This is a genomic window from Streptomyces sp. NPDC047042 (assembly GCF_040644035.1).
Classification (GTDB): domain Bacteria; phylum Actinomycetota; class Actinomycetes; order Streptomycetales; family Streptomycetaceae; genus Streptomyces.
Window position 1 is genome coordinate 1 of the sequence record NZ_JBEYVP010000051.1, and the last position, 57,671, is coordinate 57,671.

Annotated in this window: 41 protein-coding genes and 3 pseudogenes; 23 read left to right on the forward strand and 21 right to left on the reverse strand. The window is 70.8% G+C overall.

Annotation, left to right across the window (positions count from 1 at the left end; translation table 11 throughout):
• The 4 genes from ABZ855_RS41345 to ABZ855_RS41360 all read right to left on the reverse strand — a co-directional run.
• On the reverse strand, positions 1–470 hold a 470-nt coding region (locus tag ABZ855_RS41345), incomplete at its 3' end, for a beta/gamma crystallin domain-containing protein (RefSeq protein WP_360816783.1).
• Positions 471–638: 168 nt separating this feature from the next.
• The gene (locus ABZ855_RS41350; protein WP_360816786.1) at positions 639–1,058 is read right to left on the reverse strand and encodes a roadblock/LC7 domain-containing protein; all 420 of its coding nucleotides are present in this window, start codon (positions 1,056–1,058) and stop codon (positions 639–641) included.
• The gene (locus tag ABZ855_RS41355) at positions 1,055–3,082 is read right to left on the reverse strand and encodes a nitrate- and nitrite sensing domain-containing protein (protein WP_360816789.1); all 2,028 of its coding nucleotides are present in this window, start codon (positions 3,080–3,082) and stop codon (positions 1,055–1,057) included. The genes ABZ855_RS41350 and ABZ855_RS41355 overlap by 4 nt, the downstream gene beginning before the upstream one ends.
• A 483-nt stretch (positions 3,083–3,565) precedes the next feature.
• Entirely contained in the window at positions 3,566–5,206 is a 1,641-nt protein-coding gene (locus ABZ855_RS41360) for an oxidoreductase (RefSeq protein WP_360816793.1), read from the reverse strand.
• Positions 5,207–5,413: 207 nt separating this feature from the next.
• Here ABZ855_RS41360 and ABZ855_RS41365 point away from each other — a divergent pair, with 207 nt between their 5' ends.
• Complete coding sequence (locus tag ABZ855_RS41365; protein ID WP_360816796.1) at positions 5,414–8,383, forward strand: M36 family metallopeptidase; 2,970 nt, start codon at positions 5,414–5,416, stop codon at positions 8,381–8,383.
• Positions 8,384–8,456: 73 nt separating this feature from the next.
• Here ABZ855_RS41365 and ABZ855_RS41370 read toward each other — a convergent pair whose 3' ends face one another.
• Together ABZ855_RS41370 and ABZ855_RS41375 are read right to left on the reverse strand one after the other, a co-directional pair.
• Entirely contained in the window at positions 8,457–10,148 is a 1,692-nt protein-coding gene (locus ABZ855_RS41370) for a cellulase family glycosylhydrolase (protein ID WP_360816799.1), read from the reverse strand.
• 117 nt (positions 10,149–10,265) lie between these two features.
• Entirely contained in the window at positions 10,266–11,246 is a 981-nt protein-coding gene (locus ABZ855_RS41375) for a helix-turn-helix domain-containing protein (protein WP_360816802.1), read from the reverse strand.
• A gap of 95 nt (positions 11,247–11,341) precedes the next feature.
• Here ABZ855_RS41375 and ABZ855_RS41380 point away from each other — a divergent pair, with 95 nt between their 5' ends.
• Positions 11,342–12,463 carry a saccharopine dehydrogenase NADP-binding domain-containing protein gene (locus ABZ855_RS41380; protein ID WP_360816804.1) on the forward strand — a complete coding sequence of 374 codons (1,122 nt, stop codon included), beginning with the start codon at positions 11,342–11,344 and terminating at the stop codon, positions 12,461–12,463.
• Positions 12,464–12,742: 279 nt separating this feature from the next.
• Here ABZ855_RS41380 and ABZ855_RS41385 read toward each other — a convergent pair.
• From ABZ855_RS41385 to ABZ855_RS41410, 6 genes and pseudogenes are all read right to left on the reverse strand, one after another.
• Positions 12,743–13,049, reverse strand: a pseudogene (locus ABZ855_RS41385) (hypothetical protein).
• A gap of 48 nt (positions 13,050–13,097) precedes the next feature.
• Complete coding sequence (locus ABZ855_RS41390) at positions 13,098–13,910, reverse strand: aminoglycoside phosphotransferase (protein ID WP_360816807.1); 813 nt, start codon at positions 13,908–13,910, stop codon at positions 13,098–13,100.
• A gap of 74 nt (positions 13,911–13,984) precedes the next feature.
• Positions 13,985–14,131 (reverse strand): hypothetical protein, encoded by a 147-nt coding sequence (locus tag ABZ855_RS41395; RefSeq protein WP_360816810.1) that lies wholly within the window; start codon positions 14,129–14,131, stop codon positions 13,985–13,987.
• Positions 14,128–14,913, reverse strand: coding sequence for a radical SAM protein (locus tag ABZ855_RS41400; RefSeq protein WP_360816813.1), 786 nt, complete (start codon positions 14,911–14,913; stop codon positions 14,128–14,130). The genes ABZ855_RS41395 and ABZ855_RS41400 overlap by 4 nt, the downstream gene beginning before the upstream one ends.
• Positions 14,859–15,179 (reverse strand): hypothetical protein, encoded by a 321-nt coding sequence (locus ABZ855_RS41405; protein ID WP_360816816.1) that lies wholly within the window; start codon positions 15,177–15,179, stop codon positions 14,859–14,861. Before ABZ855_RS41405 ends, ABZ855_RS41400 begins: the two co-directional genes overlap by 55 nt.
• A gap of 100 nt (positions 15,180–15,279) precedes the next feature.
• Positions 15,280–15,660, reverse strand: a complete 381-nt coding sequence (locus ABZ855_RS41410; protein ID WP_360816819.1) for an ATP-binding protein — start codon at positions 15,658–15,660, stop codon at positions 15,280–15,282.
• 294 nt (positions 15,661–15,954) lie between these two features.
• Here ABZ855_RS41410 and ABZ855_RS41415 point away from each other — a divergent pair.
• The 3 genes and pseudogenes from ABZ855_RS41415 to ABZ855_RS41425 all read left to right on the forward strand — a co-directional run.
• Positions 15,955–16,074: pseudogene (locus ABZ855_RS41415) on the forward strand (helix-turn-helix transcriptional regulator); the annotation flags it as partial.
• 141 nt (positions 16,075–16,215) lie between these two features.
• Positions 16,216–17,199: a transcriptional regulator gene (locus ABZ855_RS41420; protein ID WP_360816931.1), complete on the forward strand. Its 984-nt coding sequence runs from the start codon at positions 16,216–16,218 to the stop codon at positions 17,197–17,199.
• A 14-nt stretch (positions 17,200–17,213) separates the two neighbouring features.
• Positions 17,214–17,567 (forward strand): hypothetical protein, encoded by a 354-nt coding sequence (locus tag ABZ855_RS41425; RefSeq protein ID WP_360816822.1) that lies wholly within the window; start codon positions 17,214–17,216, stop codon positions 17,565–17,567.
• Positions 17,568–17,752: 185 nt separating this feature from the next.
• Here ABZ855_RS41425 and ABZ855_RS41430 read toward each other — a convergent pair whose 3' ends face one another.
• Together ABZ855_RS41430 and ABZ855_RS41435 are read right to left on the reverse strand one after the other, a co-directional pair.
• Entirely contained in the window at positions 17,753–19,174 is a 1,422-nt protein-coding gene (locus ABZ855_RS41430; protein WP_360816825.1) for an ATP-binding protein, read from the reverse strand.
• A 126-nt stretch (positions 19,175–19,300) separates the two neighbouring features.
• A complete protein-coding gene (locus ABZ855_RS41435) occupies positions 19,301–21,163 on the reverse strand; it encodes an ABC transporter ATP-binding protein (protein ID WP_360816934.1) in 1,863 nt (620 codons plus the stop codon).
• A 331-nt stretch (positions 21,164–21,494) separates the two neighbouring features.
• On the opposite strand from ABZ855_RS41435, the gene ABZ855_RS41440 reads away from it, so the two are divergent.
• From ABZ855_RS41440 to ABZ855_RS41470, 7 genes are all read left to right on the forward strand, one after another.
• The gene (locus ABZ855_RS41440) at positions 21,495–23,276 is read left to right on the forward strand and encodes a trypsin-like peptidase domain-containing protein (protein WP_360816828.1); all 1,782 of its coding nucleotides are present in this window, start codon (positions 21,495–21,497) and stop codon (positions 23,274–23,276) included.
• Positions 23,257–25,512, forward strand: coding sequence for a tetratricopeptide repeat protein (locus ABZ855_RS41445; RefSeq protein WP_360816831.1), 2,256 nt, complete (start codon positions 23,257–23,259; stop codon positions 25,510–25,512). The genes ABZ855_RS41440 and ABZ855_RS41445 overlap by 20 nt, the downstream gene beginning before the upstream one ends.
• Before the next feature lie 45 nt (positions 25,513–25,557).
• On the forward strand, positions 25,558–27,045 hold the full coding sequence (locus ABZ855_RS41450; RefSeq protein WP_360816834.1) for a VWA domain-containing protein: 1,488 nt from the start codon (positions 25,558–25,560) through the stop codon (positions 27,043–27,045).
• On the forward strand, positions 27,042–28,079 hold the full coding sequence (locus tag ABZ855_RS41455; protein ID WP_360816837.1) for a hypothetical protein: 1,038 nt from the start codon (positions 27,042–27,044) through the stop codon (positions 28,077–28,079). Before ABZ855_RS41450 ends, ABZ855_RS41455 begins: the two co-directional genes overlap by 4 nt.
• Positions 28,076–29,299, forward strand: a complete 1,224-nt coding sequence (locus ABZ855_RS41460; RefSeq protein ID WP_360816840.1) for a hypothetical protein — start codon at positions 28,076–28,078, stop codon at positions 29,297–29,299. The genes ABZ855_RS41455 and ABZ855_RS41460 overlap by 4 nt, the downstream gene beginning before the upstream one ends.
• A 99-nt stretch (positions 29,300–29,398) precedes the next feature.
• A complete protein-coding gene (locus ABZ855_RS41465; RefSeq protein WP_360816843.1) occupies positions 29,399–29,767 on the forward strand; it encodes a CU044_2847 family protein in 369 nt (122 codons plus the stop codon).
• A 60-nt stretch (positions 29,768–29,827) separates the two neighbouring features.
• Positions 29,828–31,456: an MFS transporter gene (locus ABZ855_RS41470; protein WP_360816846.1), complete on the forward strand. Its 1,629-nt coding sequence runs from the start codon at positions 29,828–29,830 to the stop codon at positions 31,454–31,456.
• Here ABZ855_RS41470 and ABZ855_RS41475 read toward each other — a convergent pair.
• Complete coding sequence (locus ABZ855_RS41475) at positions 31,445–32,698, reverse strand: MFS transporter (RefSeq protein ID WP_360816849.1); 1,254 nt, start codon at positions 32,696–32,698, stop codon at positions 31,445–31,447. The two genes, ABZ855_RS41470 and ABZ855_RS41475, sit on opposite strands and share 12 nt — an antisense overlap.
• Before the next feature lie 97 nt (positions 32,699–32,795).
• On the opposite strand from ABZ855_RS41475, the gene ABZ855_RS41480 reads away from it, so the two are divergent.
• The 4 genes and pseudogenes from ABZ855_RS41480 (at position 32,796) to ABZ855_RS41495 (ending at position 37,201) form a co-directional block, all read left to right on the forward strand.
• Positions 32,796–33,863, forward strand: coding sequence for a winged helix-turn-helix domain-containing protein (locus ABZ855_RS41480; RefSeq protein WP_360816852.1), 1,068 nt, complete (start codon positions 32,796–32,798; stop codon positions 33,861–33,863).
• Between the two features lie 9 nt (positions 33,864–33,872).
• Complete coding sequence (locus ABZ855_RS41485) at positions 33,873–34,400, forward strand: glutathione peroxidase (protein ID WP_319209156.1); 528 nt, start codon at positions 33,873–33,875, stop codon at positions 34,398–34,400.
• 50 nt (positions 34,401–34,450) lie between these two features.
• Positions 34,451–35,170: pseudogene (locus tag ABZ855_RS41490) on the forward strand (GyrI-like domain-containing protein); the annotation flags it as partial.
• 285 nt (positions 35,171–35,455) lie between these two features.
• A complete protein-coding gene (locus ABZ855_RS41495; protein WP_360816937.1) occupies positions 35,456–37,201 on the forward strand; it encodes a hypothetical protein in 1,746 nt (581 codons plus the stop codon).
• A 124-nt stretch (positions 37,202–37,325) separates the two neighbouring features.
• Here the strand turns inward: ABZ855_RS41495 and ABZ855_RS41500 are convergent, their stop codons facing one another.
• On the reverse strand, positions 37,326–40,571 hold the full coding sequence (locus ABZ855_RS41500) for a D-alanyl-D-alanine carboxypeptidase (protein ID WP_360816855.1): 3,246 nt from the start codon (positions 40,569–40,571) through the stop codon (positions 37,326–37,328).
• A 224-nt stretch (positions 40,572–40,795) separates the two neighbouring features.
• Here ABZ855_RS41500 and ABZ855_RS41505 point away from each other — a divergent pair, with 224 nt between their 5' ends.
• From ABZ855_RS41505 to ABZ855_RS41515, 3 genes are all read left to right on the forward strand, one after another.
• A complete protein-coding gene (locus tag ABZ855_RS41505; protein ID WP_360816858.1) occupies positions 40,796–41,551 on the forward strand; it encodes a GPP34 family phosphoprotein in 756 nt (251 codons plus the stop codon).
• 1,180 nt (positions 41,552–42,731) lie between these two features.
• Positions 42,732–43,589, forward strand: a complete 858-nt coding sequence (locus ABZ855_RS41510) for a helix-turn-helix transcriptional regulator (RefSeq protein WP_360816860.1) — start codon at positions 42,732–42,734, stop codon at positions 43,587–43,589.
• Positions 43,590–43,819: 230 nt separating this feature from the next.
• Positions 43,820–44,029, forward strand: a complete 210-nt coding sequence (locus ABZ855_RS41515; RefSeq protein ID WP_319209146.1) for a DUF397 domain-containing protein — start codon at positions 43,820–43,822, stop codon at positions 44,027–44,029.
• 114 nt (positions 44,030–44,143) lie between these two features.
• Here ABZ855_RS41515 and ABZ855_RS41520 read toward each other — a convergent pair whose 3' ends face one another.
• Positions 44,144–45,025, reverse strand: a complete 882-nt coding sequence (locus tag ABZ855_RS41520) for a hypothetical protein (protein WP_360816863.1) — start codon at positions 45,023–45,025, stop codon at positions 44,144–44,146.
• A 124-nt stretch (positions 45,026–45,149) separates the two neighbouring features.
• On the opposite strand from ABZ855_RS41520, the gene ABZ855_RS41525 reads away from it, so the two are divergent.
• Complete coding sequence (locus ABZ855_RS41525; protein WP_360816940.1) at positions 45,150–45,935, forward strand: SDR family oxidoreductase; 786 nt, start codon at positions 45,150–45,152, stop codon at positions 45,933–45,935.
• A gap of 183 nt (positions 45,936–46,118) precedes the next feature.
• A complete protein-coding gene (locus ABZ855_RS41530; protein WP_360816866.1) occupies positions 46,119–47,678 on the forward strand; it encodes a sodium:solute symporter family protein in 1,560 nt (519 codons plus the stop codon).
• A 752-nt stretch (positions 47,679–48,430) separates the two neighbouring features.
• On the opposite strand, the gene ABZ855_RS41535 is transcribed toward ABZ855_RS41530, so the two are convergent.
• A complete protein-coding gene (locus tag ABZ855_RS41535) occupies positions 48,431–50,875 on the reverse strand; it encodes a tetratricopeptide repeat protein (protein WP_360816869.1) in 2,445 nt (814 codons plus the stop codon).
• 201 nt (positions 50,876–51,076) lie between these two features.
• On the opposite strand from ABZ855_RS41535, the gene ABZ855_RS41540 reads away from it, so the two are divergent.
• Positions 51,077–51,460: an SH3 domain-containing protein gene (locus tag ABZ855_RS41540; RefSeq protein ID WP_360816872.1), complete on the forward strand. Its 384-nt coding sequence runs from the start codon at positions 51,077–51,079 to the stop codon at positions 51,458–51,460.
• Positions 51,461–51,538: 78 nt separating this feature from the next.
• Here ABZ855_RS41540 and ABZ855_RS41545 read toward each other — a convergent pair whose 3' ends face one another.
• Entirely contained in the window at positions 51,539–52,672 is a 1,134-nt protein-coding gene (locus tag ABZ855_RS41545; RefSeq protein WP_360816875.1) for an ADP-ribosylglycohydrolase family protein, read from the reverse strand.
• Between the two features lie 183 nt (positions 52,673–52,855).
• Positions 52,856–56,209 (reverse strand): tetratricopeptide repeat protein, encoded by a 3,354-nt coding sequence (locus ABZ855_RS41550; RefSeq protein ID WP_360816878.1) that lies wholly within the window; start codon positions 56,207–56,209, stop codon positions 52,856–52,858.
• 134 nt (positions 56,210–56,343) lie between these two features.
• On the opposite strand from ABZ855_RS41550, the gene ABZ855_RS41555 reads away from it, so the two are divergent.
• Positions 56,344–56,955: a DUF2165 domain-containing protein gene (locus ABZ855_RS41555; protein WP_360816881.1), complete on the forward strand. Its 612-nt coding sequence runs from the start codon at positions 56,344–56,346 to the stop codon at positions 56,953–56,955.
• 23 nt (positions 56,956–56,978) lie between these two features.
• Here ABZ855_RS41555 and ABZ855_RS41560 read toward each other — a convergent pair whose 3' ends face one another.
• Positions 56,979–57,548, reverse strand: coding sequence for a hypothetical protein (locus ABZ855_RS41560; RefSeq protein ID WP_360816883.1), 570 nt, complete (start codon positions 57,546–57,548; stop codon positions 56,979–56,981).
• Between the last annotated feature and the right edge of the window lie 123 nt (positions 57,549–57,671).

A 57,671-nucleotide genomic window follows, 5' to 3' on the forward strand; every position in this document is an offset into this window, starting at 1 on the left:
CAAGGCGACGGCCACCACGAAGTAGACCCACTCAACAGACCGGGGTCGGTCCCATTACATGAGCCGACCCCGGGAACATTCCGTGAGCGCCCACAGTAGATGGTGATCTGCTCGATCTTGTGGACCTTGCCGCTGGGGGCACCGGACGCGCGGCCGAAGTCGAAGGCCATGTACTTGGGGAGTCGGCCCGAGTCCCACTGCGGGCCGCCCAGGACCGTGCGGTACTTGATGCTGACCTCGTTGTTGCCGGTGTTCATCCATCCCACGCCGTAAATGGCGACGTCGATGGTGCCGGCGTTGGCGAAGCAGGGATCGACGCCGTCGGTCTCGAAGTAGAGGAACTCACCGTAGGTGCCGCAGTCCACCCGGTTGATGGCGTGGGCCGGGAGAGCGGTCGCGACGGTGGTTGCCAGCGCGGCGACGGCCACACCGGCGAGGTGGAGGGCACGGCGTCGGATGGGGGATCTCATCAAAGGCTCCTCTGTTTCGCGTCAATTCGAGGAGTGAGACGGGCCGGCGGTCGAAGAAGTTGTCACGAAACGGCAATGTCACCGAACAACGCCCGCAAGGACAAAGGCGATTGCTCTCCCGTACACAGCCTCTGCCCTTACGCCTCCCCCCCTTGCAGTGCTGCGCGGCTAACCCGCCCCCAGCGGCGCCGAATTCAGCTCCCGTACCAGTTGTGGAGTGAGGAGTTCGCCCGCTCGGTCGGCCAGTACGGCCATTTCGTAGCCGACCAGGCCTACGTCGCAGCCCTCTGTGGCGAGGACGCCCAGGCAGCTGCCGTCGCGGATGCGGCCGACCATGAGGAAGCCGCCGAGCATTTCGATCATGACGAGTTTCATGCCTCGGAAGCCGTGTGTCGTCGCCGCGTTCTGGGCGAGGCTGGTGATGCCGGAGACAACGGCGGCGAGGTGGTCGGCGCGGTCTCGGCCGAGGTTGTCGGAGGCGGCCATGAGCAGGCCGTCGGACGAGACGGCGACGGCGTCGGTGACGCCGTCGGCGGTGCGTACGAACTCCGAGACGAGCCAGCCGAAACTCTGGACGGCGGTGGTCACGATGGCGCTCCTTGGGTGCTTCGGGGTGTGCTTCGAGGTGTGCTTCGGGCCTCGGCGCGGGCAACACCTGCCCGGAAACCGTTGAGCAGGGCGGAGACAGCGGGAGCGGGTGGGGTGGTGGGTGTGGGTGTGGGTGTGGTGGAGAGGGGCTGCGGAGGGTGCGTCGGGGCCAGCAGGCGGCCGGGTAGGACCAGGAGGGCCGACAGGCCGCCGCCCGGGGTGTCGAAGAGGTGGACCTTCGCGCCCTCGCCGAGGCGCTGCGCGAGCCGGCCGACGACGAGGTGGCCCAGGAAGCGGGTCGGCGCGGCGAGGAACGCGTCCTCGCCGGAACCGGAGAGGCGGGCCTCCGCGCGTTCCTTGTCGGCCGGCGACATGCCGACGCCGTGATCGACGACGGCGAAGCTGTACGTGTCGTCCTCGGTGTCGTACCAGCCGTGCACCTCGACCCGTTCGGTCGGGGGCGAGAACGTCAGCCCGTTCTCCAGGAGTTCGGCGAGGAGGTGGGCGACATCGGCGACGGCGTGGCCGCGTACGCGCACCGGCTCCACCACCGCGATCAGCACCCTGCGGTACTGCTCCACCTCGGCCACGGCGGACTGGACGACCTCCAGACCGTCGGCGGGCGCCGCCGTGGGCCGGGGCGGATTCTGTCCGGCCAGGACCAGCAGGCTCTCGGCGTTGCGCCGCATCCGGGTGGCCAGGTGGTCGAGTTCGAAGAGCTCGGCGAGGGCGTCCGGGTCGAGTTCCTGCCGTTCCAGACGGGTGATGAGGCTGAGCTGACGGCGTACGAGATTCTGGTTGCGGCGGCCGAGGTTGGCGAGCGATTCGGTGGTGTTGCGGCGCAACCCGGCCTGCTCGGCGGCCAGTTGGACGGCCGTCTGTTCCACCTGACGCAGGGAATCGGCGACTTCGGCGATCTCGGCCGCGCCGCCCAGTGGTTGCGTCTGCGCCTCGGGGAACTCCACCTGGTCTCGCGGGGACTGTTGGATACGGGCGACGGTCGCCGGGAGTCGGTTCCGGGCCACGTCGTGGGCGGCCTCGGCGAGTGCGCGGAGGGGGCGGGTGAGGGAGCGCGAGGCGAAGGCGGCGAGGGCGGCGACCAGGGTCGCCATCAGCGCGCCCGCGAAGAGGTAGGCGGCCAGGGCCAGTTCGGCGTCGTGACTGAGCTGGTCGGACCGGTCCCGTACGTCGTCGCCGACCGTCTGCTGGACGGCGTACAGGTCGTCCACGAGTACGGTCATCGCGTCCCACCAGGTGGCGGCGTCGGCGCGGAGTGCGGAGCCGTCGGCGGCGGCTTCCGCCCTGCTCTCGTAGGCGGTGGCGCGGGTGGCGTCCTTCGTGGCGAACGCACGGGTGAGAGCCGTGAGTTGGGGTACCGTGGCGACCTGCCGGAAGCGGGTGAGGGCGGCTACGCGGGTGGCGCGCACCTCGGTGAAGGTCAGGTACTCGCGGTTGTGGAAGGCGCCGTCGGCGAACACGCCGTTGAGCAGGCCACGTTCGAGGGCGACGGACTCCTTCGCCGCCGCCAGTTCCCGCAACGCGGCGAGTCCGTCGCGCAGTTGGCGGTCGTCGCGTGTCGCGGTGTCCGCCACCGGGTCGACGGCGTTCAGGGCGTCGACGGCGGTGGTGTAGAAGGTGAGGGTGGCCGTGCGGTCGGCGGCGCGGGCCGTGGTGCTCTTTTCGCCGGCGTTCCGGTCGGCGGCCGTGCGGATGGCGGTCAGGCGGCGAAGGTCCCGCTGCACGACAGCCTCTACGTCGCGCTCGGAGCGCATCGCCCGCAGTGCCGTGTCGACGCGCTTGCGAGTCGTGGCGAGTTGTGTGCGGTATCCCTCTTCGCCGCCCAACAGGCCGTTCGTCAGGCCGCGTTCGCGTTGCAGCTGATGCACCAGCGCCTGGACGCGCAGACTGAGGCCGACCTCGGCGCGGGTCGTGCGGGCGTCACCCACGGCCTCCGCGCGGCCGTATACGGCCAGCCCGGCCACCGTCAGCAGCAGACAGATCGGGACGGTGATGACCACCGCCACCCGGCCCCTGATGGTGCGCCAGCCGGGCAACGGGCGGCGGGGAGGAGCCGCGGGGCCGCGGTGGCGACGCGACGCCCCGGCACTCGCCTCACCTCCTGCGATCACCTCACCCCCGGCGATCACCTCATCTGACGCACTCCCCGTATCCCCGGCCGTACCCCCAGCACCCCCGGAAACGTCCCCGGAAACGCCCCCGGAAACGCCCCCGGAAGGGTCCCTCCCGACAACGCGCTTGCCGTCTGCGCCGACTGCGCCGGGTCTGCCGAGTCTGACGACCAGTCGCCGTAATGGCGTCCACACCCTCATGTCCCGAAGCTAGTCCCATCGCCGCAGCGGCCGGTTTCGGACCTGTTAGACCCCGTGAGGACTTGGATTGCGGCGAACTCACATCCCTGGTCAGCGGGGTGAGACCGCGCACTCAGGATGTGGGCTCATGGCCCGTGGCATCAGCATCGGCAACCGCCCGAGAGCACCGAGGACGGCTCACTGTCGGCTGATCGCGCGGGAGATGCCGGCGGTGACCGTGGTGGCCAGGATCCAGCCCGCCGCGATCAGGCCGTAGGCCAGCCACTGGGCGGTGTCCCGTGGGGCGTAGGCGCCCTCCTGGCCGAAGGTGAAGATCGGCACCAGCAGATCGAGTGTGTAGAAGACGGCGTTGAACTGTGGCGCCTTGCCCGCGTCGAGCGGGGCCGGCGGATGCAGGCCGAAGTACAGCGCGCCGCAGACGAGCAGTGCCAGCAGCCAGAGTCCGGCGCGGAGCGGGCGGTAGCCGTAGCCGACGGCGGCGTCCTGGATGTGGCCCCAGGCGCGGACCTGCGGGGCGAGGGTGGTGCGGCGGTGGCGCTGCTTGGCGAGCAGTACCGTACGCGCTTCGTCCTCGTGCCCGAGTCTGCGGTAGGCCGCCGCGAGTTGCTCGTACGGCTGCGGAAGGTAGCCGTCACCGGCGCGCCGGATCCAGCGGACCCGCTCCGCCGCCGGGAGGGGAGACGCGAGGGCGTCGTACGTCGTCTCGGCCAGCCTCAGGTCGGCGGGCCAGGTGTCCGGGGCGTCGTACAGCGTGCCCAGGTGGGCGTTGCGCGCGTCCACCGTGCCGTCGATCCGCTGCCGGGTGCGCAGGTCGGTCTCCCTGGCCCGGGTCGCGCGCAGGGAGAGGGCGATGCCGTCGGGGTGGGTCAACGTGGCGTCGCGGAAGCTGAGTTCCGTACCGATACGCGTGCCGTCGAGGGTGATGCCGCCCTCGACGGTCAAGCCGCGGCCGAGGTCGAGGTTACGGCCGACCGTGACATCGACCGCCTCCAGGGCGATGTCGCCCGCGTTGCCCAGCCGGGCACCGCAGAAGCCGATGCCCGCCCCGACCGTGGCGCCGGAGAGGATGATCCGGCCCTCGGCGCTGAATCCGGGGTGGAAGGTGAAGTCCTCGGTGACCCGGACGTGGTACGCGTCCAGGGCGTGGCCCCCGGGGTTGCGCAGCGCGACGCCCTCGAGGTCGAACTCGCCGTCGATGCTCGCCCCGGAGAGCCGGAACCCTCCGTCGACCGCCAGGTTGGTGCACAGCGCGTCGCCGCCCACCGCGAGGTGGACGGCGGAGATCGCCTCGACGCCGGGGGACACGATCACCGTGTCCCGGAGGTCCAGATCACCGTGGATCTCGGTGCGGGTGAGGATGAGAGGCCCCGTCAGGCGACAGCCGGCGAGAACCAGCCGGCCGTCGATCCGCGCCGTGTCGGCGACGAGTCCGGGCAGGTGGCAGCCGGTCAGGACCAGCTCCCGGGTCCCGGCACCCCGTAGATCGGGCGCCGCGTCGAAGCTGCAGTCGGACAGGACGACGGGTACGGAGATCTCGGTGAACCGGAGATCCAGGCGTCCTGTGACCCGCGCGCCTGTCAGGCGTAGCGCGGGGCGGTCGCCCGGCGTGTGTTCGGGGCCGGCGCCGAGCAGCAGCGCGGCCAGGACTTCGGCCCGGACCGCCTCCTCCTCCGCTGCTGCCGCTGCCGCTGCCGCTGCCGTTGCCGTTGCCGTTGCCGTTGCCGCCGGTACCGTGCCGTCGCGAACGTCGACGGGGCGGCCCTGGGAAAAGGCTTCCCACAACCGCCGTTCAGGAGCGTTGAGTTCATCGTGGCGCACGATCGATGATCTTCCCCGCAGGGCTGTGCTCCGGACAAGCCTCCTCGACTTCCCGTGCGAACGGGGCGCAACCCCTGAGGACTGTGAGACTCCTGTGAAATCTGGACTTCCGGACTTCCTGATGTGCGGGCTTTGCTGCGAGGTTGGTGATCTACAACTCGGCTGCCACACGCGGTCGTTGAAACCTCACCCCCCACGAGGCGCAGCATGGCGAAAGCCCCCTTCTCACGCAGAACACGCGCGTCCATACTCACCGCGACGGCCGGCCTCTCGCTGGCCGTCGCTCTGCTGCCGGGCGGCGCGAGCGCGGCCCCCGGCGATCCGGTGGGCCGCCCCGCGGCCGACTCGGACGCGCACATCGGCTCACCGGCGGCCGACGGTCCGCCGGTCATACCCTCGCAGCAGTCGCTCGCACGGAGCGACGCCCGGCTCACGAAGGCCGAACAGCGGCCCGGCGTACGGCAGTTGCGCAAGCAGCTCGGGACGCAGGGTGTCCTCGAGCTGGACCCGGACACCGGTACCGCACGACAAGTTGCCCGGCTCGACGGGTACTTGACGTCAGCCAGTGGCGCCAACCCGGAGGACATCGCCCGGAACTACCTGCGGGCGCATCCCGATGTGTTCGGGCTCTCCGCCGCTCAGGTCCAGGACCTGACCCTGCGCAAGCAGTACACCGATGTCGCCGGCACCCGTCACCTGTCGTTCGTCCAGTCGGTCGAAGGTGTCCCGGTGTTCGGCAACGGCGTCAAGGCCAACGTCGCCCGCGACGGACGGCTGATCAGCGTGCTGGGCTCCCCGGTACGGGGGCTGCCGTCCACGCTGGCGCCGGCCAAGGTCAGCGGAACGCAGGCCCGGCGCAACGCCCTTCGTGACATCGCGGGCGCCGGGGACGTCACCCTCGGCGCCTCGGACACCGCCAAGCAGGTGGTGTACACGGAGCCGGGCGGCGTGGCCCGGCGGGCGTGGCGGACGGTCACCGTGCCCGACGGCCAGGGCATGTGGCTGCACGTCGTCGACGCGGCGACCGGACGAGTGCTGTACCGACAGAACCTGTCGTCCGACCTCTCTTCCGACGCGCGGCCTGCCGCGCCTGCCGCGTCGCTCACCTCCGGCAAGCCCGTAAACGTAAAACAGTCCACCGGCCCCCTCCTGCGTACCGGCAAGGTGCTGGTCTGGGACCAGTACCCGGGTGCCCGGTCCGGTGGCAAGCAGCACACCCGCCATCTGACCGCCCGTGGCTGGCTCCCCCAGGGCGCCCAGACCCTCAACGGATCGGTCGGGCACGTCTTCAGCGACGTCAACGACAACGACAAGGTGGACCCGGGCGAGGAGATCACCCCTGCGGCCGACGGGACGTTCTCCTTCCCCTTCAAGCCGTTCACCGGCGACGGCTGCGGCACACCGCTGCCCTGCTCGTGGGACCAGAAGACGCCGAACTCCTGGCAGACCAACCGCGAGCAGAACGCCGCGCAGGTCTTCTACTTCCTCGGCACCTTCCACGACCATCTGGAAGCCGGCCCGATCGGCTTCACCCGGGCCGCCGGCAACTTCGACAGCCGGGACGGCGACGCCGTGCAGGCGCAGACCGACGACGGCGCGGCCATCAAGGACGGCCTGCCCGACGGCGACCACCTGAACAACGCCAACATGGGTACGCCGCCGGACGGCCAGGCGCCCACGATGCAGATGTACCTGACCGGGTCCATACCGGGCTTCAACGTCCTGCAGGGCAACTTCGGCGACGACGCCGCCACCGTCTACCACGAGTACACCCACGGCCTGTCCCACCGCCTCATCACCGACGCCGACGGCGTCCCCGCCCTCAACAGCCAGCAGTCGGGGGCCATGGGCGAGGCGTGGAGCGACTGGTACGCCCTCGACTTCCTCAACAACGAGGGCCTGCTGAAGGACAACCGGCGCGTCGACGGCGACGTGAACCTCGACGCCCCGGGCTGGAGCGACGAACTGCCCGCGCGCACCCAGTCGATGGACTGCCCGGTCGGCGCCACGTCGGCCAAGTGCCAGGGAACCGACGCCGCGGGTCCGGGCGGGTACACCTACGGCGACTACGGGAAGATCTCCTCCCGCGGCGGTCCCGAGGTGCACGCCGACGGCGAGATCTGGGGCCAGACGCTCTGGGACCTGCGCAACACCCTCGGCAGCCGGCTCACCGAGTCGCTGGTGACCCGCGCGATGGAGCTGTCGCCCGTCAACCCGTCCTTCCTCGACCAGCGGAACGCCATTCTGCAGGCCGACACCGTGGTCAACGGCGGGCGTGCCCACGACCGCATCTGGAAGGTCTTCGCCCACCGGGGCATGGGCTGGTACGCCGCCGCCCTCACGGGTGACGACGTACGGCCCGACGAGGACTTCTCGCTGCCGCCCGGCCCGGACACCCCGCTGGCCACGCTCACCGGCAAGGTCACCGACACGCTGTCCGGCAACCCGGTCGGCGGGGTCACCGTCAGCATCAGCGGCCACGCCTCCGGCTTCCCCGGCGCCGACCTCTCCGCCGTGAGCGCGGCGGACGGCACGTACGCGATCCGGAACGTCCCCGAGGGCACGTACCGGAAGGTGTACGCGAGCGGCGGCGGTTACGAGCCGCAGATCCGTACGGTCACCGTCGCCTCCGCCACCGCCGACTGGGCGTTGCGCCGGAACTGGTCGGCCTCCTCCGGCGGCGCCGAGATCGCGGAGTTCAGCGGCGCCGACTACAGCGACTTCGGCTGCGGACCCGCCGGCCTGATCGACATGGGGGGCTCCGTCTGGGGTTCGGAGGCCAATGGCGGCACCAACGGCACCGGGGTCGACCCGGTCCACAACACCGTACGGCTGCCCGTGGCCGTGGACGTCAGTGAGCTGCGCGTCGACCCGACGTCGGGCTGCGGGGACGACCTGACGGCGTCCCTCGGCGACTACCGGATCGAGACGTCCCCGGACGGCACCACCTGGGCCACCGCCGCCGAGGGCCACTTCTCTCCCGCCGACACCGGCCGGGAGAACGTCGTGGCCCTCAACACGGGCACCGGGCAGAACGTCCGGTACGTCCGTGTGACGATGCTGGGCAACCAGGCCGTCGACAACGGCGTGGACTGCGCGCAGGACAGCGGCTCGTCGGGCTGTCTCTACATGGACATGTCCGAGCTCATCGTCAACGGCACGGCCCGCCAGGGCTGACGGAACCGGTAACCAGCAAGTCGTGGGGCGGCGTTCCGGCAACGGAACGCCGCCCTACGGCAGTTGATGGGGATCAACTGGTCGTGCAGGCCGTGCCGTTGAGGGTGAAGGTGGTCGGCGCCGGGTTCGTCGCCCCCTTCGCCCCGATGAAGCCGACCGTGACCGAGCCCGCCGCCGGGATCGTGGCCGTGTAGGAGGCGGGTACGACGCTCACGTTGGCGCCGGTCTGCGTCGGCGTACCGCCCCACATGTTGCTGATCGTCTGGCCGCCCGCGAAGGCGAAGCCCAGCTTCCAGTTGGTGAGGGCGGCCGTGCCCGTGTTGCGCAGGGTGATGTCGCCCTGGAATCCGCCCTGCCATTCGCCGACGACCCGGTAGGCGACCGAGCAGCTGACGCCCGGGGTGCCGCCGCCCGGGGACGTGGTCACGTTCACCGTGGCCGAGCGGGGCGAGCGGTTGCCGGCCGCGTCCCGTGCGTACACGGCGAAGGTGTACGCGGTGGACCCGGTCAGGCCGGTCACCGTGACCGTGTTGGTGGTGGAGGCGGCGGCCGTCGTCTCCGTGGTGCCGTTGACGCGGACGACGTCGTAGCCGGCGACGCCAACGTTGTCAGTGGACGCGGTCCAGGTCAGGGTGGTCGACGTGGCGGTGGTCCCGGAAGCGGCCGGGGCGCCGGGAGCCGTCGGGGCCTGCGTGTCGGTGCCCGTGCCGCCGCCGTAGATCGTGGCCTCCTTGGAGGTCTGCGCGATGCCGTTGGCCCCGTTGAAGATGCGCTGGCCCCAGGCGCTGAGCTGCTTCGGGTCGAAGCCGATCGACAGGTCGAGGATCGGGTCCGTGTTGCCGCTCCACGACCAGGCCAGATAGCCCAGTTTCAGCTGCTGGGCGGTCGCCATCATGGTGTCCTCGTCGGGGTCGCCCCACTGGTCGGCCGGCCCGCCGAACTCACCGATGAGGATGGGGAGTTTGGCCGTGACGAAGGCGTTGAGATAGTCCGTGATCTCCGCCGCCGTGTCGAAGACGCTGTACATGTGGATCGAGAAGATCAGGTTGCCGGTGGTGTCCGCGTTGTACACGGTCTGGGCGTTGGCGCGCATGACGCCCTGCCAGTCCTGGCCCCAGTTGGGCGCGTCCACCATGATCGTGTGCTGGAAGCCTGCGGCACGCAGCTTCTGCACGGCGGCGATGGTGGGGGCGGTCCAGCCGGCCGGATCGGTGTTGCCCCAGGGCTCGTTGCCGATGTTGATGATGACGTAGTTCTCCTGGCCCTCGAGCACGCTCTTGAGGCCGATCCAGTAGTCGGCCGCCTGGTCGAGCGTCCCGGCGGCGGCCTCCTCGCCGTAGCCGGTGGTGTCGTGCACCTCGAGCACGCAGATCAGCCGGTTGGCCTTGCACTGGGCGATGACGGCGGCCACGTCGTCGGCACTGTTCTTGGTCCAGCGATGCCCGTCGGCGAGGACGACGCGGACCGTGTTGGAGCCCAACGCCTTGACGTCCCTGAGGGATTGGGTCTGCGTCGGGTACCAGGTGTGGGCGTGGTTGACGCCCCGCATCACGAAGTCGTTGCCGTTGCCTTCGAGGAGACGGCCGCCCGAGATGTGCAGGCCGGTGGCGAGGGCGCCGGTCGGTGCGGCCTGCGCCTGGGTGGGGGTCGGGGCGAGCGCCAGCAGGCCGAGGAGGGTGGCCAGGGCGGTCAGCAGGACGGCCAGCGGGCTCTTTCGCGTGGTGCTTTTCTTTGTGCTTCTCGTTGTGCTTCTCGTAGTTCTCACTGCGACTCCAGGGAGTGGGCGCCAAGAAACTTCAGCATCAGCAGAAATATGGGAGCGCTCCCATAAACCCACTAGGGCAGGGACACGTCAAGGATTCGCACAGACATCGGCCGCTCGTCAGCGGGTCAGGGACCGTGCGCTGCGGAACGTACGGCGATAGGTGTCCGGCGGGACACCGACCGTGCGGGAGAAGTGGCGGCGCAGGGTGGTCGCCGTGCCCATGCCGACGGCCTCCGCGATGGCGTCGACGCTGTCGCCGGTGGCCTCCAGCAGCTCCTGGGCGCGCCGGATCCGCTGGTTCAGCAGCCACTGCAGCGGGGTCGTACCCGTGACGGTCCGGAACTGGCGACCGAGGTGGCGCGAGCTCATGTTCGCCCGGCGGGCCAGGTCCTCCACGGTCAGCGCGCGGTCGAGCCGTTCGATCGCCCACGGCAGCAGCTCGGCGAGCGGATGGTCGTCCTGGACGGGCACCGGCGCGGTGACGAACTGCGCCTGACCGCCGGCCCGGTGCGGGGGTACGACGAGGCGGCGGGCGACGGTGTTGGCGATCGCCGGGCCGTGGTCGAGGCGTACGAGGTGCAGGCACAGGTCCATCGAGGCGGCCTTGCCGGCGGAGGTGAGCACGCTGCCGTTGTCGACGTACAGCACGTCCGGGTCGACCTCGACGAGGGGGTGGCGGGCGGCCAGGTCATCGGTGTGCGCCCAGTGCGTGGTGGCGCGCAGACCGTCCAGGATTCCGGCGGCGGCCAGCACGAAGGCGCCGGTGCAGAGGGAGGCGATGCGGGCTCCGGCGTCATGGGCCGCGCGTACGGCGTCGACCAGTTCGGCGGGCGGGGCGATGTCGATGTCGGCCCAGCCGGGGACGATCACCGTTTCGGCGTACGGGAGTTGGTCGAGGCCCGCGTCGGGCTCCAGTCGGAATCTGCCCAGGCGGACGGGGGCGGGGCCGCAGACGGCGAGGTCGTACCAGGGGAAGGCCAGACCGGGGAGACCGGAGAGGTCGGAGCCGAACACCTCGTAGGCGACGGCCAGTTCGAAGTGGAGCATGCCGTCGGTGAGGGCGAGGGCGACGGTCCTGGTACCCGGGTTCACGCTCATGTCCGTAATTGTACGGGGCATGTCGTTCCGGACACTCGTGCGGGGCGGCGGGCGTCGCCAGGATGGTGGTCATGCGAACAAGACGGGGAGAAGTCATGGGATCGGCAACGGAGTTCGGGCAGACGGTTTCCGCGCAGACGGTTTCAGCGCAGACGGTTTCCGCGCAGACGGTTTCCGCGCAGACGGCGCCTGGTCAGACGGTTGTGGTGTACGGCGCGTACGGGCACACCGGGCGCTTCGTGGTGGCGGAGCTGGTGGAGAAGGGGTTCGTCCCGGTCCTCTCCGGGCGGGACCCGGAGCGGCTGCGGGAGTGGGCGGCGGTGTCCCACCCGGGGCTCGAGGTCCGCCCCGCCTCGGTCGACGACCCGGGCTCGCTGGACCAGGCCCTCCTCGGAGCGGCGGCGGTGATCAACTGCGCCGGGCCCTTCGCGGCGACGGGGGCGCCGGTGATCGAGGCGGCGCTGCGGGCCGGGATCCCGTATGTGGACGTGGCGGCGGAGATCGAGGCCAACCTCGACACGTTCACGCACTTCGGGGACCGCGCGCGGGCCGCTAACGCGGTGGTGGTCCCGGCGATGGCGTTCTTCGGCGGCCTCAGCGACCTGCTGGTCACGGCGGCGATGGGCGACTGGACGTCGGCGGACGAGGCGCATGTCGCGTACGGGCTGAGCAGCTGGCACCCCACCGCCGGGACGCGCGTCGCGGGCACGGTCTCCCGGGACCGCAGGAACGGCCGCCGGGTCCGCTACAGCGGGGGCGCACTGGAGTACCACGACGACGCCCTGCCGACCCTGAAGTGGACCTTCCCGGACCCGATGGGCGCCCGGGAGGTGATCGGCGAGTTCTCGATGGCCGACGTGGTCACCGTCCCGAGCCACCTGGCGATTCCCGAGGTGCGGTCCTACATGGCGGCCGACGCGGCCAGGGACCTGGCGGCACCGGAGACCCCGGCACCGGTCGCGGTCGACGAGGACGGGCGCTCCGCGCAGACGTTCGTGGTCGACGTCGTCGTACGGTCCGGTGGGGTGGAACGCCGGGCGGTGGCGAGCGGGCGGGACATCTACGCGGTCAGCGCACCACTGGCGGTGGAGGCGGTACGCCGAGTACTGACGGGGCGGGCGCGGGAGGTGGGGGTGCTGTCGGCGGGGGCGGCGTTCGAGGCGACCGAGTTTCTGGAGGCGCTGTCGGCGCATGTGTCGGTGGAGTTGTTTCGGTAGAGGGGTGGGGGTGAGTGGCCCTGTCCGGGCTGGAGCCGTCCGGACAGGGGCGAGGCTTGCAGGCTCGGCCCGCACCGGCAGCGGTCCTGCGCCGGGCGCCCAGCAGTTCTTCGCACCAGGGGGACCGGTTCGTCGGTGATCGCCGACCTAGCTAAGGGTCCCATCAGGAATAGTATCGACGGCGATAGTATCGCCAGCGCTACTATCCGGATCCGCCGGACGCCGAACCCGTCCAGACTGAGGCGGACCCCGGCTCGGTCCCCCGCGAGGCGGCTCCAGTTACCTGCCCGACGGCGCTGCGACGACAACGACTCGATCAGCCTCGACATCGAACCCGAGCACCGGATGGCCGTACTCGCCCTCCGGGTCTGAAGATCGCCAACACATCGGCCGTGGGCCAGACCCGCAGGTCCGGGCACTCGGCATCCGCCGGTCGGGACAGCACGGCCGCCGCCCGAGGCACCGGAAGCACCACCTCTCCCTCGGAGTACTGGCACCTCCAACCCTTCTCCGCGACAAGGTCGAGGACCGCCTGCCAGTCCCCCACCGAGGCATTCGGGACACGCACGTCCGGCAACGCCCCCATCAAGTCCAAGTCGAAAAAGCACGCCACGTCGTACTGGGATCCGCGAAGTCACGTCGTCCGTACGCGGTGAGCGGCCCACGCCTTGGCGGCCTTGTGGACGTTATGGGTCCACGGGTTGGGTGACTCCTCGGCGATCTCGCTCCAGAGGCTTTCGTTGGCTGCCGCGAACGCGTCCAGCCCGGTCTCGGGAGCCTCACGGAAGGCAGGAACACGAGAAGCCCATTGCTCGGCGCTCCCTGGCGTGTGGCCGCCCTCGGCGATCAGCCAGACGACCCAGTATCCGGCGTCCAGCCAAGGGGCGCCTCGGGTGGCCCACGCCCAGTCGACGAACCACGCTCGTCCTTGGCCGACCAGGACGTTGGTGGGGTTCGGGTCGGTGTGGCAGAGAGCGTCTCCGGTGAAGTACGGGAAGGTTGCCGCAGACGCGTGCTCCCGCAACCGGTGTCCGGCGTCCTTGAGTTCTACGCCGTCCGGCGCGCGCAGCTTCGACAGCCGTTCCAGAGTCGCAGCGACGAGCGGGAGATCGTCCGAGCCCGGCGCGTAGTCGGCATGGCGTCCGTCGAGAGCGTCGAAGGCGACGAGATCCCATCCGCCGGCCTGGAGGTGCCACCGCACGCGGGGAGAAACGTCACTCACGTATGGACTGACGACCGCCTCTCGGTGCTGGGTCCACACGCGGGGGTGATCTGCGGGCAACCCCTTTACGTACACCTCGCCCTGTTCGGATGTCAGTCGGGCGGCGAGGGCGGAGTTCAAGCCGGATGACACCGCTTCTGTGCTCAGGAGCGGGCCTGTGCGGGCAAGTACGGAGACCTGGACATCGTCGGGCAGGTCGGCGAAGTCGATGCGATCGGTCGGCATGGGTGCACTTTTACAGAGACGGCGGGTGGCCCCGCACAGCGCGACACGGCTGTACAGGACCACCAGGAGAGTTGCTACTGGTACGGGTTGTCGTCACCGCAGCCGGGGATGGCGCCCGTGGTCAACTCCTCGACGTTTTCTACGACCGTCACGCCCACCAAGTCCACCGGTTCGACCTTCGAGGCAGGCAGTGGTGCGATTTCGACAGCAACAGCGGTCATGCTGATTCTCCTTCTCGGTGTTGGCAGTAGTTCTCCAGTGGTGCCTTCGCAAGCTGGTACGCCTTCGCCATCGGGCGGCAGACCCTGCAGGTTCCCGAGAGCTTGCAGCCCGAGCAGCCACCAGTGCGAAGCATTTGTGCGTCGGCCAGGGCGGGCAGCCCGTGCAGCCCGGCGACGCCGTTCGTCATGAGGTCGATGGGGTTTTCGCGGCCGACCTTGCACATCGTCGCGAGCCCGAAAGGGTCGACATGGAAAAAGGTGTGGCCGGCGGGGCACCCCCGGAAGACAGTGTTTCCGCCGAGAAATCGAGGGGACTGCGCGGCAAGCGGGTCCGGCTGTCCGTCATAGGTGGGGGAGATCGACCCGTACTCGCTGAACCGATCCGCGTACTCCCGCGCGATGTCGCGCATGGAGTCGGCCTCGTGTTCGTTGTGCTTGGTCATGATCAGCGTGATGGCCACGGGGATACCCGCCGCCCTGGCCGCTTCGAGTCCCTTCATGACGAGCCGGAACGATCCCTTCGTACGGGTAAGGGAATCCGCGGCCTCCTCACTTGCCCCGTACAGACTCACAGTGACCTTGTGCGGAGGCATCCGCGTCAGAGTGTCGAGCACCTCGTCACGGTGCAGCCGACTGCCGTTGGTCAGAATCTCCAGCAGCATCCCGCGCTCGTACGCGTAGGCATACGCCTTGAGGAAGTCGCGGTCGATCATTGGCTCCCCGCCGGTCAATTGAAGCCAGTGCGCTGCGCGAGATAGCACATGGCGCAATTGAAATTGCATCCCTTGTTCAACTCCCATGTCGCTCGCGAATAGTTCAGCCGCGTGCGCGCGCGGACAATCACTGTTTCGTTCATCGACCGCCCAGCCAGCCTCAGGTCCCAGGCACTGTTGGCGGCGTCCACCAGCCACTCAGGCACCAGAGCGCCGGTGATGTCAGCTGCGGCGAGTTCGTCGTACTGGGCGGCCTTCAACTGGACACCGCGCCGCGCTCCTGGCCGTGCCACGAGATACGTCTGCTGCTGTGGACTGGCGATCAGCGTGTGCATCTCCATACATCCCTTCGTGATGGTGGGCGGCGGTAGCTGGTTGGGGACATCGCCCCAGCACCGCGCTCCGCCAGATCTCGGCCTCGGTCAGATCCGTTGCTCAGGCGAGCCCTGGCTTCTCACCGCCCTCGACGACCAGTTCGACCCAGACCGTCTTGCCCCGGCGGTGCAGGTCGTAGCCCCAGCGGTCGCCCATGACTTCAACCAGAAACAGCCCTCGGCCACCCTCCCGACCGCTTTCGCCTCCGCCCATCTCCGGGAGGCGGGAGGAGTTCTCGGTGACGCCGATCCGTACGCGGTCGATGGCGATACGTCGGACAGAGACGTGGATGAGGCGACATGCGGTGTGCTGGACCGAGTTGCCAACCAGCTCGGAGACCATGAGCATGCCAGTTTCCACCAGGTCGCTCAGGTTCCACGTGTGCAGCGCAGCCGAGACCAGGAGACGGGCGCGGCGTGCGGTCCGGGGCTCACAAAGCATGGTTTCGGTGTATCCGGGTGGCCCTGTAGGGGCGGGTCTCTGGGCAGTGCTCATGTGGGGGTCCAGGGCTCGGAGGGGGCGACGGTGAGCAAACGGGGTATGGGGGCCTCAAACGCGGCGCCGGAGGACGCCGCCGAGAACGGATGGCCCACGGGTGGTACTCGGCGACTGTTACCAGTCAACAACGGTGCGTTACCGTCTCCCAGAGCGTGTTCCGAGCAGCACCTGGGCGTTTCCCAGGCGTTGAACGATCCGGTCTCGGAAAGCGCGGTGTGCGAGGGGAACATCGTCACGATGGTCAGGCGTGAAGCGTTGGCGGAGCGGAGATCGGGCTGCGGCTACTCTCAGGAGGAGATGGCCGAACAGCTCGGCGTCGCCACGTCCACCGTGGTGCGCTGGGAGGCGGGGACATCATCACCACGGCCCTACCAACGTCCCCGTATTGCGCAGCTCCTCCTGCTGCGCCCCACTGAGCTGGACGTACTTCTCAACCGCGTCCCTGCGTCACCAAGGTCGTGTGCAGCCCCCGACCCTCTCCTGAAAACAGGTGACGACGTGAGACGCCGCGACGTACTGGCGCTGCTCGCCGTGACGGGTGCGCAGATAGCTCTGCCGGGCGCCGACCTCTCGCCTCTCGGATGTACAGCCGCGGTTGCCGCAGAGTCCGGCGGGGAGTTGCACCGCAGCCTCTGGCAGGTCTACGCGCTCTCGGATTCCAAACGCGCCGTCTTTCCGGCCGTACGGCATCAGCTCGACGTCCTGGTCCGGAGCCTCGACGAGGTTCGCAGCCCCACGGAGCGACAACAGATCTGCACATTGATCGCGGATATCTACCAGCTCGCCGGCGAAGTGCTCTTCGACGCGCATGAGTACACGGACGCCGCACACTGCTACGCGCTCGCGGCCAACGCTGCACAAGGGGCTGGGAATTACGACCTGTGGGCTTGCGCCATGACGCGGCACGCCTACGTCGAGCTGTATACCCAGCGGGCCTTCTCCGCCGAGCCGCTGCTGGACGCCGCCTTCAAGGTCGCCCAGCGGGGCGACAGCACTCTGTCGACGCGTTACTGGGTAGCCGCTGTCCAAGCCGAGGCATACGCCTACTTGGGAGACAGCGACTCGTGCATGCGTGCCCTGGACGAGGCCGAGCGGGTACAGACACTGTCCGGCCAGATCCACAACGGCGGTTGGCTGCGATTCGACGGCTCCCGGCTCGCCGAGGAACGCGGCGCGTGCTACCTCCAACTCGGACGCCCAGACCTCGCCGAAGAGGCCTTGACTACCGCGCTGGCCCAGGATCTCAGCCTGCGGCGACGCGGCGCCGTCCTCGTCGACCTGGCGGCCCTGGGCATCCAACAGGGCGACGTCGACCAAGCTCTCCACTATGCCGACGCCGCCCTGACTCTCGCAGACCAAACGCACTCGGGGTACATCGGAGCCAAACTCAGTGGGCTCCGGCCACGCCTTGCCACCCTTGCCTCGAATGACCGAACCTCAGACCTGGAACACCGGATCGCGGCTCTCGCAGGTGCCGCATGACGACAAGGAACCGCATGGCGGACGGCAGGGTTTTCCGCGAGGCTTGGATCGCGGGCGTGCACAAGCACTTCCCGGGCGAGCCCAAGGCGAGTTACGTGACTCCGTGGGAGGACACCCCGGAGTGGGAACGTGAAGCCGCAGCGGCCGTGTGCGAACAGGTACAGCAGTTCCTGCAGTTGAGTGCCGGTCACGCGGCCCGTCTGAGTCGCGAGACGAAGAGCCGGTTCGTCGCGACCTGCTGGACGGCCCAGATGTACAAGCACTTCGAGAACCCTAAGCCGGGTTACGTCGCCGACTGGCCCGAATTGCCCGAGTGGCAACAGGAAACCGATGCCGACATCTTCGAGGCGGTCGAGCAGGCGGTCTGACTGTGCGGGGGCGCATCCGGCGAAGGCCTCGTGGCCAGGTCTCGCGGTCAGGCCTTGTGGTCGAGCAAGGCCGCCGAGCCCCATGGGTCGGACCCGGCGGTCGGGCCCCGGCGCCCGCTGGTCACATCCGGTGGTTGAGCCCGGCCGAAGGGCCCGGCGATGGGCCCCAGCGGTCCGGTGTCCGTTCAGGTCCTGCGCCAGGCGCTCAGTAGTTCCCCAGGGCCGTACGACGCCTGGAGGCCGGAGCAGGTGATTCCGTTGCGGGAGACCGCCACCAGCGGGACCGGGTCGTCGGTGATCGCCGACCGGTGTTTCTGCAGCGCGGCCAGGTCGTGGCTGTCGAACGCGGAGTTCTCCAGCCACTTCACGGACCCGAGGAAGAGCAACTGCTTGGCCACCGGCTGCCGGTCGGCGCCCACGAGGTCGATCTCGATGTCGTTGCTGCGGGTCCAGTACCCGCCGATCGCCGGGGCGGCGGGCAGGTGCCCGTCGGGGAGGAGGCGGGCGAGGGACTCGCGGACCACGGGTTCGATCGCGCGGCCCCGCCAGCTCGTCCACCGCTCCTTGATCCGGCTCAGCGTGAGGTCTCCCCGCAGCCGTTCGATCTCCGCCATGTGGGGATCGAGAAACGCGAGCCAGAAGCGCAGGTAGGGGTCGGCCACTCGGTAGCGGCGTTCCTTCGACGGCCGCAGCGAGAGGGGCAGTTCGGCCGCGACGACCCGTTTCTCGGTCAGGACGTCCGTGGCTCGGGTGAGAGTGGTGTGGGCGACCCCGCCGGCGGCACGCGCGATGTTGGTGAAGGTGCGCTCGCCGCTGCCGATCGCCCGTAGGACCTCCCTGCTCATCGCCTGCGGGGGAAACTCCGCGGCCAGCGAACGTTCGGCGGACACCAGCAGCGCAGAGATGGGGTTGTCGAGGGAGTCACGGAGGAACTCCCAGACATCCGCGCCGGGCCGCCACTCGGCGCAGATCAGCGGGAGGCCGCCGGTGATCAGGGTGGCGTCGAAGGCGGCTGCCGGTTCCAGGTCGAGCATCTCGCCGATGTCGGCCGGGTTGAGCGGCCCGACGACCATCTCCCGTCCACGCTGATGGAAGGGGCGCTCGTAGCTGTTCAGCGCCTCCATCATCGACAGGTCGGAGCCGACCAGGAGGAGAAGCACCGGCTTGCGGCTGAGCAGACGATCCCACGCCCGCTGCAGCATGCCCTCGAAGGCGTCGATGCGGTCCATGAGATACGGCACCTCGTCGATGACGACCACACTCGGGGTGTCGTCGGGGAGGGCGTCGGCAAGCAGCCGGAACGCCGCGTTCCACTGCGTCGGGGTCTCCTCGGAGAACAGTTCCCTCCCCGGCAGGGTGGACCGGGCGACGGAATCGAGGAGCTCCGTCAGCTCGTCCTCAGCGGTGCCACCGGCGGCGGTGAAGAAGAGGTACGGCGTCTCGGTACGCCGGAGAAACTCCTCGACGAGGCTGGACTTGCCGACCCGGCGCCTGCCTCGCATGAGGATGCACTGACCTGGCGCGGTCGATCCGACCGCGCCCTGAACGGCCTGCAAGGCGTTGCGGAGCACGGTCAGCTCGCGGTTCCGGCCGATGAAGCGGCGCATGAGGATACTCCCGTCGGCAATAGTATCTGTGGAGATAGTATCGCCAGCGCTACCATCCTGCTCGGATTGAGCCCAGGCAGCGGCCGGACCGGATGCACGAGAGCTGCGGCGCCCAGCCCGCCCCGGTCACCCCTCCCCGTCCACCCGATACTGCTCCGACTGCACCAGATACATCCGCCGGAACAGCCCCGGCCCCTCACCCCCCGCCCTCAACAGCTCCTCGAACGTGCCGTGTTCGGCGACCCGGCCCCGTTCCAGGACGTAGATCTCGTCCGCGTGCCTCACGCTGTGCAGGCGGTGGGTGATCAGGATGATCGTCTGGCCTGCCGCGGCGAGGCTGCGGATCTGGTCGAAGACTCGCTGCTCTGTCTCCGCGTCCAGCGCGCTGGTCGGTTCGTCGACGACCAGGATGCGGGCGTCGCGGTGCCGGGCGCGGGCGATGCCCAGGCGTTGCCACTGGCCGCCGGAGATCTGGTGGCCGCCCTTGTAGCCGCGGGCGAGCAAGGTGTCCCAGCCTCGGGGCAGGGCGGCGATGGTCTCGTCGGCGCCCGCGTACTCGGCGGCGGCGTGCAGGAGGGCGTCGTCGTGCGGGGCCTCGGGGCGGCCGATGGCGATGTTGACGCGGGCCGTGAAGGGCCAGCGGTAGAAGTCCTGGGCGACAACCGCGATCCGGTCGAACAGCTCGCCCCGGTCGAGCTCGGTCGAGTCGATGCCGTCCCAGAGGATGCGCCCGGTGTCGGGCGGGTACAGCCCGCACAGCAGCTTGGCGAGGGTCGACTTGCCGCTGCCGTTGTTGCCGACCAGCGCGATGATCCGGCCGGTGGGGATGGTGACGTTCACCGCGTCGAGGGCGGGCTCGGTGGCCGTGCCCGGGTAGGTGAAGGAGACGTTCTCGAAGCGGATGGCGTCGATACGGGCGGGCAGTGGGCGGCCGGTTTCCGGGATGAGCCTGCGATCCGCCTCCTCGCACAGCCGTTCCAGGTCGGCGACGAACAGGCTCTCCTCGTAGAGGTAGTTGAGCTGGACGACCAGCGCCTCCAGGTTGGCGGAACCGGTCCGGATCGCGATGACCGCCGTACCGGCGACGGCCAGGTCCATGGCTCCCGTCCACAGCAGCAGCCCGAGCACGCCGTACGCGCCCGCCGTCGCGACGCCCGTCCATCCGGAGGCGATCAGGCCGGTACGGGCGGCCAGCGAGGCGAGCCTGGTCTGTTCCCGCTCCCCCGTCTCCGCCATGGTCCGGAAGTGGCGCAGCAGAAACGGCCCGATGTTGTGCACCCGCACCTCGGGCGCGGCCTGCGTGTCGATCAGCAGCCGCCCCAACAGCTGTCCCGCGCGGGCGTGTTGGACCCAGGTGTGGAAGGAGACGTACCGCCTGCGGGCGATGGTGAGGGCGCTCCAGGCGCTGGGCAGGGTCATCAGCGCGAGGAGCGGGAGGAGGGCCGGGTGCAGCACGGTCAGCACCCCGGCGGCGGCGACCAGCGCGATCCCCGCCGTCATCACGGACGTACAGAACCGGATCATGCGCCGCGCGGACTCGGCGCCCCACTGCGCGGAGTCGAGCAGCTTGTGGAACTCCTCGTCCTCGACGGCGGCCAACTCGACCCGGGCCACCCGCTCCAGGTACTCCTCGGTCGCCACCCGGAACACCTTGGGCTCCAGCCGCCCGGTCCCGGCCGTGGACACGGAGCGGAGCAGCGCGCCGACAACCGCGGTGACCGCCACGAGGATCAACGCCGGTACGGCGGCCCGCAGTCGGTCGGTGGTGTCCCCGTCGCCGAGCAGCTCGCCGAGGACCCGGTTGACGGCCACGAGCCCGACCGCCTGCGCCACTCCCCCGCCCAACTCGGCGATCGCCACCCGGCGCAGAGCACGCGGGTCGGCACGGTCGGCGAGCCGGATGGTGGCGGCGATCAGCCGGGGCATCCGCGCGACCATGGTCCGCAGCCCCAGCGCCAGGAAGGAGCCCTGGTGCTGGTTCCAGCCCATGTCGTAGCGCAACGGGCCCCCGAACAGGAGCCGTTCGGACTCGGAGACACCTTCGTCGTTGCCGCTGTCCTCTCCGGCCTCTTCCCCGGCCGCCTGTTCTGTCTGCTCTGCCCTCTCCGCTCCCTCTGCTCCCTCCGCCTGCTCCGCCCCCTCCGTCTGCTCCGTCTGCTCCGTCTGCTCCGTCTGCTCCGTCTGCTCCGTACGGTCGTCACGCGTCGTCATATGTGCGGGCCCCCCTTGACGTGAACGGTCACGCTCAGTTCTTCCCGCATCTCCGCGCCCGTACGGCAGTTGATAGGTACAGGAGAGTTCTGACGGGACGGTGGCCGTTATGCCGACGCACGAACACAAGGAGAACCCTTGGCGCGTCAGGGTGGACGACGCCCATGGCACGCCACGCGGGGCGGGCGTTCTGCTCGACCGGCAGCATGTGCTCACCTGTGCCCACGTCGTCGCGGAGGCGGGGGCCGCGCCGGGCGGGACCGGAGAGGCCGTCCGGATCAGCAGTGTCGCCTGCCGTCCCGAGTGGAACCGCGCCGCGCGGGTCGAACCGGGTTCCTGGGTGTGGAAGGGCACCCGGCGCGGCGATGTCGCCCTGCTCAGGCTCGACGACCCCGCCCCGTGCGACGGAGGCACGAGGCTGTGGCTGGCGCCGATCTCCGGCGGCAAAGTGCGGGCGTACGGCTTTCCGCGCGTCGAGGAGAACGGGCTGCCGGTCGACGCCGAGTTGGCGGGTTCCGGCAACCGCGAGGGCGAGTGGGGTCTGCTGAACCGGCTGCCGGGCGGGAGGCCGTGGATCGTGGAGGGGTATTCCGGCGCCGGGGTGATGGCTCTCGACGGGGACTTCGCCGACCGCGTCATCGGCCTCGTCGTGGCGAACTTCGTCGCCGAGGACGCGCAGGCGGCCTGGATGCTGCCGACAGAGACCGTCCTGCACTACCTGCCCGGACTCGCGCGGTACGTGGCGGGCGCCCCGGCGACCGTCCTGCCGCCGACCGGCGGCGTGCCCCCGCACCACGGGCTCGACGACCCGAGTCGGCTCGCGCTCACCCAGGAACTCACCCGGCTGCTCAGCGGCGGCTGGGCGGGCACGGTGGTGGTCACGGGCGGCGCCACCGACACGGGCACCTCCTGGCTGACCAGGCTCGTGCGTACGGCCGACCCGGCGGCCCGGACCGGTATCTCCGACGCCGAACTCTCCACGGCACCGCGCGACACCGTCCTCGCGCTCGGCTCCGTGGACGCGGCCTTCGACGCCCAGGGCCGGTCGTACGCCGATGTCCTGCGCTATCTGGGGGACCGGTTCGGCTTCCCCCACGACGCCCACGACGCCCACGACGGGCGCAGCAGGGACCGCGGGAGCGGGTCCGACCTGGTGGAGCGGTTGCGGCGGCGCGAACCGCCGGTCTGTCTGGTCGTCTCCCGGATCGACCGGGCCGCCGATCCGGAGACCCTCGTACACCGGCTGCTGCGCCCTCTCGCCGGGTGGGCCCGCACGCGCGGTATCCGTCTCGTTCTGGGGTTCGACGGGCGTCCGCCGGCCGGTCTGCCGTACGAGGTTCTGCTGGGGCCCGAGGAAGCCGTGGGCCCGGGCGGGTTGGACGACCCCGGTGACCGGGCGGGACCTGTGGGGCGCGAGGTCGCGCGCGACGGTGTGGACCGGCTCTCGGCCGCCGAGGACCGTGCCGCCGCCGTGTTCGACGCGTGGGGGCTGAGCTTCGCCGACGCGCCCGTACCGCCTCCTCGCCGCGCGCCCCAGCTGCGGGTGCGGCTCGCCGTCGCACGAGGTCTCGAACGCGGCAGCGACCTGGGGGCGGTCCACGCCGACGCCTCGGCGGCGCTCGCGGCCGTGACCGCGTTCGAGCGGCGGCTACGGCAACTCGTCGACAGGTACGAGGACTTGCTCCACGACCTCGACGTCCACCGCGTACGGGCCCGCGAGTCCTTCGGTGCCGAGAAGCCGGGGCTCATGGAGCTGTACGGCTCGGCGGCCCGCGCGCTGCGGACCGTGCCGGTCGACCTGTCGGCCGCGGCCGCGGCGGTCGCCCGGTACCGGGACGGGGTCGAACAACGCATCGAGGAGGCACAGGACGATGACGACGACGAGGTGTGAGCGCCTCGACTGCCCCACCGGCACGGGCACGATCGACGAACACGGGTTCTGCAGCGACTGTGCCCGACGCCCGCTGCCCGGCCAGGGGCCCGGGCCCGCGCTGCCCGCGCTGCCCGCGCTGCCCGCGCTGCCCGTACCCCGGAAGGCCGTGGGCCCGGTGGCCATGAGCCTCGGCAGCGTTCCCATGGCGCCGGCTCCGTGGTGGGGGCTGGACCTCGTGCACGACGACCACGTCCGTCCCGTCGCGGGTCGTCCCGACGCTCGACGGAACGGCCCGCCGGACGTACCGGACGCGCCCGACATGTCGCTGCCGGAGGTCGAGGAACAGCGCCGCTGCGCGGACTGCGCGGCCCCGGTCGGCCGGGGGCACGACGGCCGGCCCGGCAGGCCCCGGGGCTACTGCCCGGCCTGCGACGCGCCCTTCGACTTCACCCAGCGGCTGGAGGGCCAGACCCTCGCCGGGCGCTACCGCGTCCGGCGCAAGCTCGGCCATGGCGGCTTCGCGGCGGCGTATCTGTGCCACGACTCCAAGCTCGACACGGACATGGTGCTCAAGGTCCTGCCCGAGTCCGTCGCCAAGACCGCGGAGAAGGAACGGGACGCGCTCGTCGGACTCCGTCACGACAGCATCGTCCGCATCCTCAGTTACGAGAGCGAGGGCCCCTACCTCGCCATCGAGTACATCCCGGGGACCCGGCTCGCGGCCCGCCCCGACGACCCGCTCCACGTCCTGCTCGCGCACGGCCTGCGCATCCTCCAGGCACTCGACTACCTGCACTCCAGGGGCCTGCTGCACTGCGACGTGAAACCGGCGAACATCCTGCGCTTCGCCGAGGAGGGCGCCGCCGGCCCCCGCGACCGCGTACGCCTCATCGACTTCGGCGCCGTACGGGCCGTCAAGGACACCCACCCGCTGGACGCCTTCACCGAGAAGTACGCGCCGCCGATGCTCAACCCCCGTACCGGGCAGCAGGACCCGGAGCACGTACGACCCACCCCCGGCCTCGACCTGTTCTGCCTGGGCCGGACGCTCGAGGAGCTGTGCCAGGACCGGCTGGCCGCCGAGCCCGATGCCCCGGGCGCCGACGCGCTGCGCCGGCTGCTGAGGCGCGCCACCTCCGTCGAGACGCCGGAGCACAGGTTCACCTCCGCGCGCCAGTTCGCGGAGCAGCTCAGCGGAGTCCTCCGCCAGGTCATGCCGGCAACGCCCAGCTACAAGCCGATCCTCCGTACGTCCGTGCCCTTCGGGTCGATGACCGAGCCCCTCGACGGAGGACTCGGCGCGGCCCGGCCGCTCGGCGACTGGGTCGCGGCGCGTCTGACCCCCGACCGGACCGGGGTGCTCGGCGCCCCCTTCGCCTGTCCGGCGCCCCGGGAGATCGTGGCCGCGCTGCCCGTACCGGTGACCGATCCCACCGACCGGCACGCCGATCAGCAGGCGTCGAACGCGCTGGCCCGCTGCCGCGACGAGTTGCGCGAGGGCAGGCCGGACACGGCGGAGTGGGTGCTGCGCGAGGCGAGACTGCCGGAGTGGAACTGGCTGCGCTGCTGGTACGGCGGGCTGATCGCCCTGGTGCGCGGGGAGCCGAGGAGGGCGGCCGAACTGTTCGCGACCGTCCGGGACATGCTGCCGGGTGAGCTGATCCCGTCGCTCGCGCTCGGCCTGTGCGAGGAGCGGGACGGCTGCCCGGAGGCGGCCCTGGCGTACTACGAGTCGGTGGCCGTCACCGCCCCGGGTCTCGGGGCCGCCGGGTTCGGCCTGGCCCGCGTCCACCTGCTGGCCGGGCGGCGCGAGGAGGCGGTGGCGAGCGCGAAACGCCTGACGACGGAGTTCCGCTTCGCACAGCCGGCCCGGGTCGCGGCCGTGCGGCTGCTGGTCGCCTGTACGTCCACCGCGGACTCCGGCAAACCATCCGGGGCCGACCTGCGGCTCGCGGAAGAGTCCCTGAAGCAGCTGGGACTTGGCGAGGCAGCCCGGCTCGGGATCGAAGCCGAGATCGAGTTCGCCCGGTTCGCCGTCTCGGGCGACGAGTGGAGCGGACTGTCCGACGCGGTACGCGAGTTGGCGCGGCACGCCACCAACGAGGGGGACCACACCGCACTCGTCGACCTGGCCAACCGGCTGCGTCCCCCGATCGAGTGGCGCAGATCGGGATCGGCCCGCCAAAACCGCCGAATGGCCTACAAACGACGTACGAGCGAACAACTCACGAGCGAACAACGTACGAGCTCCTAGCTCGCCCAAGTTGTTCCGCACACCCGACATCCGGGTCCGGGGGACATGACAGAAGGAACAGCCGCGCGGTCGGCACACGGGTTGCGGTTCACCATCGAGACCAACGTGGCAGGCGACCTCCCCTTCGGCGCGACCCGGGCCGACGCCCTCGTCACCGTCCGGGCCCGCCCTGTCGAACAGGCCGTCTCCGACGCGCCGCTCGCCGTGGTCCTCGTCATGGACACGTCCCTGTCGATGGCCGACGGCGGCAAACTCGGCGCGGCCCGCGAGGCGGTGTGCGCCGCCGTCGACGCCCTGCGGGACGGCACCCATTTCGGCATCGTCGCCGGGAACCACGAGGCCAGAACAGTCTTCCCCGCACCGCCCGCCCCCGGTCTCGTCCAGGTCGACGCGGCCGTCAGGAAGGCTGCCAAGCAGCGACTCCACACCCTGTGGGCCGAGGGCGGTACGACGATCGGCAGCTGGCTCACCCACGCCGGCCGGCTCCTGGACACGGCACCCCCGGGAGCCGTGCGCTACGCCGCCCTCTACACGGACGGCAGGAACGAGCACGAAACCCCCGCCCGACTGGACCGCGTGCTGGCGCAGTGCGCCGACCGCTTCGTGTGCGACGCGCGCGGCCTCGGGGACGACTGGGACTACCGGGACCTGCTGCGCATCACCGAGGCCCTGCACGGCAGCGCCCGCGCGGTCCACCTCTCCGGTCTCACCGAGGACCTCACCCGGCTGATGCGGCAGACGCAGCAACTCCGCGTCCCACGCGTCTATCTGGGCCTGGTCCTGGACCGCCGGTTCCGGCTCGGCTCCCTCCGCCAGACCCGCCCGACGGACGTGGACCTCACCGCACAGCAGCAGCGCGACGGACGCACCGTGCACATCCCGCTCGGCGCCTGGGGAGCGGCAACCCGGCAGTACCGCCTGTCGCTGCGGTTCGACGCCGACACGCTGGACATCGACGAGGATCTGCGCGCCGCCAGCATCAGCCTCCTCGCGGAGAGCCCCACGGGCACCCGCGAGCCCTGTGCGGACGCCCGCCCCATGGTCGTACGTCGGCACGCGTACCGCGATCCGCTGCCCGCCCGGCCCGAGGAACTCACCCGGGCCGAGAACGCCCACCAGCTGGGCCGCGCCATGCGCGAGTGCGCCAAGGCCCACGCGAACGCGGATTTCCCGGCCGCCGACCAGGAGTTGCGCCGGGCCATGGCCCTCGCCCGGGACCTCGACGACACCGCGCGGCTCAGCCTGCTCGGGCGGGTCGCCACGACGGACGACCAGGGCGAGGCCGCTCTGCGCCGCGATGTCACCCGGGGCGAGATGCAGCGGGTCGGCCTGGAGTCGACCCGCAAGAGCCCGGCACCGGCGAAGGCGCCGGAACCGATGGACGCCGTACCCGAACCGTGGGACGCCGTCCCGGTGGCGGGGCCCGTACGACGGGTCTGCGGGGCGTGCGGAGCGGTCACCGAGGCGCCTGTCGTCCGGCACTGCGAGAACTGCCGCCGGACATTCGACGACGACCCCGCGGAGGCGTCATGACGGTTTCGACGGACCCGCCGGCCGAGGAGAGCGGGCGGATCGAGCGGGTGACGTACGCGTGGTGGGGTCAGGCCCATCCGGTCCGGGTGCTGCGCCGGCTGCGCAACGGGATGCTGGCGGCCCTCGCGGTCATGGCGCTGGTCAGCGGGGTGGCGGCGGCTGAGGCCGGCAGCAGGATCGGCACGATCAACGCCACGAGGAACTCGATCCGGGACCTCGAGAGGGCGAGGGTGGCGGCCGGCCAGGCCGCCGCCGACCTGGAGAACACCTTCGACGGCAGAGACGTCAACCTGACCGGCACCGGGACCGCCTTCGTCACCCATATCGGCAGCGCGAACATGCACATCACCGCAGCCGCGCGAGGAATCGACGCCCGTAGGAACGGAAGAACGCAGTTCCAGTTCGTGCTGGGGCAGTTGGTCACCAGCGTTCACCTCGCCGAGACAGCGGTCCAGCAGTACAAGGATTTCGAGCACACGGACCCGCTCAAGACGAAGGCCGCCGACTCCGCCCTGGCCGCGATGACCGGATCGAACGAGAAGTACAACGGCAAGTTCATCCCGTACACCGGAGGGCTGGTCCCGGCGCTGGGGAATCTGTTGGCCCATCAGCGGGACGGACTGCGCACCCAGCAGCCGTGGCTCGGCAAACGCCTCGTTCTGTGGCCGTTGTTGCTCCTCCCGGCGCTGGGCGTCCTCCTGTGCGTCGGCGCGACCGCGCATGTCCTGGCCGCTCACTTCCGACGGCTGCTCAGTCCGCTGCTCGGCGCGGCGGGGCTGATCGCGGTCGCCGTCGCGATCATCGGCGGCACCCTCGCGCGGTATCAGTACAGCCTGATGGCCAGAATTCCGAAGAAATGCGAGGTTCTGGTGAATTGCGGAGGATCGAAGACCGGCGAGAAATTCAGGGACTTGTCGGTCGGTCCACTGATGGCGACATCGGCTGCCATGCTCGTACTGCTCGCCGTGGCGGCGCTGCTCACCTGCCTTGCTCTTCGCCCGCGCCTCGCCGAGTACCGATTCGGAGCCTCATGAAGATCGAGCGGGCGCGCCTCGCGCGCTGTTTTCTGGCCCTCGGCATGCTCGCGGCACTCACCGGTTGCGGCGACGACAAGCCGACGGTGACGATCATCGTGCCGTGGAGCGGTGACGAATTCCAGGCGTTCAAGAAAATCACGGACGCCTTCCCTGGCGACGCCGTGGTCGACGTGCAGTCCACCCGGGCGTTGGGCCAGCATCTGGACTCCGCGGTGGAAGGCGGTAATCCGCCGGACCTCGCCGTGCTCCCCAACCCGGGCGCCATCAGAAGTTACGCGGACACCAAAGACGGCAAAGGCCTGCAGGAAATCGCGTCGGAAACTCCCTTCCTGGAACCCTTCGCCGGGCTGACGACCGTGGCCAAGGTCAAGAACCCCGGCGTGTACGCCGTCCCGATCAAGGTCGACGTCAAGTCCCTCACCTGGTACGCGCTCAAGGGTCCACGCCCTCTCACCGGACGCTGGTGCCTCGGCCTGGAGTCCGGTGCGACGACGGGATGGCCGGGCGCGGACTGGATCGCGGACATTCTGCTGAGGACGAAGGACACCGAGACGTACGAGAAATGGGCCACCGGGCATTCCGAGTGGCCCTCCCAGCAGGACGCGTGGGCCGAATGGCGAGGGCTGGTGCAGGACAGCGACCATTCCGCACTGGTGACGAACTTCAGGGGCGCCACCACGGGCATGGCCGAAAAGAATTCCGGCTGCCAACAGGCACACGGCGCGCTCGCCGCGATGGGATTCCAGGAGAAACTGAAGAATTACACATTCGAGGCACCGAAGCCGAACGTGCCGCTGCAGGTCTCCGCGGACTATGTGGGAATGTTCAACACGAGAAAGCCGACCACGGAGCTGATCAAATATCTGACCAAGGAGTCCACCCAGCGGAAATGGGTGAACGATGAAAAAAGTTCCGCCTTCTCCGCCGTCAAGACGGTGACACCCGGCAAATATCCGCCGGGCGTCAAAAGGGAAATCGCCAAGCTGCTCGCACCCAACGCCCGGCGCCTCTGTTTCAGCGCCGCGGACATGATGAAACCGGACCTGGCCTCAGCGTTCTACCGCGCGGTTGTCGACTACTACGCAAAGGATCCGGTTTCTCGAGAGGCGCAGGAGACCCTCGAGAGAGACCTCGCGAGCCTCTCCGTCATCCAGTCGACGATTCACGACCGTGAGCCGCCCCGGAAGATCTGCACCACCCCTCGCCGCTCCTCCTGACTCCCGCTTCTCCTGACCCCCGCTTCTCCTGACCCCCGCTTCTCCTGACCTCCGTTCCTCCCGACCCCAGGGCAGCAGCCAGGCCCAGAAAAGACACCCATGCCAGACATCCTGAGGTTCTCCCTCTCCGACGGAACAACCGTCGCCGTCACCCCCGTCGCCGCCGCCAAGGTGGGCACGGGCGCCGTGGGCATCGGTGACCGGCTGCAGGCGGCCGAGCGGACGTTGCGTGAGGCGCTGACTCCGATCACCGCGGCGGCGGCCGAAATGATCGACGGTTTCCGCGAGTTGGCCGGACGGCCCGACGACGTGGAGATCGGCTTCGCCGTCACCCTCGACGGCAAGCTCGGCGGCGTCATCGCCAGCGGCAAGGCCACCGCCCACCTCAACGTGAAACTCCGCTGGAGCGCGGCGCGGCCGGCACCGGCGGAGCCCTCCACGCCGACCGGCGACACCGGCAACAGCTGATACCCCACACCCCCGTAGAACCGATCCCCCCACAGGACACGCAGCCCAGGAAAGGCGGCCATGTCGTCAGTGCAGGCCGGAGAGACCACCCCCGACCCGGCGGAGACCACGGACACCCCCGGAGTCATCCGAAGCCTGATCCCGGCGAGAATCGACCGGCTGCCGTGGTCGCCCTTCCACACCCGGCTGGTGCTGGCGCTCGGCGTGGCCTGGATTCTCGACGGCCTGGAGATCACCCTGGCCAGCGTGGCGGGAGCCGCCCTGACCAGGCCCGACACCCTGAACCTCTCCCCGGCCGCGTCCGCGGCGACGGCGACGGTGTATCTGCTGGGGCAGGTCGTCGGGGCCCTTGTGTTCGGCCGGATGACCGACCGTCTGGGCCGCAAGAACCTGTTCACCCTCACGCTCGCCGTCTACCTGCTGGGCAGCGGGCTCACCGCGGCGACGGCCGGCTCCGGCACCGGCTGGGTGGTGTTCCTGTACGCGACCAAGTTCATCGCCGGTATGGGCATCGGCGGTGAGTACGCCGCCATCAACTCGGCCATCGACGAGCTGATCCCGGCGCGCTACCGGGGACGCGTCGACATCGGCGTCAACGGCACCTACTGGGCCGGCGCGATCCTCGGCACACTGCTGCAACTGGCCATCTACGACCAGCTCCTGCACGACAACCCGGGCCTGGCCTGGCGGATCGGCTTCGTGGTGGGACCAGTGCTCGGCATCGTGATCATCCTGGTCCGGCGCAACCTTCCGGAGAGCCCGCGCTGGCAGATCATGAACGGCCGGGTGGCCGAGGCCGAGGCGTCCATCGCGAGGATCGAGCAGGAGGTGACGGCCCGGGGGGCGACCCTGACCCCGGTCGACGACGACCAGGCGCTGGTCATCACCCCGACCGAGCGGACCGGCTATCTCACCCTGCTCCGGGTGCTGTTCCGCCGCTATCCGGCGCGCTCGGTGTACGCGCTCACGCTGATGGTGACGCAGTCCTTCCTCTACAACGCGATCTACTTCACCTACGCGATCGTGCTGGGCGTCTTCTTCGGGGTCGGCGACGCGGACATCCCCCTGTACGGTCTGGCCTTCGCCGTCGGCAACCTGCTCGGCCCGCTGACCCTCGGCTGGCTGTTCGACACCGTCGGCCGCAAGAAGATGATCTCCGGCACCTATCTCGTGTCGGGTGTGCTGCTGCTGGTCAGCGGTTGTCTGTTCCGGGCCGGAGTGCTGACGGCGGAGACGCAGACCGCGGCCTGGGTGATCGTCTTCTTCTTCGCCTCGGCGGGTGCCAGCGCCGGCTATCTGACGGTGAGCGAGATCTTCCCGCTGGAGGTCCGGGGCCAGGCCATCGCCGTGTTCTTCTCCATCGCGCAGATCGTCGGCGCGCTCGCCCCCCTGTTCTACGGATTCCTCATCGACAAGGCCGACCCCAACCCGGGCCATCTGTTCCTCGGGTACACCGTCGGCGCGGTGCTGATGATCGCGGGTGGACTGGTGGCCGCCGTCTTCGGTGTGGCGGCCGAGGGCAAGTCGCTGGAGGACGTCGCGCTGCCGCTCTCGGCGCAGCGTGACGGGGTGGCGGGGCAGGAGTCGGCGAAGGTGCCGGGGCAGGTGGCCTCCCCTGCGTCGGAGCAGGGGTCGCCGGACCGGTCGGCCGGGGGCGCCAACGTCCAGCCGCCGCCGTCAGGACACTGAACCCGCGCTCTCCCCGGAAGAAGCTCGCCCCTCGACCACCTGCTCGGCAACCCCCGGGCCGGCCCCGGCACCGGCTCCCGTCGCCGCGACTCGCCGGCCCGCCCCCGCCAGCCCCACCGTCACGCACACCGACCCCGCCGCCATCAGGGCCATCGCCGCGCCCGGCGTGGCGAGTTGGGCGAGGGTGCCCGCCAGGGCCGCGCTCACGCCCTGCATCGTGAGCATGCCGGCGGAGTGCAACCCGAGGGCGTGGCCGGAGAGTTCGGCCGGGGTGAGGGACATCAGGCGTTCCTGCTGGACGAGGCTCGCGCCGTAGCCGACCGAGGCGACGCAGACCGTCACGGCCGCCGTCCACACCCCGGGTCCCACGGCGAACAGCAGGTTCGGCACGGCCAGCAACAGCAGGAGCGGTACGGCCAGTTGGCGGCGCACCCGGGGTGGCACGAACCGGCCGACGGTCACGTCCCCGATCAGCATGCCCAGGGCCGCGCAGGCGAAGAGGGTGCCCGCGGAGTCGGGGTCGTAGGACACGTACAGGGACTCGACTCCGACGACCAGGCCGTTGGGGATCCACAGGCCCAGATAGGTGAGCCGGCGCGGGCGGTCCGACCACAACTGGGCGTTCGTACGCCAGGTTTGGGCGATGGACGGGCGTCCGGAGAGGCGGGGCGGGCGGCGGGTCAGGCCCAGGCGGGTCGTCAGGGCGCCCGCGAGGTAGAGGGCCGCGGCGGTGAGGAGCGTGGTCCGGGGGGAGAGGGCCGCGACCATGATGCCGCCCGTCGCGAAACCCGCGATCTGCATCAGCCCGTTCGACATGTTGAAGACCGAACGCCCAAGGAGATAGCCCTCCTTGGCCAGGATCTCGTTGAGCAGCCCCCAGCCGACCCCGGCCCCCAGCGACGCGATCAGCCCCAGGAGGAAGAGCAGGGCGAAGACGGCCCCGATCGGCAGCCCCGGGATCACCATCGCCGCCGTGCCGAGGGCGAAGGCCACCGCGATGCCCGTCAGGGTCGCGCGCGGGGGCAGCCGGTCCGAGGCCGAGAGGAGGGTCGTCGCGCCCACCACCTGGGCGAGCTGGGGGCCGAACATGCTCAGGGCGGAGAGCAGCGGCGAGCCGGTGGCGCGGTAGGTGAGGGTGGCGAGGGCCAGGCCGCCGATCGTCGAGGCGGCCGACCTGAGGGCCGTGGCGAGGAAGAGCGGGGTGAACTCGGGCGTGCGGAAGAGGGCGGAGTAGCTGCGCATGCGGGGAGTCTGCGAGGGGCGCCCGGCCCGCGTTATTGTTTCGCGCACACGCGAAACATCCAGAGAGAAACATCCAGAGACACGCGGAGGTACGGGCATGGGCTGGTGGCAGGTGAACGCCGACACCCTCGCCCGCAGCCGGTTCGTCATCTCGCCCCTCGCCGAGACCTTCGCGAGCCTCAAACTGCTGCACGCCGGGACGGCCACGCACCCCGGGGAGCGTGCGTGGCTCGCCGCCCACCTGCCCGCGTACCGCCGCCGTCTCGAGCGGGACCCCATCACCGCCCTCCTTGTCCGGGTCGGCCTCGGGCGGGACTGGATCGCCGACTTCCTGACCCCCACCCCCCGATACGGCGAGACGTTCGAAACGGGCGTCGCGCGGGTCCGTGCGGTCGCCCCCGCCCTTGCCCGCGACCACCTCGTCCGCTCCCGCCCCGGCCCGCTCCCCACCGACCTTGCCGACCGGGACGACCTCCCCGAGCGCGCCGCGGATCTCCTCACCCACATCTGGGAGGAGGCCGTACTCCCGGACTGGGACCGGCGTCGACGCGTCCTCGAAGCCGACGTGGTCGCGCGGACCGTGCGGGTCGGTCACGACGGCTGGGCCGCCGTACTGGACGCCCTGCGCCCCGGCACCCGCTGGCTCGACGGAGACCGGCTCCAGGTGAACCCGCACGAGTACCCGCCCCGCGAGATCTCCGGCGCCGAGCTGGTCTTCGTACCCGTGACGCCGAAGGCCGGGTGGGTCTCGTGGGAGGAGCCGGAGCGGTACGCGGTGATCTACCCGTGCGCGGGCGTGCTGGCCGGGCACGACGGGGGGCGCCGGGCGTCCGCCGCGCTCGGGGCGCTGCTCGGGCCGGCCCGGGCAGCCGTGCTCGTACTCCTGGACTCGCCGCACAGCACCACCCAGCTGACCGCCCTGACCGGGCAGACGCTCGGCTCGGTCGGGCGGCATCTGCGGGTGCTGCTGGACGCGGGGCTGGTGGAGCGGCGGCGGGCGGGACGGTCGGTGCTGTACTCGCGTACGGCGGCCGGGGAGGTGTTGGTCAAGGCTTCGGGAGCGGGAGCGGGGGCGGAGGTGGCAGGTGCGGAGGTGGCAGGTGCGGAGGTAACAGGGGCGGAGGTAACAGGGGCGGGGGACGGGCCCGGTGCCTTCCGGAGTTAGCATCCGCTTATGACCACTGATGCCACTTCCCCCGCTTCCTCCCCCGCCGCCGACTCCCCCCTCGCCGTCGAGATCGGCGCCCTCACGGGTGGTTCCGCGGACCTCGCCCAGTACGCGGGCAAGGCCGTCCTCATCGTCAACGTCGCTTCCAAGTGCGGGCTGACCCCGCAGTACGCGGGGCTGGAGAAGCTCCAGGCGCGGTACGCCGACCAGGGCTTCACCGTGCTCGGGGTGCCCTGCAACCAGTTCATGGGCCAGGAGCCCGGCAGCTCCGAGGAGATCGCCGAGTTCTGCTCGGCGACGTACGGCGTGACCTTCCCGATGACCGAGAAGATCGAGGTCAACGGGGACGCCCGGCACACCCTGTACGACCGCCTGGTCGGTTTCGCCGACGGCGAGGGCCACACCGGCGACATCCGCTGGAACTTCGAGAAGTTCCTCATCGGCCGTGACGGCCAGGTCGTCGCCCGCTTCTCCCCGCAGACCGAGCCGGAGACGGACGAGCTGGTCGGCGCGGTGGAGAAGGCCATCGGCTGACCCGCCGCCGGTTCCGAGTGGACCGCGTGGGTTGACCTTGTCCCTGGGGCAAGGGTGAGCGTCCGCTCGCCCTGATCGGCGAGCTGGTGTCGCTGTCCGAGCGGGACGGGCCGGCCGCCGCCGAGCGGCTCGCCGCCTACTGGGCGGACGTCGAGGCGCGCATAGCGGGTCAGCGCACACTCGCCGACTTCCTCCGTGGACGACTGTCGGGGAGGAGCTCCGAGATGGACGGGTCGGACGGGTTGGACGAGTTGTACGGCAGGTTCGTGGTCGAGACCGTGGACGTGCCCGAGCGGGTGGTGCTGACCGAGACGCGGCACACTCTCGCGGACGAGCTGCCCGCGTGGATCGGGGCGTCGCTGGGGCGTCTGGAGGCGGGGGCCCGGGAGTGCGGGGGCGTGAGCGCTGCGCCGTTCGTCGTCTACCACTCCGAGGTGTCCATGGAGAGCGACGGCCCGGCGGAGTCCTGCGTCCCGGTCGCCGACGAGGCCGCCGCGCGGGCCTGGGTGGAGGCGCACGGCCGGGCCCGGTCGACGGCGGTACGGGTGGAGCCGGCCCGGTGGCTCGCGTACACGCGGATCGTCAAGGCTCAGGTGGCCCATCCGCAGATCATCGCCGCGTTCGAGGCGGTGGAGCGGTGGATGGCCGGGCGGGGGATCGAGCCGGTGGGGCCGTGCCGCGAGGTGTACTTCGCGGACTGGGACGCGGCGGGACCGGACGACGCGGTGTGCGACACAGCGTTCCCCGTCGGTCTGTCAGGAGGTTCCTGACCGGTGTCCGGAAGGGCGCGGCCTGAATTATCCGGTCGCGCCCTCCCGGGAACCGTCCGAAGCTGGTAAGGCTCTTTCCCGTCATGCCCTGGTCACCACCCGGTCACATGGGGCCCTGTAAACCAACGCCCGGGGTGCGATTAGCGTCTACCTCCACAGGACAGACACCGCCAGGCGTGCGCGCCCGAGCCGAGCCGAGCCGAAACGGAAGTTGCAGTGGCCTTTGCCGAGCTGACCCCACGCAGGCCTGCCCTGCGTGCCGACAAGCCCACGCAGGCGCGTGAGGTGTGGCACGAGCGACATCGGGTGGCCCTGACGGTCACCGCCGGCGCGGTGCCCCTGTACTTCGTGTGGTGGGCGGTCTTCGCGACCGGCGGCGGCGACCTGGCCGCCCAGGTGGCGTGGGCCGAGTTCGCGAAGATGTACCCGAACTCCGCGTACAACCTGTTCTGGTACGGCGGTCTGCACGCGGCCAACTACAGCCTGATGTCCCCGTACCTGATGGCCGCCATCGGGGTCGTCGCGACCACCATGCTGTCGGGGGTCGCGGCCACGGTGCTCGGCGCGGAACTCGTCGCCCGCACAGGTGTTCGTAAGCCGCTGTGGCCGGCCATGGCGGTCGGGTTCTCGCTGTGGTGCCAGGTGATCTCGGGGCGCTCCACGTTCGTGCTGGGCACCGCCTTCGGGATGGCGGCCGTGCTGTCCGTGGTCAGCGGGCGCGGCGCGCGGCACCTCGGCGTGGCCGCACTGTTCGCGACGCTGGCCACCACCGGCAGCCCCGTCGCCGGTCTGTTCGTCCTCGTCGTCGGCGCGGCCTACTTCCTGTCGCGCGACTGGGGCCGGGCCGCGGCCCTGCTGGTGCCCCCGGTGGCCGTCGTGGGCGTCACGACCCTGCTGTTCCCGTTCGAGGGCGAGCAGCCCATGCCGTTCACCCGCATATGGCCGCCGGTCGTGCTGTGCGCGATCGTCGTCCTGACGGCCCCGCGCGCCTGGCGCACACTGCGTCTGGGCGCCGCGGTGTACGCGCTCGGCGTGGTCCTCTGCTACCTGATCCCGACGCCGATCGGTACGAACGTCGAGCGGCTCTCGGAGCTGGCGGCCCCGGCGACGCTGCTCGCGATCATGATGTACCGGACCACCGAGAAGCGGCACGGGGACAGTAGGGACACCGGGGACAGTGGGGACAACGGGGGCGATGGCCAGGGGGACCTCCCCGAGGTGGCCGGCATCCTTCCCCGACTGCCCTTCCCGCTGCCCCTCCCCTGGTTCACGGCCCGGCGGCGCATGGTGGCACTCGGGCTGGCCATGACCATCGCCGTGAGCTGGCTGTCCGGCAAGACGATCGCCGACATCGTCACCAACACGACGGTGCCCGAGTGGGCCGTCAAGACGGACGGCGTCGTCAACGAGCTGAAGCGGCTGGGCGCCGAGGAGACCCGCGTCGAGGTCGTACCGGCCCGCGACCACCGCGAGGCCGCCATCCTCGCCCCGTACATCAACATGGCCCGCGGCTGGAATCGGCAGGCGGACGTCGAGCGGGGCCGGCTCTTCTACGAGGGCCACGGCGGCACCGCCGAGCCCGAGGGCGGCTTCTCCGCCTCGGCCTACAAGGCGTGGCTCTCCCAGTGGGCGGTGGGCTTCGTCGTCCTCGTCAACGGCGAACCGGACGGCCCCGCGAAGCTGGAACACGCCCTGGTGACCAGCGGGCCGAGCTATCTCCAGCCGGTCTGGGAGGACGCCAACTGGAAGATCTACCGGGTCAAGAACGCGACCCCGCTGGTCGACAAGCCCGCCAGCGTGGTCAGCGCCGACGGCGCCAACCTCGTCGTCCACATGCCGAGGGCCGGCGCGGTGACCGTACGGATCGCGTACTCGCCGTGGCTGTGGGCGGAGAACGGCTGTCTGACGGACGACGGCGAGTTCACCAAGCTGACCGTAGAGCAGCCCGGAGACATCCGGATCAGCTCGGCGTACGGGGGGCCGTCGCGGGAAACGACGCTGCGGTGCGAGAAGGAAGAGGACAAGAAGTAGGGGACAAGTAGTAGGGGACAAGTTGTAACTGGCCGCACTGGTCACAGCGAAGCGCCCGTCCCGGTCTCTCCAACCGGGACGGGCGCTTCTCGTTTCTCTTTCCGCTTTCTCTTTCGGCTGATGCTCAGCCGAGCCGGGTCAGCTTCTTGTCGAAGCCGGGCTCGGCCAGGTCCTTCTGGAGCTGTACGGGCACCTTCACCGCGCCGCCCTTGCCGTCGCCCACGGTGAGCGAGCCCACCGGGGTGCCCGCCTTCGCGGAGTGCGGCAGGTCGTCGTCGGCCGCGAACGACAGCTCGACCTTCCGCCCGGCCCAGCCGATCGCCGTGACGTCCTTGGACAGCACGACCGGGGTCCGGCCGCCGAGCCCGTCGTCGACGTACCCGACGACGTCGCCCTTCTTCAGGATCTTCGACGAGAGCAGGGCGTCCCGGGCGGCGATCATCGCCGTCTTGCTGACCGCGTTGACGGTGTCGATGATCGGCGCCGTGTGCTGGCCGAGGATCGCGCCGACGACGATGGCCGTCTCGCCGCCGACCTCCTTGGTCGCGGCGAAGAGCAGGTTGCCGCCGGCGGCGGTGGTGGTGCCGGTCTTGATGCCGATGGCACCGTTGTAGGGGACGAGACGGTTGAAGTTGTCCCACTTCTTACCGGTGTGGTCGTACCAGACCGGCAGCTTGGTGATGGCCATCAGGGCCGGCATCCGCACCAGCTCGTTGCCCAGCTTCACCTGGTCCTCGGCGCTGGAGACGGTGGTCTCCTTGAGTCCGGAGGCGTCGGTGTAGGTGGTGTTCTTCATCCCGAGTTCCTTGGCGGTGTCGTTCATCTTCTTGATGAACGCCGTCTCGGTCCCCGAGTCCCAACGTGCCAGCAGTCGCGCGATGTTGTTCGCGGACGGGATCATGATGGACGCGATGGCCTGCTGCTCGGTGAGGACGTCACCCTTCTTGGCGGTGGTGAGGGTGGACTCGCCCTGCTTCCAGTAGCCCGCCTCCTTCTCCGCGAGCGCGTCCACGGGGATCTTCGGACCGTCCTCGCCGGCCTTCAGCGGGTGGTCCTTGAGGATGATGTACGCGGTCATCGCCTTGGCGACGGACCCGATGGCGACCGCCTTCTGCTCACCGAACTTCCCCATGGTTCCGACACCGTTGACGTCCATCCAGCCCTGCCCTTCGGAGGGCCACGGCAGTGCGGCGGCCGTTCCGTCGAAGGTGTAGGAGTCCTTGGCGGTCAGCGTGAGTTCGGGCGTGGGCAGCGGGCGCAATGCCTGTACGACCGCAAAGACGATCGCCAACAGGACGGCCACCGGCGTCCAGATCTTGATGCGCCGCGCGATCGACCGCACCGCGGTGTTCCGGGGCGGCGGCGTGTTCGTCAGCTCGGCGAGCAGATCCAACGGCGGCAGCGGCGGCAGGGGTTGCTGCGTCGTCCGCTCGGGCCCGACCTGCGGAATCGCGGCGGTCGCCTCGGCGACGGGAGCCTTGGGCGGCGGCGCGGCCGCACGCCGGGCCGCGGGGCCGGCGCCGACCGCGGGGGCGTTGGACGGCTCGCCGGCGGGCGGAGGCTTCCGTGTGGCCGGGTCGTCGAGCTGCTTCAGGGCTACGAATTTGCTGGTGCGCTCAGAAGGGGATTCGACGCGGGCGGCGGCGGGGGTTGCGGGGTCGGTGGCCGCGTCGGCGCCAACTCGCCCGTCGGGGCCGACGTTGGCGGCCGCGTCGCGCTTGTCGCCCTTGCGGTCGTTGTCGCTGTTGCGGCCCTTGTCGTCCTTGCCGCCTGTGCCGTCCGTGCTGCCCTTGTCGCTCTTGGGCTTCGCGCCTGGGACGTCGCCCAGCTTGAGCATGGTGGTCGGCTGGTCGACCGGGGGTGCGGCGGGGGGACGCACGGCTTTGAAGATGGCGGTGGGTTGGTCTACGGGTGGGGCGCCTACGGATGGGGCGTCGGCGGGGGGTTGGTCGCTGGGGGTCCGGTCGGAGGGCGACTGGTCCGCAGGGGTGCGATCGGCTGGCGACTGGTCCGCAGGGGTCTGGTCCGCAGGGGTGCGGTCGGCAGGGACCCGGTCGGCGGGGGTGCGGTCGGCTGGCGACTCGTCCGGAGGAATCTGGTCGGCAGGAGTGCCGTCGTCGGGGGTGTGGTCGACAGGGACCCGGTCGGCAGGGGTGCGGTCGACTGGCGACTCGTCCGCAGGGGTCTGGTCGGCAGGGACCCGGTCGGCGGGGGTGCGGTCGACCGGCGACTCGTCCGGAGGAATCCGGTCGGCAGGAGTGCCGTCGTCGGGGACCCGGTCGGCGGGGGTGCGGTCGACAGGTGGCTGGTCCGCAGGAGCTGCGTCGGCAGGTGGCTGGTCCGCAGGGGCCCGGTCGACAGGGATGCGGTCGGCCCGGATGCGGTCGGCAGGTGACTGGTCGACGGGGTCCTTGGGAGCCGCGCCTCGGGGTTCCTTGTCCGGTGCCTCTTCCGGAGCGTCGGCCGGGTCCGGGTGGGAGTCGGCGCGCGGGTCGGCTTCGCCATCGCCATCGCCATCGGCTTCGACGTCGGCTGCGGCTCGGGTTCCGGCATCGCCCCCGGCTTCGGCTTCGGCTTCGGCTTCGGCTTCGACGCCGGCTTCGGCTTCGGTGATCGCGTCCGGCTCGGACTCGGGCTCAGGCGCAGACGTGGCGTCGGCGCTGGGTTCTGATGCAGCCTCAGGCTCGGGCTGCGACGCGCTCTCCTGTGCGCCGTTCGGCTCAGAGGAGTCCTCGCCGGAGCCCCCGGAGGGCCCCTCAGTGGCCCCAGGTGCCCCGTCAGCGGCCTCGGAGGGGGCGGATGGGCCCGCGTCGCCCTCAGGCCCCGTAACCGGCTCCTCGTCGCTCTCAGGGGCTTCGGCCGAAGCGTCCGTCTCGGGACGGGCCTCGTCGGCGGCATCCTCGACGCCTTCGGGCTCCTTCGCCCCACCGTCACCCTCACCCTCACCCTCACCCGCGACCCACGCGGCCACAGCCGCACGCAGCCGGGTGCTGCCCGTCCCGTCGGTGCCGTCGGCCTTCGCGGCGTCCTCGGGCTCGTTCGCAGCCGCCGAGGGCATGTCGGGGTCGAGGTCGGCGTCGATCTCGCCCTCCGCGTCCTGAGCGTCGGCGCTCGAGGTTTCCGCACCCGTGCCCGCGTCGCCCTTGGCGGGGAGCGGCGGGCGGGAGAAGACCCGCGTCGCCGTGTCGACGCCCCCGCGTGGCGCGGACTCCCGGTCCCGGGCGACCGCGAGCCGTGGGTCACGTGCCCCGGCGCCGGATTCACCCCTGGCCCCGGGAACCGACCCCGCGCTCCCCGACGTCGGTTCTTCCGACGACTCGCGCTGCTTCGACCTGTCGGGGGACTCGCCCGCCACCGATGCCTCCTTCATGCGCCGCACGCTCTCCGTGCGAGTACTGAACGTGAACCGTGAACCGTCAGACGCCGCCCGAACGACACTGTCCGAACGAGCTACCAGTGTCCTGTGCGCAGCATTGACTCCTGCGGTAGACGAGAACGACATACCTACTGGTTCCACTACGAACCGGTCACGCCCTCTCGACAGATGAATGTGAGAGGGGTCACCCTGTCATTCATCCACGCGGGGAGGCATGGATGGGCAGGAGCCGCAGATCAATTCCGGAAGAGCTTCTTCTGCTGGCGTTGGACCCGGCCACGGGTACCACCGCACAGCCGCAGTCGCTCGACCTCGGTCTGGCCGGAGCACAGCTAGTGGAGCTGGCGATGGCCGGACGGATAGCCCCGGACGGGGATCGTATCGCCGTGGTCCAACCACGGCCGACTGGAGATCCAACACTCGACTGTGCGTTGGAACTGCTTCGCCGACGCGGAGCACCCGTACGCGCCGTCAACTGGATTGGCGGGCCCCGCCTGGGGCTGCGTCAGACCTACCTCTCGCATCTCGAACGGTGCGGCATGGTGCATGCCGTGGCGGGACAGATGTGCGGGGTGCTGCCGACGACTCGCTATCAGGCGACGGACACGGAGATCAGCCGGGAGATCAGAACCCGACTGGACACCGCCATCCGTACCGGCGTTCCGCCGGACCCGCGGACGGCGGCGCTCGCCGCGCTGGCCCATGCGGTCGGTCTCGGCAAGCACCTGTATCCGGGTAACGAGGGACGTTCGTCCCGCTCCCGGCTGCGGGACCTGATCCGGCACGACCCCATGGGCGGTCTGGTGGCCCACGCTGTCATGGACGTGCAGAACGGCGTCGCGGCCCAGCCGCGTCGCAGCCCGGCACCGGCCGGCCGTCAGGCCGCCCCCGGAGCCAGGTCGGCGTCGGAGCCCGCACGCGGCGTTCCGATGCAGCCGCACCGCGGAACCATGGCGCGCGCCGTGGCTCACTGAGCCGCAGTCCCACGACGCCCGCAGGATCCGCACCACGCAGGACATCAAGACGCCGTACCGCAGTCCCCAAGACCGGTCCGGGAGCCGCTGGCCGCGCGGGTCGGTGAGGAAGCGCAAGGAAGTCCACGAGGACTCCAACCGCCCCTCACCGCCCCGCGCGACCGCATGCCCGCGCCCGGCGCGGCGCGGCGCGGCGCAGCCAGGACGGCCGGTACGGGAACGGCCCTGTGAGCGCGACCATTTGCCGCAACCGAACGCGCCCAAAAACGCGCCCAAACCGGCACCAGGGCTGGGCGCCTCCGACCAAGCGGGCCCCTGACCGATCAGCCTGGCCGGACCCTTGGCCGACAGGCCCGGGCGGGCACCTGACGAACGGTTGGGCCGAGCGTCTCGGACCGGTCGGCCTGTCGGAGCACCCGAGCCGGGCGGCCTGGAGCGACAGCGCGAGCCGGACGTCCTGAACCAACCGGCCCGCTCAGGCGTCCCGACCGAGTGGCCCGGGGCCGCAGACCGAGCAGTTGGGCCAGGCGTCGCGACCCGAACGGCCGGACGTGACGGCCCGCACCGAGCGCACGGCGCGCGGCGCTGGGGGGGTGGGTCGCGCAACCCGGCGCTCACGGGGTGCCGCCGCGCCCACCCGTGCCGCCCTAGGCGGCACGCATGCCCGCAGCGGCGCGGACAGCCCGGACCAAGCAACCTGCGCAGGCACCCCGACCAATGGCTCGGCCGGGCAGCCCGGGCCGGAGCCCGGACAGGGCGTCGCCAGCCGGGCAACCCGGGTAGGGCAGCGCCAACCGCGCAGCCCGGGGCCGAGGACGCGCCGCGCGGGCCCGGGGACGGGGACGCGCCGCGCGGGCCCGGGGACGGGGACGCGCCGTGCCGAGTCGCGCCCGCTATGCCGCCCTACCCCCCGTACCGCCGCCCACCGCCAGCCACCCGCCGCCCGCCGCCCCTGCCGTCGACACATGGCGTCCGGCACATGCGTACGCGGCGTTCGTCCGGAGTGGGGCCGAAGGGTAAGCGGAATTCGTTGAACTGGCGTGTACCGGGCGCATATCTCCCGCCTAGGCACCGCATATCCGCAGTTTCCCAGCGGTAGCACGCGCCTTGGTGGCAGTCTGCTCAACAGCAGATACGGAAAGTGGCAAGTACAGGCACGCAGCCGGAGGTGCACGTTCCCATGGCGTCCAACGTCAATCCCACCGTCAGGCGACGCCGGCTGGGCCAGGAGTTGCGCAGGCTCCGCGAGCAGAAGAACATGACGGCCGAAGAGGTCGCCGAGCGGCTCCTGGTGTCCCAGTCGAAGATCAGCAGGCTGGAGAACGGCCGCCGCAGCATCAGCCAGCGCGACGTCCGAGACCTGTGCGGAGTGTACGAGGTCGAGGACCAGCGAATGGTCGACTCCTTGATGGAGATGGCCAAGGACTCCCGCCAGCAAGGCTGGTGGCACGCCTTCGGGGACGTCCCGTACAGCGTGTACATCGGGCTGGAGACGGACGCGGCGTCGCTGCGCGTGTACGACCCCCAGGTGATCCCTGGGCTGTTGCAGACCCGCCCGTACGCGGAGGCGCTGATCACCGGCGCGTTGCCCGAGACGTCGTCCAGCGACATCGACAACCGCGTCCAGGTGCGCCTGCGACGGCAGGAACGAATCACCGCGCTGGAGAACCCGCTGCGCCTGTGGACGGTGCTCGACGAGGCCGCGCTGCGCCGGGTCGTGGGCAACAAGCTGCTGATGCGGGAGCAACTGGAGTCCCTGGTCGAGCAGTCGCAGCTGCCGCACGTCACCGTGCAGGTGATCCCCTTCGACATGGGCGCGCATCCGGGCCTCAACGGCCAGTACGCGATCCTGGAGTTCCCCGACGCGGCCGATTCCAGCGTGGTCTACATCGAGGGCGTCACCAGCGACCTCTATCTGGAGAAGGCGCAGGACGTACAGAAGTACAGCGTCATGTACGAACACTTGCGGGCACAGGCCCTCAACGTGGAGCAATCCCGGCAATTCATCGCGGACTTGGCGAAAGAGTACGCACGCTGACGCCCTGGAGAAGCAAGGGACGCACAGTACACCTCCGCATCACGCCAGAGGAAGAGCCCGCTGGTATATGCCACCCAGTCGAGTGAACGGTTGGTCCGCATAACGGTGTTGGCGAGTAGCGTCGATCAGGCCATCGAGAAACAACGTTGGCGCAAACCGTGCCGTGGGCTCCGCAGGGAGCCCTCCGGTCGGCGACAGCAACTCTCACCACTGGTCAAAGCGGAGCGAACATGGCAATTCAGCAAGGCGCCACGAGCACCTGGACGAAGTCCTCGTACTCCACTGGCAACGGCGCGTGCGTCGAGGTCAAGTCCCCGATTCACGCGGCGATGGCGGTCCGGGACTCCAAGGTCCCGTCCGGTCCGACGCTGGCTTTCCCGGCCGACTCATGGAACTCGTTCGTGGCAGAGGTCAGCCGGGGAGCGTTCGACCTCATCTGATGGTTCACCGCCACTTTCCACAACTCCATAAGCACCGCAGGAAGAGCCCTCTCGACTGGCCCGCCGTCCTGGCCGAGGGGGCTCGGCCATGCCCGGCCCCGGTCACCCGAGCGGTCACCTGAGCTGGTCCACGTACCGGTCCGTCCCCGGCACCGTGGGGATGAAGGGTGCGATCAACTCCACCCGCCCCAGGCCGACTTCAGTGACCGCCTCCTCCAGCCCCGTGAAGTACGGCTCCCAGCACGCCCGTGGATCCGCCTCCAGGAACCACAGCAGCGTCAGCCGTACGTCCACGCCCTCGACCTGCTTCACGTACGTCATACGGTCACCGGGCAGCGGAGTCGGCCGGAAGACGGTGACCATGGCCGCGGGGGAACCGGCCAGCCGCTTCGGGAGGTGGCGGGCGCACAGCCACTCCAGCAACTCGCCGCGCTGCTCCGGGGTTTCGGCGTCGATGACCTGCAACACCAGCCCCGCGTAGGGGTGGTCGAGGGCGTGGAAGTCGCGGGGCCCGGCGGCACCGTCCCGGTAGACCGTCGTCTCGTGGTCCTGGAACGCCGTGAAGACGTGGGTACGGTCGTGATAGACGCGTGCGTCGCGGTTGAGGCGTTTGTTGATGCCCACGGTCCAGCGCATGTGGTCGGCGTAGCGGCCCTCGGTGATCCAGTACGTGGAGAGGTAGCAGCCGGCGGTGACCGGCTGTGCGACCGCCGACTTCTCTGGCCGGCGCAGGAGTTGGAGGTCCCGGGGCGCGACCCAGCGGCGACCGGAGAACATCCAGGGCATGGCCATCGCCCCGGCGTAGTAGTGGTCGTCCTCGTACCAGCGGTTGTAGGCGTACTCGTGGCCCGGGTGCGGTTCGACCATGGTGATGAGCGCGTGGCCCGGCCGGACTCCGTACGGTCCGACGGCGGCCAGCTCGGCGTACGTCTCGCTTCGGGTCCCCTCGGCCTCACTGCGGGTCTCCCGCGCCTCACGGCGGTTCTCCTCGGTCATCGCCTTCCCCTTCCTTCCTCTTCGCCCTCTTCCTTCCTCCTTCGGACGCCCATACTCTGACGCTCCGTCAGCTAATCCGCCAGGGTCGAGGAGGGCTTTGATGTCGATGCGGATGCCGATGGCGATGTCGCTGCTCGCAGGGAAGACCGTCGTCGTTTCGGGAGTCGGTGCCGGGCTCGGGCGGCAGGTCGCGGCGGCCGTCGTGCGGGACGGGGGGAACGCCGTGCTCGGGGCGCGCACCGAGGCGCACCTCGTGAAAACCGCCGCCGAGCTCGATCCGGACGGGACGCACACGGCGTACCGGGCGACCGACATCACCGACGAGGAGCAGTGCCGGGCGCTGGCCGCGCTGGCGTGCGAGCGGTTCGGAGGGATCGACGCGGTCGTCCAAGTCGCCGCCTGGGACAGCTACTTCGGGGGGATCGAGGATGCCGACTTCGACAGCTGGGCCGGGGTTGTCGATGTGAACCTGCTGGGCACGCTACGGATGACGCGGGCCTGCCTGCCGGCGCTGAAGGAGCGGGGCGGGAGTGTGGTGTTCATCGGTACGCAGTCCGCCGTGGCGGCCCCCTCGCAGGTGCGGCAGGCCGCGTACGCCGCCTCCAAGGGGGCGTTGACGAGCGCGATGTACTCGCTGGCGCGGGAGCTCGGCCCGCATCGGATACGGGTCAACACCGTGCTGCCGGGGTGGATGTGGGGGCCGCCGGTGGAGGCGTATGTGCGGTTCACGGCCCAGGGGGAAGGGGTGTCGGAGGCGGAGGTGCGGGGACGGCTGACCGAGCGAATGGCGTTGCCGGAGCTGGCCACGGACGGGGATGTCGCGGACGCGGTGGTGTTTCTGGCGTCGGAGCGGGCTCGAGCCATCACCGGGCAGTCGTTGCTGGTGAACGCGGGTGAGCTGATGCGGTAGCTGATATTCCGCCAATCTTTGAGCGGTCGCTCTGAGTTCATGGACATGAACCGAAGTCAGTGCGGCGAACTTTTTTACTCCCTCTTGACCATCCGGGCTGTTGTCGCTGCCATGCCCGCGAATCGAGTATGAGCGGGCTCGACACCCCCGCTCGACTTGCTCGACGCCCCTGGGAGGGAGCACATGAACGGTCTCGACTGGGCCGTGCTCATCGCTTATTTCGGTGTGATGGTCGCGATCGGTGTCTGGTCCCACAAACGGGTCGACAACGTCAGTGACTTCTTCACGGCGGGCGGAAAGATGCCGTGGTGGCTGTCCGGCATCTCCCACCACATGTCCGGATACAGCGCGGTGATGTTCACCGGTTACGCCGGTATCGCCTACACGTACGGCGTGACGTCCTTCGTCACCTGGTCCTTCCCCATCGCGCTGGGCATCGCCATCGGCTCCAAGCTGTTCGCGCCGCGCATCAACCGGCTGCGGTCCCGGCTCCATGTGGCCTCCCCGCTGGAGTACTTGAAGAACCGGTACGACCTGAAGACACAGCAGGCGCTGGCGTGGTCCGGGATGCTGCTGAAGATCGTGGACGTGGGCGCCAAGTGGGCCGCGATCGCGACCCTGTTGTCCGTCTTCACCGGCATCTCCCTCAACCAGGGCATCCTCATCACCGGTGCGATCACGGCCGTCTACTGCACGATCGGCGGGCTCTGGGCCGACGCGCTCACCGAGTTGGGGCAGTTCGTCATCCAACTCCTCGCCGGTATCGCGATGTTCGTGGCTGTCGTCGCCAAACTCGACGACCACGGAGGGTTCTTCGGGGTCTGGGACGAGCCCGCGCTGCAGGGGCACGGGAAGCCGCTGGTGGGCCCGTACGGCACGGTGTTCCTGCTGGCGTTCCTCTTCATCAAGCTGTTCGAGTACAACGGCGGCATGCTGAACCAGGCCCAGCGGTACATGGCGACGGCCAGCCCTCGCGAGGCCGAGCGGTCGGCGCGGCTGTCGGCGGTGCTGTGGCTGGTGTGGCCGCTGGTGCTGTTCTTCCCGATGTGGATGTCCCCGCTGCTGGTCGAGTCGCAGAAGACGGACGGGTCGGACTCGTACGCCCTGATGACCGAACAGCTGCTGCCGCACGGGCTGTTGGGCCTCGTCATCGTCGGGTTCTTCTCCCACACGATGGCCATGTGCTCGTCCGACGCGAACGCCATCGCCGCCGTCTTCACCCGTGACTGCGCGCCGGTGATCTGGAAGCGGGCGCGGACGTGGACGGACTCGTCGGGGCTGGTCGCTGCGCGGGTGACGACGGTTGTCTTCCTCGGGCTGTCGATGGCAGCGGCGACGCAGGTCAACTCCCCCGCCTTCAAGGACATCATCACCGTCGTCATCAAGTGGGTGGCCGGTCTGATGGGTCCGATGGCGATCCCGATGATGCTGGGGCTGCTGCGACCGTTCCGCCGGTCGGGGCCGACGGCCGCGCTGGGCAGCTGGTCGATGGGGTTGCTCGCCTTCTGGCTGGTGAACTACCCGATCAACTGGAACGTGGACGGCGGGGTGCCGCTCCAGTACCAGGTGTCGATCCCGCTGGCCGTGTCACTGGTGCTGTACATCCTGATCGGCTTCCTCCGCCCCGAGGACACCCCGGAGAGGCTGGCGATCATCGAGACAGTGAACACGGACGGCGACGAGAACGCGGCAGCCCGCGTACCCGCGCCGGAACCGGCGGACGCAACACCTGGCTCGAAGTAACCCCCAGGCTTCCGGACCGCCAGCACCTCGTGGCGCCCCGGAAGCCGCATCGGGGCCCGGGCAGGACAGTGCCGGCCGGGCCGGGGGGCCAGGCCCGATAGGACCAGGTGCGAGGCCCGGTCGGCCGGGGGCCAGGCCCGGTAGGGCCGGAGGCCAGGCCCGGTAGGGCCGGAGGCCAGGCCCGGCAGGGCCGGAGGCCAGGCCCGGTCACCGGTTGCGCTGTCCGGTGAGGTCAGGTGCGACACCCGGCCGGGTCGGACGCGGCATCCCCCCACCGGGCGCGCCGCCCAGCCACGCCAAACGCCACCCCCGCTCAGGTCGGGCACGACACCCCGCCGCCAGGCGCACTGCCCGACCAGGTCGGGGACGGCCTCCGCCCACCGAGTCCGCCACCCAGCCACGCCCAGCGCGACATCCAGTCACCCGGCACACTGCCCGGTCACACGAGGAGCCACCTCCGGCCGGGCGGAGCACGACATCCGGTCGGGCAGCCGCGCCGCCCAGCCACGCCACCCCCGCTCAGGTCGGGCACGACACCCCGTCGCCAGCGCAGTGCCCGACCAGGTCGGGGACGGCCTCCGCCCACCGAGTCCGCCACCAAGCCACGCCCAGCGCGACATCCGGTCACCCGGCACACGGCCCGGCCACGCGAGGTGCCACCTCCGGCCGGGCGGAGCCCGACATCCGGTCGGGCGGGCGCGCCGCCCGGCCACGCCACGCCGCACCTTCGGGCCCGCGGGTGCGGTGGGCGGTCATGTCAGGTGCAGCGCGTCGTCCGGTGGTTTCGCATTCGGGGACGCGTTCGGGGTTTGCAGTCCCCGTAGGCGGGCGCGGATGCGGGCCGCCTCGGTTTCTTTGTGGCCCAGGCGGTCCAGTAGTTGCAGTGCCTCCCGCCAACAGGTCGCCGCTGTCGCGTGGTCGCCGAGGGACAGGTGTGGGTCGGCCAGGTGGTCCAGGGTTTCCGCGATCTCGCCCAGGTCACCTCGCTCGCGGCGCAGGTTCAGGGAGCGGTTGAAGCAGGTGATCGCCTCCTGGTGCGCGCCCAGGTGGTGGTGGGCGCGGCCCAGGCTGGTCCAGGTGGCGCCCTCGCCGTCGCGGTCGCCCAGTTCCTGGAGGATGCGCAGGGACCGTCGGCAGTAGTCGACGGCCTGCCGATGGTCGCCCAGCAGGGACAGGTGCCAGCCGATCTGGTTCAGGACCCTGCCCTGGCCGATGCGGTGTCCGGCGCCCTGGAACAGGATCAGCGCCTGTCGGGCGAGGTCCAGCGCGTCGGTGTGCCGGGCGCGTCGGCCGAGCACCGCGCTCATGTTGCGCAGCGCCTGTGCCTGGCCCACCGGGTCGCCGAGTTCACGGCTGAGGCTCAGTGCCCGCCCGAGATGGACGAGGGCGTCCTGGTGGCGGCCCTGGCGGGAGCGGACGCGGGCGAGGTTGCGGCGGGTGCGGGCCTCGCCGACGGTGTCGCCGGCCCGTCTGGTCGCGTCCAGCGCCTGCTGGTGCGTGGTGACCCACTCGGGCCAGTGCCCGGCGAGGTCGAAGAACGCGGCCATCGTCCAGGCCAGTTGCCAGGCGTGGGTCTCGAAACCGGCCCGGGCGGCCTGCTGCACCGCCGCTGTCAGGTTGGGCAGTTCGGCGGTGAACCACGCCAACGCCTCCGCCGGGGAGTCGAGTTGGACTCGTACGACCGTGTCGTCCGGGTCGGGCAGGGCGATCGGGTCGCGGTACCAGCTGAGCGCCTCGGACGCCGTGGCCGCCGTATGGAGGTAGTGGTCGAGGAGGCGGCGGAGCGCGGCGCGTCGGTCGGGCTCCGGGTCGTGCTCGTGGGTCAGTTCGGTGGCGTAGGCGCGGAGCAGGTCGTGGAGGGTGTAGCGGCCCGGGGCGTGCTGGTTCAGCAGGTGTGCCCGGGTCAGTTCGGCCAGGTGGGGGCGTAGCCGCTCGGGTCCCAGACCGGTCAGACCGGCCGCCGCGGGGGCGCTGATGTCCGGCCCGGGCTGCGGTCCCAGGAGGCGGAACAGCCGGGCTGCCTCGGGGCCGAGGCGGTGGTACGACCACGAGAAGACCGCCCGTACGTCCGTCGCGGGGTCGTCGTCGGTGAAGGGGTCCAGGGCGCCCGTACCCGTGGCGCGGAGTTCGCCCGCGAACTCGGCCAGCCGGAAGTGCGGGTCGGTGGCCGCGCGGGCGGCCACGATCGACAGGGCGAGGGGGAGGCCGGCACAGCGGTTGATGATCTCCGTCACCGCCTTGGGATCCTCCGCCAGGCGGGCCGGGCCGAGCCGTCCGGCCAGCAGTTGTCTCGCCTCGGCCGTGGTCAGGAGGTCGACGCGGAGCGGGTGGGCGCCGTCGGCGGCGACCAGGCCGGTGAGCTGGTTGCGGCTGGTGACCAGGGCGAGGCAGCCGGGGGCGCCGGGCAGCAGGGGCCGGACCTGTTCGGCGTCCCGCGCGTTGTCCAGCAGGACGAGCAGCCGCTTGCCCGCGCACAGACTCCGGTACAGCCCGAACTGCGCCTCGGTGCCCGCCGGGACCCGCTCGGCGGGCACCTCGAAGGCGTCCAGGAACACCCGTACCGCCTCCGCGCTCGTCATCACCGCCCCGGTCGGATGGAAGCCGCGCAGGTTCACGTACAGCTGCCCGTCGGGGAACCGGGCGGCCACCCGCGAAGCCCAGTGCACCGCGAGGGCCGTCTTGCCGACGCCCGCGGTCCCGGCGATGGCGGAGATGACGACGGCTTCGCCGGCGTGCGGTTGCGATTCGTCCGCGCCGCCGTCCAACAAGGCGTCCAGTGCCGCCAGTTGCGACGCACGGCCACTGAATCCCGGATGCGCGGGCGGCAGTTGAGCCGGAATCGACTTCGCCTCCGGGTAGGAGGAGTACGAAGGAGTCGACGGGTACGGGGCGTACGACGAGTGCGCCACGTAAGACGACTGCGACGACTGCGACGGGTGCGACGGGTGCGACGGGTGCGATGCCAGCGTCGGCGTCTGAGACGCGACGCCCGTCGCCGCCCGCTGGAAGTCCTCGAGGTCCGTTCCCGTCAGGTCCAACGCGTCGGCCAGCCGCCGTACGGTGGCCGGTCTCGGGTGTTCGATACGGCCCGTCTCGACATGGCAGATCGTGCGCACGCTGACGCCCGCCCGCTCCGCCAACTCCTCCTGCGTGAGCCCCAGTCGGCGTCGCCGGTCGCGCAGCACCTCACCCAGCATCGGAAACCCCCCTGGCCCCCGCAGCCCGTTCGGCCCCCACCCTCCCATCCCGCCGCCCCCGTCGGGTGAGAGCACATCCGGCCACTTGCGGGAGCGATTACCGGTCAGTTGCCGGTCAGTTGCGTGTCACGTTCCTGGTTGCGCACGGTGTCGCGCTGCGACTGTTCGCATACGTCATCGCGCCACGCACCAGGAGGAAAAATGATCGCGATATCGAGGTCCAGGCTGAAGAGAAGCGGAATCGCGGCCGCGGCCGTGACCGCACTCGCCGTTCCGCTGCTCGTGGTCGCGACCGCGGGGCCCGCCTCCTCGGCGGCCTACTGCGGCCGGACCGCCCCCGACAAGGACGACAGGTCGTGGCCGCAGCAGACGGCGGGCGTCGCCGCGAACCAGCGCAGCGGCTCCAGCACGGCCTGCGGGAACACCGGCTACGCCGACAATCGCAACGTCCTCGACTACCACTGCTGGACCGCCGGCGAGAACGGCACCTGGACGTACGTCCGCAACGACACCGACGGCACCGCCGGCTGGGTCAAGGACACCCTGCTGCCGGACAACGGCTCCAACGTGTGGTGCGAGTTCTGATCCGGAACCCGCAGCGCGGGGATTCGTAGGGCTGGGACTCCTGGCGCAGGGAATCCCAGCGCCCCGCCCCGGGCCGGCTCACGCGCGCGGATACCGCGTGAGCCACCCGGTGGACGACCCCGCCGGACCGTGCAGGGCCGGCCCCTGAGTCATCTCCATGGCGAAGTCGTCCGCGAGGACGAGCATCGTCGGACGGCCCTCGAGTTCCGCCAGCCAGGCGGGCGGGAGGGCCGTCTCGCCGTGCAGGGCGCCCAGCAGGCCGCCGGTCAGGGCGCCCGTCGCGGCGGACGGGCCGCCGTGGTTGACCGACAGGGACAGCCCGTGCCGTACGTCCTCCCCGACCAGCGCGCAGTACACCGCCACAGACAGGAGGCCCTCCGCCGTGCAGGCGCCGGCCAGGTCCGCGACCCGCGCGGGGGACGGGATGCCCTGGCGTACGGCGCCCAGTGCTCGTTGGAGGGCCTCCGCCACCGGCTGGTGGCCTGGTCGGGCCGCCAGCAGGGCCAGCGCCCGCTGCACCGCCGCGTCGAGGCTCTCGCCGCGCGCGAGGCCGTGCACGATCACGGCGTACGCGCCCGCCGCCAGGTAGCCCGTCGGGTGGCCGTGGGTCTGCGCGGCGCACTCCACCGCCAGCTGCATCACGAGCTGCGGCTCCCAGCCGACCAGGAGCCCGAACGGGCCCGAGCGGGCCGCCGCCTCCACCCCCGCCTCGCCGGGGTTCTTGGGCGCGTCCAGGGTGCCCATCGTCTCGTCGCCGAGGCCGAGCAGACAGGCCAGGGACGGGTCGCGGCGGGCGTACAGCCACTCCTCGCGGGCCAGCCAGCCGTCTTCCTTGCGGCGCTCGTCGGGCCCCCAGTCGCTCTGGGTGGCCGCCCAGCGGCGGTAGGCGCGGTGCAGGTCGGTCGGCGGGTGCCAGGCGCCGGTGTCGCGGCGCACCTGGGCGCGGATCAGGCCGTCCAGGGTGAAGAGGGTGAGCTGGGTGAGGTCGGTGATCGCGCCGCGTCTGCCGTAGGCGAACGCCAGATCGGTGAGACCGTCGACGCCGTACGCCTCCTGGACGGAGTCCAGGGTGAGTCCGTCGAGTGGGGCGCCCAGGGCGTCGCCGAGGGCCGCGCCGAGCAGGGTGCCGCGGACCCGGCTGCGGAAATCCTGCTGTTCGGAGCGGCCCCAGATGGCGCCGGACGCGGCACCGGTCGCGCCACCGGATGTCATCACACCCACCTCGGTCCTCCCTCACAGCAGCGTTCGTACGATTGACAGCTCAGCACTGTAATCGACCGCGAACGGTCTGTTCAGAGCCCGGATTGGTATGCGGAATGTGGCATGAGTGGGCATGACTCGACATGAGTGATCCCGGCTGGTCACCAATCGAGCCTTTCCCAGCGCGAGCCTTTCTCAGCGTGCGTACCGCCGGCGGATCCCCTCCCGGGCCTCCCGCACCCGTTCCAGTCGTACGGCGATCCGCTCCTCGTCCTCCGGCGAGCCGCCCCGTGCCCGCGCGACCTCGCTCAGCAGGTCGGCCAGCCACGCCACGTCCATCCACTCCCGCGTCCCCGTGAGCAGGCCGGCGAGGTGGTCGTCCAGGTCCGCCCAGTCGCCGAGGCCCGCCGCGATCACCGCGTGCAGGAAGTCGGAGGCGCCCTCGGTCAGGTCCCAGCCCGCGGCCAGCCGGTGCGCCTCGCGCCAGACCGGGCGGGCGGCCTCCGCGCCCTGCTCGCCGCCGACCGCGAGGGCGAGGCAGAAGGCGCCGCCCGCCTCGTGCAGGGCACGCATCCGCTCCGCCGTCTCCCGGGCCGCCGCCCACTCCCCCGCCTGGCGCTGGGCACGGGACAGCTCCTCCAGGCCGGCCGGCTCCGCGAGCCCGTGCCGCGCGGCCCGCCCGAGCGCCGCCGCCGCGTCCTCGTGGCGCCCGTCGAGGAGATGGAGCTGCGCGAGGGTGTGGTGCGCCCACGCCAGGTCGTCGCCGATCACGAGATAGCGGTGGAGATCGGTGCGCGCGTCGTCGGGCCGGCCCACCGCCAGGAGGGTCATGATCCGGCGCATCAGATGCCAGGCGCCCTCCGGATCGAGCGCGACCACCCGGTCCAGATCCGCCAACGCCTCGCCGTACAGGTGCAGTTCGTGCAGTACGGCGCCCCGGCAGCCGATCGCCCACACGCTGTCCGGGTACAGCGACAGCGCCCTGTCCAGGTCCGCGCGTGCCTCCTCGTACCGGCCCAGGCAGCGCAGTGCCTCGCCCCGGTTCCACAGCGCCCACGCGCTCTCCGGCTCCAACTCGACGGCCCTGTCGGCGTCTTCGTACGACGCCTGGTACGACTCCTCGTTGCCGTCGGTCCGGCGGTGCACGACCGAGCGCTGCACCAGCGCCCAGGGATACTCCGGATGCAGCGAAAGCGCCCTGTCGAGATCGGCCAACCCCCGTTCGTGGTCCCCGAGTCGGCTGCGGGAGACGCCCCGGCTGGCGTACGCCGACGCGTAGTCGGGGTCGAGTTCGAGGGCCCGGTCGTAGTCGGCGAGGGCCTCGGTGTCGCGGCCTGCGACGCGGAGGGCGTCGCCGCGCTGGCACGAGACCCAGGCCAGCTCGGGGCCGAGGGCCACCGCCCGGTCCAGGTCGGCGAACTGGCGGTCGTGATCGCCGCGCGAGCGGTGCACCCGGGCCCGCCGGACCAGCGCCCACACGTGCTCGGGGTCGAGTTCGAGGGCCCGGTCGAGGTCGGCGAGAGCCTGTTCGGTGTCGCCGGTGCCGTGCCGGGCGACGCCGCGGGAGGCCCAGGCGCCGGCCAGGTCGGGGCCGAGGACGACGGCCCGGTCCAGGTCGCGGACCGCTTCCTCGTGGTGGCCGAGGATGCGGTGGTAGTCGCCGCGTACGAACAGCACGCGGGCGGTGTCGGGGGCGAGTCGGTCGGCCCGGTCGAGGTCGGTGATGGCGGCGGCGTAGTCACGCCGTTCCGCGAGGGTGACGGCCCGGCCGTAGTAGGCGCGCTCCAGCTCCGGATCGAGGGCGACGGCCTGTTCGTACTCGCCGAGGGCCTTCTCGTACTCGCCGCCCAGCCGCAGTTCACGCCCGCGCAGCATCCGCGCGACGGCCTGCCCGCCCACGTCGAGCCCGGCCCGGCCGAGCAGCAGCGCGAGCGCGCCGAGCACCCCGCCGGTCTCCTCCTCCGACAGTACGGCGATCAGGTCGCGCCCCCAACTGGCAACGCCAGGCGCCTCGTTGTCCTCGCCGGCCTCCACCAGGACGCGCGCCCACCGCCGGGCGACCACCTCCCCGTGGTCGCACGCGTCGACGCCGTCCCGCAGGACGACGGGCAGCGCGGTACGAGGGGACGCGCACAGCAGGTGGTACGACTCCGCGAGCCGAAGCTCACGCCACTCCTCGTCGCCCCACAACTCGTCGGCACCGAGCGGGACTTCGGCCTCCGTCCGCCAGCGAGCGAAGGTCTCGGCGAGCCGGGTGTGGCGTTCGGCCCAGCCGCGCGGGGAGCGGCGGCGCTGGAGCCGGAGCATCGGCGCGCGGACGACGTCGTGGTACTGGATCCGGTCACCCCGCTCGCTGACGAACGGCAGCGACCTCAACCAGCCGAAGAGCGCGTCGAGTTGGGCCTCCTCGCAGGTGACGGCGGCGCGGAAGACGTCCGCGTCCAGGCGCCGGGGCAGGGCGCAGGCGAGGGCGGCGGCCTGGCGTACGGGGTCGGTCTCCCACTTGAGGAACCGTTCCACGGCGGTGGCGCTCGGGTCGCCGACGTCGTCCGGGTCGGTGGGGCGGGCCTCGGCGAGGGTCGACACCAGGACCGGCAGCCCGCCGGTGAGCCGCAGCACCTCCTCGACGACCGGCTCGTCCGTCACGCCCTTGTCGGCGAGCAGTCCGCGCGCCTCGGCCTCCGTGAACGGCCCGAGCGGCACCTCGGTGACGAAGTCGGCGAAGCCGCCCCAGCGTCCGGTGTCGAAGGGGCGCTGACCTGCGGTGACGAGGACGAGGTTGGCCGGGAAGGAGAGGTCGCCGTAGCGGTCGGTGGTCATGATGTCGTGCAGCCACCCGTCGAGGAACGGGCCGGTGCGCTCGTACGTGTCGAGGAACAGGACGATCCAGGGCACGTCGGCGCAGATGCCGTCCAGCTCGGCGAGCAGCACCGGGGTGAGGACCCGCTCGGGGGCGAGGACGAGCTGGACGTCGTCCTGGTTGCGCAGCCGGGCGGCGATCCCGGCGCGTACCCGGTCGGCGCCCTGGGCGATCCGGTCGGCGTCGAGGGCACCGGCGAACGGGCCGACGACGGGGATGAGTCCGGCGCCGACCAGCCCGATCCGGGCGGCCGTCAGACTCCCGGCCGAGGGGCTTCCCGCCGAGGGTCCCTCCGGCTGCGGTTCGAGGCTCGCGACGGCGGACTCCGCCTCGTGCCGCCGCTCACGATGGGCCGCGAGCAACCGCTCCAGCTCCTTGAACCGCCGCCCTTGGGCCGCGAACTGACGGCACATCACCGCGAGCGCCTCCGGGACGCTGCCGGCGCCCTCGTCGACGTAGGCGGTGAGCGCGCCGCGTTCCTTGGCCTGCTGCTCCAACTCCCTTACCAGGAAGGTCTTTCCGACCCCGGCGTTGCCGTGCACATGGAAGCGGAAGCGGTGGCGTTCGTCGTCCGGCGGCAGGTCGAAGTTGGCCCGGAACGCGGCGCGTTCGGCTCCCCGGCCGACGAATCCGGCGCGCCGGCGCTGCTGGATCAGCTGCCGCATCGACGGCCGCGGGGCCTGAGCCATCCGTACGTCTCCCTGTGTTGTGACGAGCCTCTTGGTACGTCCATCAGTCTGGCCCAACTCCCCTACGGTGAACGGGAGGTCAACGGGAGTGGGGACGGTGGGAGGCCGCCTGAGCCGATCCATAGAGTTGCACCATGACCACAACAGGTACCCCCCACCCCACTCGTACCGCTCCCCCCACACATACCGCGCTCACCCTCGCCGCGACCCTGCTGACGGCGACCGTCGCGCTCTACATCGCCCTGGTGGCGCTCGGCAACATCACCGACTTCGACTCCAACCAGCAGTTCGTGCGCCATGTCCTGGCGATGGACACCACGTTCAAGGACGACGACCTGATGTGGCGGGCGATCACGTCCAAGGGCCTGGCGGACGCCGCGTACGTGGCGATCATCGCGTGGGAGACCGTCGCCGCGCTCGTCCTCGTCGCCGGTACATGGCTGTGGGCGACCCGCGACCTCGAACGGGCGCGGCGCGTCTCGACGTACGGCCTGCTGATGCTGATGCTGCTGTTCGGCGCCGGTTTCATCGCGATCGGCGGTGAGTGGTTCGCGATGTGGCAGTCGGAGGACTGGAACGGCCTGGAAGCGGCGACGCGGGTGTTCCTGCTGAGCGGGGTGGTGCTGCTGGTGCTCCACCTGCCGGACCCCGCGCGTGCGGCTGCGACTGTGGCTGCGCCTGCGCCTGCGCCTGCGCCTGCGCCTGCGCCTGCGCCTGTTGAGCCGAAGGCCGGGGCCCAGGAGTAGGGAGTAGGGAGTAGGCAGTCGCGCTATTTGACGACCGTCACCGCGGTCCCCGTGTCGCCGAAGGCCCACAGGGCGGTGCCGTCCGCTTTGGACATGCGGATGCCGCCCGTCTTGGCGCCGGACGCGGCGGGCGGCGGTGACGAGCCGTCGACGGCGTTGGAGAAGGCGATCGACAGCCCGGAGCCGGTGGCGAAGAACATGACGTGCTCGATGGCGACGCCGTCGGAGCCGGTACGGGCGTCATCGCGCTCCCCCACCGAGTAGCTGCCCGGTTCGGGGCTCACCGAGCCGGGCCAGACCACGAACGTACGGCGGGTCTGCCCGCTCGCGTCGACGAGCCAGACCCGCTTCTGCCCGAGCGAGTAGACGACCCGCCGACCGCTTCCGGACCCGTCCGGAACGCGTGTCTCGGGGGCCTGGCTGGGCTTGGCGGAGGGCTTCGCGGAGGCGTGCGGGCTGGGCTTGGCGGCGGTGACGTGGGGTTGCGGACCCTGCTCGGCCTGCACCGCCAGAGCGGCGACCACGGCGACCGCGCCCAAGGTCAGACCGGTGACCCAGACCGATGAGGGAAGCCGTCGGGCAGCCACGGTCACGCATCTCCTCAGCTACGGAACCCGCCGCCGGGTCCTCCGCCGGGGGTCGGATCATCGTACTCCGGCGTGGGGTCCGGCCTTGGCCGCAAGGGCGCCGGGGACGGACATCCGGCGGGTGACGAG

Excerpts from the sequence above, each read along its gene's own strand:
- ABZ855_RS41365 (WP_360816796.1), top strand. The coding sequence starts at position 5,414 with ATGGCGAAAGCCCCCTTCTCACGCAGAACACGCGCGTCCATACTCACC.
- ABZ855_RS41375 (WP_360816802.1), bottom strand. The coding sequence starts at position 11,246 with ATGAGCGTGAACCCGGGTACCAGGACCGTCGCCCTCGCCCTCACCGAC.
- ABZ855_RS41380 (WP_360816804.1), top strand. The coding sequence starts at position 11,342 with ATGGGATCGGCAACGGAGTTCGGGCAGACGGTTTCCGCGCAGACGGTT.
- ABZ855_RS41390 (WP_360816807.1), bottom strand. The coding sequence starts at position 13,910 with ATGCCGACCGATCGCATCGACTTCGCCGACCTGCCCGACGATGTCCAG.
- ABZ855_RS41395 (WP_360816810.1), bottom strand. The coding sequence starts at position 14,131 with ATGACCGCTGTTGCTGTCGAAATCGCACCACTGCCTGCCTCGAAGGTC.
- ABZ855_RS41400 (WP_360816813.1), bottom strand. The coding sequence starts at position 14,913 with ATGCAATTTCAATTGCGCCATGTGCTATCTCGCGCAGCGCACTGGCTT.
- ABZ855_RS41405 (WP_360816816.1), bottom strand. The coding sequence starts at position 15,179 with ATGCACACGCTGATCGCCAGTCCACAGCAGCAGACGTATCTCGTGGCA.
- ABZ855_RS41410 (WP_360816819.1), bottom strand. The coding sequence starts at position 15,660 with ATGCTTTGTGAGCCCCGGACCGCACGCCGCGCCCGTCTCCTGGTCTCG.
- ABZ855_RS41425 (WP_360816822.1), top strand. The coding sequence starts at position 17,214 with ATGGCGGACGGCAGGGTTTTCCGCGAGGCTTGGATCGCGGGCGTGCAC.
- ABZ855_RS41430 (WP_360816825.1), bottom strand. The coding sequence starts at position 19,174 with ATGCGCCGCTTCATCGGCCGGAACCGCGAGCTGACCGTGCTCCGCAAC.
- ABZ855_RS41435 (WP_360816934.1), bottom strand. The coding sequence starts at position 21,163 with ATGGGCTGGAACCAGCACCAGGGCTCCTTCCTGGCGCTGGGGCTGCGG.
- ABZ855_RS41440 (WP_360816828.1), top strand. The coding sequence starts at position 21,495 with ATGCCGACGCACGAACACAAGGAGAACCCTTGGCGCGTCAGGGTGGAC.
- ABZ855_RS41445 (WP_360816831.1), top strand. The coding sequence starts at position 23,257 with ATGACGACGACGAGGTGTGAGCGCCTCGACTGCCCCACCGGCACGGGC.
- ABZ855_RS41450 (WP_360816834.1), top strand. The coding sequence starts at position 25,558 with ATGACAGAAGGAACAGCCGCGCGGTCGGCACACGGGTTGCGGTTCACC.
- ABZ855_RS41455 (WP_360816837.1), top strand. The coding sequence starts at position 27,042 with ATGACGGTTTCGACGGACCCGCCGGCCGAGGAGAGCGGGCGGATCGAG.
- ABZ855_RS41460 (WP_360816840.1), top strand. The coding sequence starts at position 28,076 with ATGAAGATCGAGCGGGCGCGCCTCGCGCGCTGTTTTCTGGCCCTCGGC.
- ABZ855_RS41465 (WP_360816843.1), top strand. The coding sequence starts at position 29,399 with ATGCCAGACATCCTGAGGTTCTCCCTCTCCGACGGAACAACCGTCGCC.
- ABZ855_RS41470 (WP_360816846.1), top strand. The coding sequence starts at position 29,828 with ATGTCGTCAGTGCAGGCCGGAGAGACCACCCCCGACCCGGCGGAGACC.
- ABZ855_RS41475 (WP_360816849.1), bottom strand. The coding sequence starts at position 32,698 with ATGCGCAGCTACTCCGCCCTCTTCCGCACGCCCGAGTTCACCCCGCTC.
- ABZ855_RS41480 (WP_360816852.1), top strand. The coding sequence starts at position 32,796 with ATGGGCTGGTGGCAGGTGAACGCCGACACCCTCGCCCGCAGCCGGTTC.
- ABZ855_RS41485 (WP_319209156.1), top strand. The coding sequence starts at position 33,873 with ATGACCACTGATGCCACTTCCCCCGCTTCCTCCCCCGCCGCCGACTCC.
- ABZ855_RS41500 (WP_360816855.1), bottom strand. The coding sequence starts at position 40,571 with ATGAAGGAGGCATCGGTGGCGGGCGAGTCCCCCGACAGGTCGAAGCAG.
- ABZ855_RS41505 (WP_360816858.1), top strand. The coding sequence starts at position 40,796 with ATGGGCAGGAGCCGCAGATCAATTCCGGAAGAGCTTCTTCTGCTGGCG.
- ABZ855_RS41510 (WP_360816860.1), top strand. The coding sequence starts at position 42,732 with ATGGCGTCCAACGTCAATCCCACCGTCAGGCGACGCCGGCTGGGCCAG.
- ABZ855_RS41515 (WP_319209146.1), top strand. The coding sequence starts at position 43,820 with ATGGCAATTCAGCAAGGCGCCACGAGCACCTGGACGAAGTCCTCGTAC.
- ABZ855_RS41520 (WP_360816863.1), bottom strand. The coding sequence starts at position 45,025 with ATGACCGAGGAGAACCGCCGTGAGGCGCGGGAGACCCGCAGTGAGGCC.
- ABZ855_RS41525 (WP_360816940.1), top strand. The coding sequence starts at position 45,150 with ATGTCGCTGCTCGCAGGGAAGACCGTCGTCGTTTCGGGAGTCGGTGCC.
- ABZ855_RS41530 (WP_360816866.1), top strand. The coding sequence starts at position 46,119 with ATGAACGGTCTCGACTGGGCCGTGCTCATCGCTTATTTCGGTGTGATG.
- ABZ855_RS41535 (WP_360816869.1), bottom strand. The coding sequence starts at position 50,875 with ATGCTGGGTGAGGTGCTGCGCGACCGGCGACGCCGACTGGGGCTCACG.
- ABZ855_RS41540 (WP_360816872.1), top strand. The coding sequence starts at position 51,077 with ATGATCGCGATATCGAGGTCCAGGCTGAAGAGAAGCGGAATCGCGGCC.
- ABZ855_RS41545 (WP_360816875.1), bottom strand. The coding sequence starts at position 52,672 with ATGACATCCGGTGGCGCGACCGGTGCCGCGTCCGGCGCCATCTGGGGC.
- ABZ855_RS41550 (WP_360816878.1), bottom strand. The coding sequence starts at position 56,209 with ATGGCTCAGGCCCCGCGGCCGTCGATGCGGCAGCTGATCCAGCAGCGC.
- ABZ855_RS41555 (WP_360816881.1), top strand. The coding sequence starts at position 56,344 with ATGACCACAACAGGTACCCCCCACCCCACTCGTACCGCTCCCCCCACA.